Origin of the sequence: Nonomuraea composti (genome assembly GCF_012034275.1) — a bacterium.
Lineage (GTDB): Bacteria > Actinomycetota > Actinomycetes > Streptosporangiales > Streptosporangiaceae > Nonomuraea > Nonomuraea composti.
Map to the genome: position 1 here is coordinate 1 of NZ_JAATEP010000074.1, position 47,423 is coordinate 47,423.

The following is a 47,423-nucleotide window of genomic DNA, read 5'->3' on the forward strand; positions in this document are numbered from 1 at the left end:
GCTCCGTGGCGGCGCACGCGGCAGGGTGGGCGGGGGGGGGGGGGGCGGGGGGGGGGGCGGGGGGGGGGGGGACCCCGGTTTCGGGGGGGGGCGGGGGGTGGGGGGGGCGGCCCGCCGGTGCAGGCGGGCGCCCGAGTGGTCAGGCCGTGGCCAGGCGCTTGGCGAACTCCGCGGCCGCCGCCCCGGGGTCGTCGGCCTCGGTGATCGCGCGTACGACCACCACGCGCCGCACCCCCAGCGACAGGACCTCGTCGAGGTTGGCGAGGTCGATGCCGCCGATGCCGAACCACGGCCGCGGGGTGTCCAGCGACGCCGCGTGCCGGAGCAGCGGCGGGCCGGGGGCCGGGCGGCCGGGCTTGGTCGGGGTGGGCCAGATGGGGCCGCAGCAGAAGTAGTCGACGCCCTCCTCCACGGCCGCGGCGGATGCCTCGGCGGTGGAGTGGGTGGACCGTCCGATGACGATGTCGTCGCCGAGTATCTCTCGCGCGACCGTCACGGGAAGGTCGTCCTGCCCCAGGTGGAGCACGTCGGGCCGGGCGGCGTAGGCGATGTCCGCCCGGTCGTTGACGGCCAGCAGCTTGCCGTGCCGGTCGCAGGCGTCGCGGAAGACTTCGAGGAGCGCGAGTTCTTCGCGGGCCTCCAGGCCCTTCTCCCGCAGCTGGATGATGTCCACGCCGCCGGCCAGCACCGAGTCGAGGAACTCTGCCAGATCGCCGCGGTCGCGGCGGCCGTCTGTGCAGAGATAGAGGCGGGCCTCAGAAAGCGAGGGCTTGGGCACGCCGCTTGACCTCAGTGTGACGGCCGGCCTTGATCGCCTCGATGGGCGACCCCGGCAGGGACTCGTCTGGGGTGAAGAGCCAGCGCAGCGCCTCGACATCGTCGTAGCCGGCGTCCTGCAACACGGTGAGCGTGCCTGGCAGGCCCTTCATCACGTCCTTTCCGTCGAGGAACACCGCGGGCACCTGCGGCCCGCCGCTGCCCCGGCGCACGCCGAGGAGCTTGTGGTCCCGGAGGAGTTGCTTGGCCCGCCCGATCGGGAGATCGAGGCGCGAGGCCACTTCGGGGAGGGTGAGCCACTCGTCTACGAGCTGGTCGGTCTCCCGGTCGATCTGTGCAACAGAAAGCGTCACGAAACCACAACTACCACATGGCGTGCTTGCTCAAACAACACAATCCCGTAGGGGTACTTGTGGATCTACCAGGCGTTCCGCGTCGAGACGGGACCCGGCGTCGATGATACGGCGTCCTTGGACGAGATCGCGCGGCCGGTCCACGGCGAGGACGGCGGCGAGGGTGTCGTCGGCGGTGAGCCAGACGGCCGACCATTTGTCCTCGGGTTCGCCGCGATAGATGAGCCGGTCGCCCGCGGGGTGGTGGCCGGCGTACTGGAGCATGTGCCCGAACTGCTCGGACCAGAAGTACGGCACCGGGTCGTACACCGCCTCCTCGCCCAGCAGCGTCGCGGCGGCGACCTCGGGGGCGTTGAGGGCGGTGTCCCAGTGCTCGACCCGCAGGCGGGTGCGCCAGCGGCGCGACCACCAGGCGGCGCAGTCGCCGACGGCGACGACGCCGGGCAGCGAGGCGCGCAGGTGCTCGTCGGTGACGACGCCGTTGTGCAGGTCGATGTCGGCGTCGGCGAGCCATTCGACGGCGGGGCGGACGCCGATGCCGGTGACGACGACGTGCGCGTCGACGAACTCGCCGCCGACCAGCCGCACGCCGCCCTCGTCGACGGAGTCGACCATGACGCCGAGCCGCAGGTCGAGGCCGTCGTACCAGGGCAGGGTGCGCCCGCCGATCTCGGTGCCGACGGCGGTCGACAGCGGCGTGGAGGCGCTCTCGATGACCGTGACCTCGCAGCCGGCGCGGCGGGCGGCGGTGGCGACCTCGGCGCCGATCCAGCCGGCGCCGATGATCGCGACGCGGGCGCCGGGGACGAGCACGGCGCGCAGCTCGTGGGCGTCGTCGATGGTGCGCAGGACGTGCTGCGGGCCGTCGCCGGGCAGCCGGATCGGGTCGGCGCCGGTGGAGATCACGAGGCCGTCGTAGGGGACCTCGCCCTCGGTGGTCTCCACGACGCCGGGACGCAGCGACTTGGCGGCGACGCCCGCCCAGAACTCGACGCCGAGAGCGTCGAGGTCGGTGTCGACGTAGCTGGTGTCGGCCTCGCCCTTCAGCACCGCCTTGGACAGCGGCGGACGGTCATAGGGCCGATGGCGCTCCTCGCCGATCAGCGTGATCCGGCCGGTGAAGCCGCGCCCGCGCAGGGCCTCCACCGTACGCACTCCGGCCAGGCCGGCTCCCACCACCACGACATGGTTCACGCTCATGACCATAACGGGGGGCGTGCCCGGGCGTCGCACCGAGGCCGTAGGCTGTTCGGGTAAGACGCGCGGGAGTCCGGCCGTTCACCGGGCTGAGAGGAAGGCTTTCACGGGCCTTCGACCGCAAGACACCTGATCCGGATCATGCCGGCGAAGGGAGCGCAGGTGGATGTGATCGTGGGTGGCGGGGTCGTCGGGCTCTCGGTGGCCTGGCGGATGGCGCGCGAGGGGCGGCCCGTCACCGTGGTGGATCCGGCTCCCGGCAAGGGGGCCTCGTACGCGGCGGCGGGGATGCTCGCGCCGGTCAGCGAGGTGACCTACACCGAGGGGCCGTTGCTGCGGCTGGGGGTGGCCTCGCTGCGGCGCTGGCCCGCCTTCGCCGCCGAGCTGGCCGCCGACGCGGGCTTCACGGCAGAGGGCGGCGTGGCGCGGGCCGAGGCGCGGGCGCTGGATCTGCGGGCCGACGGGACCCTGGACGTCGCGTTCGGGGCCGATGACATGGCCGCGCTGGGCGAGCTGGCCGCGTACATGGAGAAGCTGGGGCTGCCGGTCGAGCGGCTCACCGGCCGTGAGTGCCGCCGCCTGGAGCCCATGCTGGCCCCGTCCGTGCGCGGCGGCCTGCTCGCGCCGGGCGACGCGTGGGTGGACCCGCGCCGCGTGACGGCGGCCCTGCTGGCCGCGCTGGAGCGGCTGGGCGTCCCCGTGGTGCGGGCGCGCGCGACCGGGCTCCTGTACGAGGGCGGAAGGGTCGCGGGGGTACGCCTCGCCCCGCCGTCCTCCGATCAGGAGCCCGAGCACGAGCCCGAGCACGAGCACGAGCCCGAGCACGGCCCGGGAGAGGTGCCCGGCGAGGCGCGGGGTGAGGTGCGGGGTGAGCGGGTCGTGGTGGCGGCCGGGGCGTGGAGCTCGGAGCTGGCCGAGGTGCCGGTGCGGCCGGTCAAGGGGCAGATCATGCGGTTGCGCTCGCCGCGGCCGCTGCTCAGCCGGTGTGTACGCGGCACCGTGCACGGCTCGCCCGTCTACCTGGTCCCCCGGGGCGACGGCGAGCTCGTGGTCGGGGCCACGCAGGAGGAGATGGGCTTCGACACGAAGGTGACGGCGGGCGGGCTCTACGAGCTGCTGCGGGACGCCAGGGAGCTGGTGCCGGGCGTCACCGAGCTGGAGGTCGCCGACGTGGTGGCGGGGCTGCGTCCGGGCACTCCGGACAACCTTCCGCTGATCGGCCCGAGCGGGACGCCGGGGCTGGCGTACGCGACGGGGCATCACCGGGGCGGCGTCCTGCTGGCCCCGCTCACGACCGCGATCCTGCTGGGTGAGGAGAGCGAGCTGGCGGCGCTGTGCGCGCCAGGGAGATTTCGGGAAATTTCATGATTGTTGTGATCAACGGCTCTACCCACGAGGTGGCCGACGGCATGACCGTGGCCCAGGCCGTACACACGCTGACCTCGGCCACCACCGGAGTGGCCGTGGCCGTGAACGACGAGGTGGTCACGCGCGGCGCCTGGGAGACGACGGCGCTGCGCGACCGTGACCGCGTGGAGGTGCTGACGGCGGTGCAAGGTGGATGATCTGATCATCGCCGGGGAGAAGTTCTCCTCCCGGCTCATCATGGGCACCGGCGGCGCGCCCTCGCTGGAGGTGCTCGACCAGGCGCTGGTCGCGTCGGGCACCGAGCTGACCACGGTGGCGATGCGCCGGCTCGACCCCGGCACCCGCGGCTCCGTCCTCGACGTGCTGCGCCAGCGCGACATCAAGGTGCTGCCGAACACGGCGGGCTGCTTCACCGCGGGCGAGGCCGTGCTGACGGCCCGGCTGGCCAGGGAGGCGCTGGGCACCGACTGGGTCAAGCTGGAGGTCATCGCCGACGAGCGGACGCTGCTGCCCGACCCGATCGAGACGTTCGACGCGGCCGAGCGGCTGGTGGCCGAGGGGTTCGTGGTGCTGCCGTACATCGGCGACGACCCGGCGCTGGCGCGGCGGCTGGAGCAGGCCGGCTGCGCCGCCGTGATGCCCCTGGGGGCGCCGATCGGCTCGGGGCTCGGCATCCGCAACCCGCACAACATCGAGCTCATCGTGGAGGCCGCCTCGGTGCCGGTCATCCTCGACGCGGGCATCGGCACGGCCAGCGACGCCGCGCTGGCGATGGAGCTGGGCTGCGACGCCGTCCTGCTGGCCACGGCGGTCACCCGGGCACAGCGGCCCGACCTCATGGCGGCGGCCATGAAGGCGGCCGTGACGGCCGGGCGGCTGGCCCGGCAGGCGGGCCGCATCCCGCGCCGCCGCTACGCCGAGGCGTCGTCCCCGATGGCCCCTTGACAGCGGCGCGCCTTCAGGGCCGATGCCGCTGCGCGACCGGGCGGGGACGTTCCGTGGAGAACGTCTCCGCATCGGTTTCGGGCGCCAGGGCCATGCCGGTGGCAAAACGCCCGTAAACTCGGCGGGGTGGATACGACGACTGCGGACCCCCTGGTCGGGCGGCTCCTCGATGGGCGCTACCGCATCGAGAGCCGGATCGCCCGGGGCGGTATGGCGACCGTCTACCTGGCGCTCGACATCCGGCTCGACCGGACGGTGGCGCTGAAGGTCATGCACCGCTCGCTCGCCGAGGACCCTGCGTTCGTCAGAAGGTTCATCGGCGAGGCCAAGTCGGTTGCCAGCCTCTCGCACCCCAACGTGGTGCACGTCTTCGACCAGGGCACCGACAACGACGTCGTCTACCTGTCGATGGAGTACGTCCCGGGCCGGACCCTGCGCGACATCCTGCGGGAGCGCGGCAGGCTGCCCGCCCGCGAGGCGCTCGAGATCATGATCCCGGTGCTCGCCGCGCTCGGCGCCGCCCACCAGGCCGGGATGGTCCACCGCGACGTCAAGCCCGAGAACGTCCTGATGACCGACGACGGCCGGGTCAAGGTCGTCGACTTCGGCCTGGCCAAGGCGATCGAGGCGACGAACCAGACCCGTACCGGCGTGATGATCGGCACGGTCGGCTACATGGCGCCGGAGCAGGTCATCACCGGCGCCGCCGACGTGCGCAGCGACGTCTACGCCGCGGGCATCATGCTGTTCGAGCTGGTGACGGGGCAGCAGCCGTACGACGGGGAGACCCCGATGTCGGTGGCCTACCGGCACGTCCACGACACGGTGCCGGCGCCGTCGTCGGTGGCGCCGGAGGTGCCGCCGCTGGTCGACACGCTGGTGGCGAGCGCGACCGCGCGCGAGCCCGAGCACCGGCCCGCCGACGCGACGGCGATGCTGGTGGCCGCGGTCGACGCGCACCGCATGCTGCCGCGCACGACGATCCCGCCGGGCACCGGCCCGGTGATGTCGCACTCGCAGCCGCTCGCCGCGCCCCACGCGACGATGGCGCTGCCGCAGGGCGCCTACCCCGGCCCCGGCCCCGGACCTGGCATGGCCGCGCCGCCGCACGGCGCGCACTCCGGCGCGGCGTCGATGCCGCAGCCAGCGCCCGCGCACACGCTGGTCCAGCCGCGGGCGGAGGCTCCGGAGCGGCGGCGCGGGTTCCGCCCCAACTGGTTCCTGGTGGCGCTGGCCGTCGCGATGGTGGCGGCGGTCGGGGTGACGGGGTGGTACTTCGCCCAGCCCGAGTACGTCAAGGTGCCCGACCTGATCGGCCAGAACCTCGCCGTGGCGGAGAAGAACCTCGCGGGCGCCGGGCTGCTGGTGCGCAAGGCCGACGGCCAGTACGACGAGAAGGTGGCCGAGGGCCTGGTCCTCAGCACCGACCCGGCCGCGAACGTCGAGCTGGAGAAGGGCTCCACGATCACCGTGGTGCTCTCGCTCGGCCCCAAGCGCATCGTGGTGCCCAACGTCGAGGGCAAGACCGCCAACGAGGCCCGCGCCGAGATCGCCAAGGCCGGGCTGAACGTCGGCGGCGTCAAGCGGCTGGCCAACCCCGACGTCGAGCGCGACAAGGTGATCCGCACCTCGCCGCAGGCGGGCGAGAAGCTCAAGGAGGGCACCAAGGTCGTCATCTACGTCAGCGCCGGGCTCACCATGCCCGACGTGGGCGGGATGCCGAAGGACCAGGCGGCCGAGTTCCTGACCCGCCAGGGCTTCCAGGTGCAGGTCAACGAGGTCGACGACGACGCCGAGCCGTGCACGGTCATCGCGCAGGCGCCCAAGGCCAAGGCCGAGGTCGACAAGGGCGCGCAGGTCATGGTGACGGTGTCGCGCTGCCAGAGCGACATCTGGGACTTCTTCCGCAGGCACGGCGAGGCGCGCGACGACGAGCAGTTCGCCCTGGTGCCCGGGGTGATCGGCAAGAACGTCAACGACGCGAAGGCCGAGCTGGAGGCCCTGGGGTTCCAGGTGCGGGTGCAGCGGCTGGGCGGCGGCGGCGTGGTGCAGTACCAGCGGCCGCTGCCCAACAGCGAGCGGCCCGCGGGCAGCCTCGTCTACCTCTGGCAGTAGGAGGAGTGTTCAGGCCAGGTGTCCGTGGAGGCGGACCCTGGCCAGGCCGCCGTCCGGGTGGATGTCCACGCGGACGTGCGTGACCGGCTCCTCGCGCCCGAGCCGGAAGCGGTGCGGCGTGTCGGGCTGCAGGCGGGTCCTCGGCAGGAGCTCGATCTCGCGGTCCCCGTCGAGGCCCGTCAGCGTCACCGCGGCGGGCGCGTTGAACAGCAGGTTCGTGGTGTCGATCTCGGCGAGCCTGACGACGCCGCGCCCGGCGAGCCGGATGACGAGCCAGTCGTTGCCGCCGTCGCGCCGCCGCGCGGTCTCCCAGCCCTCCGCCTGGTGCCGGGCCAGGCCGGGCGCGAGCACGTTGCTGGGCGCGGAGTAGAACTCGTCGGAGCAGGCGGTGACGAGCCCGCCGTTGGCGAGCGCGGCCAGGTCGAGCCCGAGGCCGTCGTAAATGCTGAGGTCGGGGCGGGCCTCGCCGTGCACGCGGAGCCGGGCGACGCCTCCGTCGGGGTGGATGTTCAGCCGTACGTGGGTGTAGCGGCCCTCGTCGTGGACGTCGAAGGGATGCTCGGCGTCGCCGGTGAGCTTCGACAGCGGCACGACCTCCGTCCAGGGCGCCGCCAGCACCTCCGCCGGCGACGGGTGCCCCTCGACGCAGGCGGCCTCCACGGAGGCGTGGGTGGGGTAGTTGCCCTTGAACCAGGCCGTGTCGATCACGACCCCGCGGATCACGCCGGGGATGCCGAGCCGCACCAGCGCCCAGTCGTGCCCCGGCGCGCGCCGGCGCCGGGTCTCCCAGCCGTCGTAGACCTGCCCCTTGCTGCCGAACGTCCCGGGCCGGAAGCCGGGCCTGCCGGGCCTGATGAGGCTCTCCTTCTCGGCGAACGACTCGTCGCTGGCGGCCAGGACCGAGCCGCCGAGCGTGCGCAGGGCCAGGTCGGGCAGCCGGGTGAAAGGACTCATGCGCGGGCCTCCAGCATCGGTCGTCCGTGCGGCCGCCCGTCCACCGGACGGCCGCGCAGCCAGGTGGTCAGGACGGCCCCCTTGAGCGTGCGGCCGTGGTACGGGGTGACGGGGTGCCTGTGGTGGAGGCGGGCGGCGTCCACGAGGGTGTCGGCGGCGGGGTCGAACGCCACGAGGTCGGCGTCGTTCCCGGCCATGATGCCGCCCTTGCCGGGGAGGCCCGCCAGGGCGGCGGGGGCGGCCGACATCCAGCGGGCCACGTCCGCCAGCCCGTGCCCGCGGCGGGCGGCCTCCGTCCAGACCGCCGTCAGCCCGAGCTGGAGCGAGGAGATGCCGCCCCAGGCGGCGGCGAAGTCGGGCACCTTGAGGTCGGCCGTGGAGGGCGAGTGGTCGGAGACGACGCAGCTCAGCACGCCGCGCCGCAGCCCGTCCCACAGCAGGTCGCGGTTGGACTCCGAGCGGATCGGCGGGCAGCACTTGTACGCGGTGCCGCCCTCGGGCACCTGCTCGGCCGCCAGCGTCAGGTAGTGGGGGCACGTCTCGGCGGAGACCGGCACGCCGCGCGCCTGCGCCGCCTCCAGCACGTCGAGGCATTCGGCGCTGGAGACGTGCAGGACGTGCACCCGGCAGCCGGTCTCCTCCGCCAGCCGCACGAGCCGGGCGACGGCGCTGCGCTCGGAGGCGCCGGGCCGCGACGCCAGGAACGCGGCGTAGCCGGGTCCTTCCGGCTCGGCCAGCAGCTCCGGGTCCTCCGCGTGCACGATCACCAGCCCGCCGAACCCGGCGACCTCCTCCAGGGCGAGCCGCAGCTCACCGTCGGCCAGCGGCGGGAACTCCTCCACGCCCGACGGCGACATGAAGCACTTGAACCCGCGCACCCCGCGCCCGTGCAGCGGCGCCAGGTCCTTGACGTTGCCGGGGACGGCCCCGCCCCAGAACGCGACGTCCACGTGACACTGCCCCTCCGCGGCCCGCAGCTTGGCGTCGAGCGCGTCGCAGGAGACGGTGGGCGGCAGGGAGTTGAGCGGCATGTCCACGATCGTGGTGACGCCGCCGGCCGCCGCCGCCCTGGTGGCGGAGTCGAAGCCCTCCCAGTGCGTACGGCCGGGCTCGTTGACGTGGACGTGCGTGTCGACCAGGCCCGGCAGGAGCGCCAGGTCGCGCAGGTCCACCTCCTCGGCCGCGGGCAGGGGGGCGGCGTAGTCGTACAGGGCGGCGATCCTCTCGCCGCGCACGGCGACGGCGGCGGCGCGCTCGCCCTCGGGCGTGACGGTCCTGCGCGACCTGACGACGAGATCGAACGGGGTCATCCATCGCCCCCCAGCCGGCGGTCGGCGGCGATCCGGGCGGCGAGGCGCTCGAGCAGCGGCCCGGCCTCCGCCATGCAGCGGGCCGGGTCGGGCTCCAGGTCGGTCAGGGCATAGGCGGCCTCGATGCCGGCGGCCTTCAGCTCGGCGTCGGCGAGCGTGCGCCGCCCGCAGACGGCCACCACGGGCACGCCGGCCCTGGCCGCGGCCTGGGCGACGCCGACGGGGGCCTTGCCGCGCAGCGACTGCTCATCCAGCGACCCCTCGCCGGTGATCACCAGGCGCGCCCCCTTGACCAGCTCGCCGAACCCGAGCAGGTCGAGCAGGTAGTCGATGCCGGGCCTGATCTCGGCGTGCAGGAACGCCAGCGCCGCGAACCCGACCCCGCCGGCCGCGCCCGCGCCCGGCGCCCCCGCGACGCCCATGGCGCGCACGACGTCGTCGTGCTCGACCGCGCCCATCAGCCCGTGCGTGGCGGTGGCGACGGCGGCCAGCCGGGCCAGCGCCGCCTCCAGCGTCCTGACGTCGTCGGGGGTCGCGCCCTTCTGCGGGCCGTAGACGGCGGCGGCGCCGTGCGGGCCGAGCAGCGGGTTGTCCACGTCGCTGGCGACCACGAACTCGACGCCGGAGACCTCGATGAAGCCCGACATGTCGATGCGGGCCAGCTCCTTGAGCGCCGCGCCACCCCTCGGCAGGTCGCGGCCCTCGGCGTCCAGCAGGCGGGCGCCGAGCGCCTGGGCCATGCCGGCGCCGCCGTCGGTGCAGGCGCTGCCGCCCAGCCCGAGCACCACCCGCTTGGCGCCGCGGCGCACGGCGTCGGCGATCAGCTCGCCGGTGCCGTAACTGGTCGCGGTCAGCGGCTCGCGCCCGCCGGGCAGCCGCCGCAGGCCGGACGCCTCCGCCAGCTCGACCACGGCCGTGCCGGCGGGCTGCCAGGCGTACGAGGCGGCGACCCGCTCGCCGGTCGGCCCGGTGACGTCGATCGTGACCCGCTCGAAGCCGCAGGCCACGGCGGCGTCCACGGTGCCGTCGCCGCCGTCGGCGACCGGGAGCTCCACCGTGGGCACGCCCAGCCCGGCCGACACCCGGGAGCAGACCTCGGCAGCCGTCAGCGACCCCTTGAACTTGTCGGGGGCGACCAGAACATGCTGAACCACTACGAACTCCCACCTGATGATGAACAATGTCCAGACACGCCTTCCTGCCCGGTGCGAGCGGGCAGGAAGGCGTGACTCATCATCCTGACATTGGGCTGCCATAGGGAACCATGCCGGTACCCGCCCCTCCATTGCGAGCAGGCAACAGGCCGGTTAACGATCCCCGCGCCCGCATCCCGGCCGTCGCCTGCGTCGACCCGGGCCGTGCCGCGGCATGACGCATGACTTCCCGCCCGGCGCCTGCCCGGCACCGCCTCAGGGCAGGTCAGGTTTTGCGGGAGGTGGCGGCGATGGCGAGCTCGGTGAGCGCCTTGCGGGCCTCAGGGGTGACCGGGGACGACTCCAGGGCCGACAGGGCCTGGCTCAGGTAGTCGCCGATCAGGTCCTCGCACTCCTGCAAGGCCCCCGTGTCCTCGATGATCCGCCGGAGCGTGGCGACGCCGGCCTCGTCCAGGCCCGGATCCCCCAGGAGGAGGCGGACCGTGTCGGCGTCGGCGGGGGAGGCGGCGGCGAGGGTGCGGGCGACGAGCATGGTGCGCTTGCCTTCCCGCAGGTCGTCGCCGGCGGGTTTGCCGGTCTGGGCGGGGTCGCCGAAGACGCCGAGGATGTCGTCGCGGAGCTGGAAGGCGATCCCCACGCGCCGCCCGTAGCCGGTGCACAGCTCGTCCATCCAGGGCGTGAGCTCGCGGGCGGCGAGGGCGAGGCCGAGCCTGAGCGGCTGCTCCACCGAGTACTTGCCGCTCTTGAACAGCGCCACCCGCAGCGCGGACTCGAAGGTGTTCTCGCCGTGGGCCTGCTCCAGCAGGTCGAGGTACTGGCCGCACATGAGCTCGCTGCGCATGTGGTCGTGGACGGGCTGGGCGGCGTCGAGGGCTTCGCGGGGCAGGCCGCTGGTGCGCCACATCTCGCCGGACCAGATGAGGAGCAGGTTGCCGAGCAGGATGGCCGCGCCTTCGCCGAACTGCTCGGCCGAGCCGTGCCAGCCGGACTTCTCGTGCATGGCCTGGAAGCGGCGGTGCGCGGACGGCATGCCCCGGCGCAGGTCGCTCTTGTCCATCACGTCGTCGTGCACGAGCGCGCTGGCCTGGAGCAGCTCCAGGGAGGCGGCGGCGGTGAAGACGCCGGGCTCGTCGGTGCCGCCGGCGCCGCGCCAGCCCCAGTAGCAGAACGCCGGGCGCAGCCGCTTGCCGCCGGACAGCAGCTCGTCGGCGGCCGTGCGCAGCGGCGCGAACTCGGGGTCGCCGCCCGAGGGCAGTTTCCGCTCGACGAACTCCGCGAGGGCGCGCTCCACCTGCGCGCGCAGGGTCTCCATGCCGGCGGCGTGAGTGGTCATGCCCCTGAGACTAGTGGCCGCGGGGACAGGTCAGGATCTCCAGGTGGCTCCTCTCACCCGCTGGTTCGCACATGTGACGGTAACCTTGGCTCATGGCGCTTGGTCGATCCTCCATCCGGCCCGATCGTGTTCCCACCGTCCGCGAGATGCTCGCCTCCGGTGGCCGGTCGTTCTCGTTCGAGTTCTTCCCCCCGAAGACCGACGAGGGCGCGCGGCAGCTCTGGCGGGCGATCAGGGAGCTGGAGTCGTTGCGTCCGACCTTCGTGTCGGTCACGTACGGCGCCGGCGGCTCCACCCGTGACCGCACCGTCGACATCGTGGAGCGCATCGCCCACGACACCACTCTCACCCCTGTGGCGCACTTCACCGCCGTCAACCACTCGGTCCGCGAGCTGCGTCACCTCGTGGGCCGCTTCGCCGACGCCGGGGTGCGCAACATCCTGGCCGTGCGCGGCGACCCGCCGGGCGACCCGATGGGCGAGTGGGTCCAGCACCCGGAGGGAGTCCTGTACGCCGAGGAGCTGGTGCGGCTGATCCGGCAGGCGGGCGACTTCTGCGTCGGCGTGGCCGCCTTCCCCTACAAGCATCCGCGCTCGCCGTCCGTCGAGTCCGACGTCGAATACTTCGTACGCAAGTGCCGGGCCGGGGCCGACTACGCGATCACCCAGATGTTCTTCCAGGCCGACGACTACCTGCGGTTGCGTGACCGGGTGGCGGCCAAGGGGTGTGACACGCCGATCATCCCGTGCATCATGCCGGTCACGCAGATGAGCACGATCGCCCGCTCCGAGCAGCTTTCGGGGGCGCCGTTCCCACCCGACGTGGCGGCGCGGTTCGAGGCGGTCAAGGACGATCCGGCGGCGGTGCGGCAGCTCGGCATCGAGCACGGCGCCGAGCTGTGCCAGCGGCTGCTCGACGAGGGGGCGCCGGGGATCCACTTCATCACGTTCAACCGGTCGAGCGCGTCGCGCGAGGTGTTCCAGCGGCTGGAGCGGGTGCCGGCCGCCACATGAGCGACGCTCACCGAGAGTGAGCACCCGTGAGCTCGCGAGAGGTGAGCGCCCGCCACCCGTCCGCAGGGGGACCGGGCGGGTGACGGGCAGGGGCCGTCGGCCGGCGGGTAAAGGGCCGGTCACGTGCTGTCCTCGAGCATGCCCTGCGTCATGCGACGGCAAACCCGCAGGTCATGGCTTCACAAAGGCAGCGGCCGGCCCGCGATGGCGTACTCCTCGGAGCCGCCGGGGAAGACGAACCTGGTCAGCAGGTCGGTGAAGCCCATGCTGGCGTACAGGTGGCGGGCGGCGGTGGGCTGGTCGTGGGTGGACAGCACGGCGGAGCGTTCGCGGCGGCCGGCGCAGAGGGTCCGGATCATCGCGCGGCCGATGCCCTTGCCCTGGTAGTCGGGGTGGACGTGGATCTCGGCCAGCTCGAACGCGTGCCCCATCCAGGCGTTGGCGGCCTCCGTGCCCAGCCGGTCCTCCAGGCCCCGCAGGACGACGTCGTGCCACCATTGCCCGGGTACGCCGCGAAATCCGTACGCGAAGCCGACGGTCAGAGGTTCCGGGGCAGGCGCATCTGGGGATGATTCACGCAATTCCGCGAAATAGCACTGAAAATGGGGATATGTCGCGTGATTTCGCATGATGGTCTTGCGGCCGGTGATCTGATCCTCCGGCGGATTCATGGCCGCCGTGTAAATGTCGATCACCGTATCCAGCCGCTCGGCGAACTCGGCCGGACCGGCCCCGCGAAACTCGATCACCCGTCGCACACTACTCGACGTCCGCAGGCGTGCCCCCGGTGATGCGCACGAGCTCGTCGAACGTCGTCGGGAACACCGTGTGCGGATGCCCGCCCGCGGCCCACACCACCTCGTGCTTGCCCAGCCAGTTGTCGACCAGGGTGCGCACGGGCGCCGGATGCCCCACCGGGGCCACCCCGCCGATGGGCTGCCCGGTGGCCTGCCGGACGAACTCCGGCGTCGCCCGGCGTACCTTCCGCACACCCGCCGTGCGGGCGATCAGCTCGACGTCGACGCGGTGGGCGCCGCTGGTCAGCACGAGCAGCGGCGCGCCGTCGGCGTCGAAGATCAGGCTGTTGGCGATCGCGCCCACCTCGCAGCCGAGCTGCGCCGCCGCGGTCGCGGCCGTGGGCGCCTTCTCCGGCAGGACCACGATCTCACCGGCGGCCCCCAGCGCGCGCAGGGCGGACTCGACGAGGACGGCGTTCGCGGGCAACTTCTCAGGCATGGAGACACTCTAAACAGGTTGACGCCTCTATTACCCATTCTGGGGGAGTGGTGTAGGGTCCCCAGATCCGATCTTTAGGAGAGGTGGTACGGGTGCGGGTTCAACGGCTGCCCGGGGTGGCTGCTCTTCTGACGGCCGGTGCGGTCGTCGTCTCGGGCTGCGGCACGCAGCACATGGAACGTCCGGCGCAAACGCCTCTCCCACCCGTCCCCCCGCCCGCGGCCGCCCAGCAAGGCCCGGCCGCCGCCCCCGAAGCCGCTTCCGAGGCCGCTTCCGAGGCCGCCGTCACCGCGCCGCGCAAGACGCTCAGGCTGGGCGCCAAGGGCAAGGCCGTCACCTGGATGCAGCAGCGGCTGACCGAGCTCGGCTACCGCCCCGGCAAGGCCGACGGCCAGTACGGCGGCACCACGCTGGCCGCCGTGTGGGCGTTCCAGAAGGTCAACGGCATCAAGCCGACCAGCACGATCGCCAAGCGCACCTGGGAGGCGCTGGAAGCGCCGCGCGCCCCCAAGGTCCTGGTCCCCGGCGGCAAGGCGACCCGCGCCGAGGTCAACCTCACCAAGCAGATCATGGTCCTGTACGTGCGCGGCCAGGTGAAGCTCATCACCCACATCTCCTCCGGCAGCGGCATCCCCTACTGCGAGACCACCACCTGGCAGGGCAAGGAGCAGCGCTTCTGCGGCTCGGCCCGCACGCCCACGGGCAACTACCGCACCACGTGGCGGGCGAGCGGCTGGCACAAGTCGTACCTCGGCGAGCTGTACAACCCGATCTTCTTCAACGGCGGCATCGCCTTCCACGGCGCGCTGTCGGTGCCGCTCTACCCGGCCTCCCACGGGTGCGTGCGCATGCCCATGAACGTGGCCGAGGAACTGCCCGGCCTGCTCGGCAAGGGCGTCCCCGTGCACGTCAGGGGGGCGTACAAGCGCGCCTGAGCCCGTACGAGCCTGCCCGTCCCCGCATAACCTCCGCATAACCGGAAACGGTGACAGGCCGGTTATCCGCCCTCTGGTGAGCTTCCCCCGGACCTTGGGGGGAACTCATGATGACGGCTTTCATGGTGGACGCGCCCGCTCCGCCCGTCCGCGGACGGAGCGGCGCGGCCGGGGCCCGGGTGTGGTGGCTGCTCGCCGCCGGCTGGCTCGCGCAGGTCGCGCTGCGGCTGTGGCTGAACCGCTACCACACCATGCCCGTGGCGAACCCGGACGAGACCGGCTACCTCCTGGCCGCCCGATGGCTGGCCGGCGGCGCCGGGGCCGACCTGTCCGGCTCCACCTTCTACCAGGCCGGGTACGCGCTGCTGCTCGTCCCCATCTTCTGGCTCACCTCGGACCCGGCACTGGCGTACCGGCTGGCCGTGGGGGTGGGGGCGATGGCGGCGGCGAGCGCGTACCCGATGGCGTACGTGCTGCTGCGCCGGCTGCGGCTGGACCGGCGGGCGGCCCTGGTCGCCGCCTTCGTGGCGGGGCTGTCGCCCGCGCTGCTGGTGTTCTCGGGGTTCGCGCTGGCCGACGCGATCCTGCCCGTGGTCGTGCTCGCCTGGCTGACCGCCCTGCACGACCTGGTCGCGGGCGGGGCTGAGCGGCGGCGGGTGGTGGCCGGGGCCGTGGCGGGCGGGCTGGCGGCGTACGCGATGGCGACGCACCTGCGCGGCACCGTGATCGTGGCGGTGTGCCTGCTCGTGGCCGTCGCGCTCTGGCGCAGGCTGCCGCGCGCCGCGCTGATCGCCACGCTGGCCAGCGCCGTCGCGGGCGCGGTGGCGGGGGACGCGCTCAACGTGGCGCTGCGGGCCGCGCTCTACCCCGGCGGACCGCGGGACCTGTCGGCGCTGCTGGTCGAGCGGCTCACCAGCGTGGACGGCCAGGCGTGGGCCCTGTCGGGCGCGGCCGGCCAGCTCTGGTACCTCGTCACCGGCACGTGGGGCCTGGCCGGGGTCGGGCTCGCGGGCGCGGCGGCCCTGCTCGCCCGCCGTTCGGCGCCGCTCGCGCCGCGCGTCCTGGCGGGAGCGCTGCTGGCGGCGACCCTGGGCATCGCGTACGCCTCCTCGGCCGCCCTGCCGGACGAGCACCGGGTCGGCAACTTCGCCTACGGCCGCTACCTGTCGTGCGTCGCCGTGGCCTGGACGCTCGCGGGCCTGCTCACCCTCCTGCGCGCCCGGCGGCTCGCGGTGGCCCGGTGCGCGCTCGCCGCCGTCGGGCTGCTCGCCGTGACCGGCGGCGTGACGGCCTGGTACGCGGGGGACCGGCTGCACCGGCACGCGTTCATCGCCTTCGACTTCCCCGAAGTGATCTTCCTCACCCGGACGTTCGACGCGCTCGACCTGGTCACCGCCTCCCTGTCGGCCCTGGCCCTGCTGGCCTGCCTGACGGCCGCGGCCCTGCTCGCACGGCCGGCGACGGCGACTCCGGCAGGCCGGCCCGCGACGGCCCCGATCCAGCGGCTCGCGACGGCGCTCAAGGCCGCTACGGCGTCCAGACCCGCGACGGCGTTCAGGCCCTCGACGGTGTCCCGGTCCGCGACGGCGGCTTTCGCTCGGCGGCCCGCCACGGCGGTCGTGGGTGTGCTGGCGCTGATCCACCTCGCGTTCATCGCGCACCTGGCGCCCAGCCCGCCCGCCCCCGGCCCCGACCGGCTGCCCGCGCCCGCGCCGCCCGGGCGGGTGGCGGTGGAGGCCGGGGTGCGGTGGAACGTGTGGGTCCCGCTGTCGTACCGGGTGTGGTGGACCGGGATCGAGCGCTTCCACGGCACGACGCCTCCCGCCGGCGCCTGCACCGCCGTCGTCCAAGAGGACGCCGGGCCGCCGCCCGAGGGCTGGGCCGTCACCGGCGCCCGCCACGGCTGGGCGACCTGGTCCCGCTGCTAGTCCTCACTCAGTCGTCACTGTCAAGGCCGTGGCCGGCGTCCCAGCGGGCGCGGGCGTCGTCCATGGCGTCCTTGTGCTCGCGCGACCAGTCGGCCAGCCGCCGCACGGCCTCGGCGAGGCTGCGGCCCATGGGCGTGAGCCGGTATTCGACCTGCGGCGGGATCGTCGGGTACGCCGTGCGCTCGACGAGCCCGTCCCGGCACAGCCGCCGGGTCGTCAGCGTCAGCATGCGCTGCGAGATGCCGGGCACCGCCCGGTGCAGCTCCCTGAAGCGCCGCACCCCCTTGGACAGCTCCACCAGCACCAGCACCGTCCACTTGTCGCCGATGCGGTCGAGCACGTCCCTGATGCCGCAGTCGTCGTCCCCGCAGGGCCCCGTGACCTGCCCCTCGACCTGAGGGGTTACCTCGGTGTGCGCGACTGACATGAAAGTGCCTCCTTACGGCGGGCGCGCGGCCTCGCCCATCCTGGGTTCCTCGCACTCATCACACTAGGGGGACTCATGATTGTCGTTACGGGCGTGTCCGGGGCACTGGGCGGGGCGATCCTCGGCGGGCTGCGGGCCGCCGGCGGGCTGGAGGTGGCGGGGGCCAGCAGGTCGGGCGACGGTACGGCGGTGCGGCACGCCGACTTCGACCGCCCCGACACGCTGAAGGAGGCGTTCGAGGGGGCGCGGGTGCTGGTGTTCGTGTCGGCCGGGTACGCCGAGGACGACGTCGTGCTCGCCCGCCACGGCGCGGCCGTCCGGGCCGCGGCCGACGCGGGCGTGGAGCACGTGATCTACACCAGCCTGGCGGCCTCGGGGGAGCGGCTGACGATCGCGCTGGCCCACCGGTGGACCGAGGCGCGGCTGGCGGAGGCGCCGTTCGACGTCACGGTGCTGCGCAACGGGCTGTACGCCGAGATCCCGGCCGGGCTGGCGCTGATGGGTGCCGCGGCGGCGGCGGAGAGCGGGGTGTTCGCGGCGCCGCTCGGCGCGGGACGGGTGTCGGTGGTGGCGCGGGACGACCTGGCGGCCGTGGCCGTGCGCGTGGCGGCCGAGGCGTGGCAGGACGTCGTGTCGGGGGGCGAGCGGCGGCACGCGGGCCGGACGTACGAGCTGGAGGGCCTGAGCGCGGTCGGCGGGCACGATCTGGCCGAGGTGCTGTCGGAGGTGCTGGGGCGGCCCGTCAGCTACCTTCCGGTGCCGCTGGGGGCCGCGCGGGCGGGGCTGGCCGGGCTGGAGGCGTACCAGGCGGGTCACACGATGTCGACCTTCGCCAACATCGGCGCCGGCCTGCTGGAGGCCCGCAGGAGCGACCTGCCCGCGTTCCTGGACGCGCCCCGCTCGGCCCGCGACCTGATCGCGGCAGTCGTACGGGCGGGTGTCGGCGCGAGCCACTGACCTGGGGCGGGCGTCAGCTCGGGCTGCCGACCTGAGGCTGAGCGGGCGCGCGCCCGATCCGCGTGGTGGCCAGCACCATCCCCACGGCCTGCGCCAGCCCGGCGGCCAGCAGCAGCCAGGCGGTGAACGGCTGCCACGCGGGCAGGCCGGCGAGGAAGTCGGGATTGTCGTAGAGGTTCGCCAGCATGGCGGGCGGGTTGAACAGCGCGACCCCGAACCCCAGCGCGTACGGCACGATCAGCAGCCCCGACACCACGAGGATCAGCGTGCGACCCCTGCTCCCGCGGCGCAGCAGCACCCCGAAGAGCAGGTAGAGGACCGCCACGAGCCCCACCACCAGGGCGGTCCACCAGGTCAGCCGCCAGGTGTCGACGCCCAGCGAGGTGAATTCGGCCGTGTCGGCCTTATGGCCGGCCCACTCGGGCCCCGTGACCTGCGCCCGCACCGCCGCCTTGATGGCCACGTAACCGGCGCCCGCGTAGGCCGCCACCAGGGCCGGCCCCAGAGCCAGCAGCACGAGGCCCACGCGGCCGCCGCGCCCCTGGGAGGTCGCCATCCGCTCTCCTTCCCCCGAGGTTCCGCGGGACAGCTTCTCAAAAGTGCCGGGCGCTTTCCACGCGAGAGCGTACGGGGGAAGGGCATTCCCTACCCGAGGGTGCGCAGGCCGGAGATCGCGACCTCGGCGGCGCGGTGCGCGGTGGCCAGGATGTCCTCCAGCGTCTGCTCGTCGTCGAGCGTCGCCATCACGGTCAGCTTGATCGCCCCGATGAGCGCCCCGACGGCCGCCGCCGCGTCGGCCATCGTCAGGCCGGGGAACGCGTCGTGCAGCCCCTTGGCGAGCCTGAGCTGGCTGTCGAACAGCAGGAGCAGGGCCCGCGCCTGCAGCGCGGGCTCGGTGAGGATCAGCCGCATGCGCAGCGCCGCGTCGGCGGGCGTGAGGTCCTGGTACGAGGCCGCCTGCTCGAAGCTCTCCTCGATGATCCGCAGCAGCACGCCGGTCACCGTCTCGCCGGGCCGCCTGCTCTCCATGGCGCTGATCGCCGCCTCCAGGCGGGCCGTGGTGTCGTAGAAGACCACGTCCTCCTTACTGGCGAAGTAGCTGAAGAACGTGCGGGTCGACACGTCGGCCTGCTCGGCGATCTCCGCGAGTGTCGTCTCCTCGAAGCCCTTCTCCTCGAACAGCCGCAGCGCCGCCTCGATCAGCGCCTGCCGCGTGCGCTGCTTCTTGCGCTCACGGAGTCCTTCCACCATGCCGGAACTATACTGCACACTCTTATTGTTTTCATCCATTGAAACTTTGCATCCGTTGATGTTTTCTGGGAGGGAGAGCTCGGAAGGGAGCGGAACATGTCAGAACTCACCCTGCCCACCGCCCGCCAGCGCCCGCTCGACCCGCCCGACGAAGTCACCGCGCTGCGACAACAGGCGCCGATCCACCGCATGACGTACGCCGACGGCCATCAGGGCTGGCTCGTCACCGGCTACGCCGCCGCCCGCGCCGTGCTGGCCGGCCCGCACTTCAGCAACCGGCCCGAGAACAACGTGCACCCGCCCATCCGCTCCGCCAGGATGGAGGCCGCCATGCGGCCCGAGCTGATGCGCGTGCCGCCCGGCTTCTTCCTGCGCATGGACGCCCCCGAGCACACGCGCTACCGCAAACTGCTCACCGGCCAGTTCACCGTGCGGCGGATGAAGATGCTGGAGCCGCGCATCCAGGAGATCACCGAGACCTGCCTCGACGCCATGGAGGCCGCGGGGCCGCCCGCAGACCTCGTGCAGGAGTTCGCGCTGCCGATCCCGTCGCTGGTGATCTGCGAGCTGCTCGGCGTGCCGTACGAGGACCGCGACCGGTTCCAGGCGGACAGCAAGCTGCTGGTCAACCTGGAGACCAAGGTCGACGACGCCGTCGCGGCGCTCGGGCGCGTCTCGGCGTACCTGCACGGGCTGATCCAGCGCAAGCGCAAGGAACCGGCCGACGACCTGCTCAGCGGGCTCGCCGAGAGCGGCGAGCTGGCCGACGACGAGCTCACCGGCGTAGGGGTGCTCCTGCTCATCGCCGGGCACGAGACGACCGCCAACATGCTCGGCCTCGGCACGTACGCGCTGCTCACGAACCCCGCCCAGCTCGCCGCCATGCGCGACGACCCCTCCGTCGTCGAGAACGGCGTCGAGGAACTGCTGCGCTACCTCACGATCATCCACCTCGGCCCCGTACGGACCGCGCTGGAGGACGTCGAGATCGAGGGCGTCACCATCAAGGCCGGCGAGTCCGTCACCATCCACCTGCCCGCCGCCAACCGCGACGCCTCCCGCTTCCCCGACGCCGAACGGCTCGACGTCACCCGGCCCGCCGGCGGGCACCTCACCTTCGGCCACGGCATCCACCAGTGCCTCGGCCAGCAGCTCGCCCGCGCCGAAATGCGCATCGCCTACCCGGCACTGCTGCGGCGCCTGCCTGGCCTACGCTTGGCGGTAACACCCGAGGAGGTGCCGATGCGCTCCGACATGACCATCTACGGGGTGCACCGCCTCCCTGTCACTTGGTAGGTCATGATGGAAATCAAGGCAGATACGACGGTGTGCATCGGCGCGGGCATGTGCGCGCTGACGGTGCCGAAGGTGTTCGACCAGAGCGAGGACGAAGGCACGGTCGTCGTCCTTCAGGACAAGCCGCCACAGGAGCTGGAGGAGGCCGTCCGCCGCGCCGTCACCCTCTGCCCGTCCGGAGCCATCTCGGTCGTCTGAGCCGCTCCCCGGCGGGGGCCGTGCCTTGACACCGCCCTGACAGCACCGCTTCGCCGTCGCCGCATCCGAACCCGCGGCGGCGGCTTTTCGTCTTTCACCGGCACTTTCGTTCATGGTCATCGAACCTGTGTTCGTGGATCGGTTGACAACGGGGCGTGATCGAAATTATGTTCGACCTAGTGACGGTGAGGCTCGCGGCTCAACGTCACTAGAGCCTGGTCGCGGGCCGTTCGCTTCCCCAAGCGATTCCCGCGGCCAGGTTCTCGGGCGAAGGGCGCGTCCTCGTCGTCGGCGGAGACGAGTGGGCGTGTCCTGGCCGGACGGGGAGAGGGGAAGCTCCTCGTCCGGCCTGCCCGGCGGAAATGTCGGTGGCGTCTGCGATTGTTGGCTCCATCGGCGCAGAAGCCGGCCGCCGCCCACGACTCCAAAGGAGGCGCGCAAGATGGCACCACGGCCTAGAGAAACGCCCGGGCCCCGGCTGTCGCCTGCGGTTCGGGCACACCTGACCGATTCACGTTCCTGCCTGGCGGAGGCGAGCGCCGCTCGCACCCCGGCATCCCGATATGTGGCCGCCCACCTGGCGGCACTGCGAGCCGCAGCGGCGATCCTGGCCGCCCACCCCCGCCCCACCGAGGGCCGCCGCCGCCGGCTGCGCAGCGCCTGGGACCTCCTGCCCGAGGCCGAGCCCGACCTGGCGGAGTGGGCCGGCTACTTCTCCACCACCGCCGCCAAGCGGGCCGCCGCCGAGGCGGGCATGGTCCGCCGCGTCAGCGCCGCCGACGCCGACGAGATCCTCGCCGAGGCGGAGACGTTCGTGACGACCGTCGAAAGCATCCTCGGCGTGCCGTCCCAGCCCCAGCTGCCGGTGGACGTGAACGTGCCACTGGCGGGATAGCCAAGGGAGCCCGGGCCCCACGGCCACGCGCTCCCGCACCGCCCTCCCAGGGCCGTCGAGGTGACTGAGACGGCCGCCTGCCGCCCGACGCGGTCGTCCTCCCGCGTCGGCGCGATCGTGCGGGTGCGAGCTTCCCCGTGCGGTGAGTGGCTGCGCCGCGCTCGTCGCGGTCACGCTGCTTGCGCGCGCCACGTGACGCAGCCCCGACGCCTCGAAGTGCGCGCTGTTGCGGGGCGGGTGTGGTGCGTGGACGGCTGGCATGCCGCCGCGATGCCGCCTGACGCCCGTGCCTGTCAGTCGTGGCCCCGCAGGACGGCTCGTGCCGCTGATCGCGCTGCGATGTCGCCCACGCAAGCCTGTCGCGCGCATCCGCCCAGGCCGTGCCGCCGGGCCGTGTCGCTGAGGCTGTCTTGCTCGCGCTGGCTCGCCCAGGTACGCCGCCCACGTCCTCAGGGGCGTGCGTGAGGGCCGAGCCTTGCGTGCGGCCCTCCGCCGCCCGCTCCGGCGCCGGTGCGGCGGGATGTGGTGCGGTGGTGGTCGGCGCGACGTGTGCGGCGGCCAGCACGTGGGGCTGAGCCCGCACCCGCGCGGCAACGTGTGCGGGAGGACCGAGGGCGCACCCGCGCGCCAACGTGGCCGGGAAGGCGAAAGGGCGCCGGTGGGGACGGTGAGGAGGGCGGAGGCGGGGGAAAGGCCGAGGGGCTCGCCGACGGTGCGGCGAGCCCCTCGGGGGGAGCGGATGACCTCAAAACCACGGGCCTCGGGTGCACGACCAGGGCGGCCTCGACCGCCGGGCCGGCCTCGACAAGCTGTTCGAGGAGGCGGCTGCGACGGGGCGAGGCGACCTTGAGCGGCGGGTCGGGCTCAACGAGCCGGCGTCGACCCGGACCGGTCCTCGATCGGGACCGGGGCCCGAAAATGACCACCCCTCAGGACGGGGGACCGTCCCGGAGGGTGGGTGGTGTCAGGGGGTCAGAACGACTCGACGGCCCGGCGGGCCTCGGCGTCGAGGACGCCCCAGCTGATGAGCTCCTCGGTCAGCTCGCTCGGCGACTTGTCGTAGATCACGGCCAGGGAGCGCAGGTCCTCCTGGCGGATCGACAACACCTTGCCGTTGTAGTCGCCACGCTGGCTCTGGATGGTGGCGGCGTACCGGGCGAGGGCGCCGGCCTTCTCCTTGGGCAGTGTGGCGAGCCGCTCCAGGTCGATCACAAGCTTGGGTGTCGGCCCGAGCGGGCTGGGGGCGGCGCCGCCCGGCAGCAGCTCGGATACGGGCACCCCGTAGAAGTCGGCAAGCTCGGCAAGCTTCTGCACGGTCACCGCTCGGTCGCCACGCTCATAGGAGCCCACGACCACGGCTTTCCACCTGCCACGCGACTTCTCTTCGACTCCATGCAGGGACAGGCCCTGCTGGGTGCGGATGGCGCGGAGTCGTGCACCCAGCGACTTTGCGTACTCAGACGGCATCGTGTGGCCCCCCGGCTCTCGTATGTATCGCTCTCAGTAGATTGTGCTCCCTTGCGGCGTATGCCCGGGCCACCGGGGGGTGTGGTGCCAGGCTAGGCACCATCGGTAGCCATGGCTCTGGGTTTACCCCAGAACGCCGCGCGGTGTGGTTACGCACAGTGACGGTAAAGGGGTGGACGCCTAAGGTCAAGCTGATTGGAAAAAAGATGCCGAATCCGGTCCGGTAGGGATCGCCACAATCGCCCCTCATGTCCCACTGGGAACGGTGACTTCGTCAGGTTTTGACGAGAAATTCGGGGGATCAGGGCTCGCGGGTGAGAATCATGACAGGGCAGGTGGAAGCCCGGACGATCTTGATCGAGGTGTCCCCCAGGAAGACCCGCCTGAGTGGCCCGGTGTCGCTCGAAGCGCATATGATCATCTCGCCGGGCAGCCACGAGGTCGTGCCGAGCGCCTGGGCCACGTTGCGGCCCTCCAGCACCTCGACCTCCACGGGCCTGCCCGCCGGCCGTCCCGGCGAGCGCTGGGCCCGTGCCGCCGCCTCCAGGTCGGCCGCGGCCCGGTCGCGCAGGCGTACGAGCATCTCTTCCTCGATCCTCGCCCGCCTGCCGCTGCTGATCACGAGCGTGACCAGCCGCAGCGGCACGCCGAGCGCGGCGGCCGTCCCGGCCGCGTCCTTGACCGCCGCGTCGCAGCCGGGGCCGCGGCGGTAGGCGACGGTCAGGCGGTCGAAGGCGGCCGGCGGCCGTTCGCCGTAGCCGCGCGGCGCGAGCAGGACGGGAACGGAGGAGGAGTGCAGGAGCTGGTCGGCGGTGCTGCCCACCGAGATGCGCCCCCTACCGCCACCGGGACCGCCGCCGAAGCCCGCGCCGAGCCCGGAGCCGCCGGGCGCGGAGCCGATCACCACGACGCCGGCGCCGCGCCGGCGCGCCAGCTCCACCAGCCCGCGCCCGCTGCCCCTGTGGGTGTGCGTGACGTACTCGGCGTCGCCGCCGCCCAGCTCGGCGACCAGCTCGCGGGCCTGCGCGAGCGTCGCCTCCGCCTGCTCGCGCAGGTAGGCGCGCCACGCGCTCTCCTCGGCCCGGGCGGGCCCCGGCGTGGAGTGGGCGGGCGGCCGCACGGTCGCCACCGTCAGCCGGGCGTGCGCCTGCCGTGCCAGCAGGACGGCCAGCGCCAGCGCGTCCCTGCCCCGGACGCCGGAGACGTATCCGGCCAGCACGTCGTCGAGCTTCATTCACTCCACCTCGGCATTCAGCCGCGAATGGCCGTACCCGTACAGGAAGTAGCAGACCAGGCCCGCGAGCATCCACAACCCGAACGCCAGCCAGGTCACCCCGGCCAGCCCGGCCATGACCACGACGCACAGCACCGCGCCCAGCACCGGCGTGGCGGGGAAGAGCGGCGTGCGGAAGCTGCGCGGCAGCTCGGGGCTGCGGTAGCGCAGCACGAGCACGCCGACGTTGACGATGGCGAACGCGAACAGCGTGCCGATGCTGGTGGCCTCGGCGAGCTGCCCGAGCGGCACCAGCCCGGCCAGCACCGAGACGAACGCGGCCACGATGAGGGTGTTGGCGACCGGCACCTGCCGGCGGGGGTCGACTCGCTGGAAGACGCGGGGGATGAGCCCGTCGCGGGACATCGCGAACAGGATGCGGGTCTGGCCGTACATGACGGTGAGCACGACGCTGGCGATGGCGACGACCGCGCCGAACGAGACGATCAGGCCGGGCCAGGTGGCTCCGGCGGCCAGGTCGGCGACGTGCGCCAGGCTCGCCTCGGTGCCGCCGGCCTCGAACGAGGTGTACGGCATGGCGCCGACGGCGGCCAGGGCCACGAGCACGTAGACGGCCGTCACGATGGCCAGCGACAGGATGATGGCCAGCGGCAGGTCGCGCTTGGGGTTCTTGGCCTCCTCGCCGGCGGTGGAGGCGGCGTCGAAGCCGATGTAGGAGAAGAAGACCTGGGAGGCGGCGGCCGTGATGCCGGCCACGCCCATGGGGGCGAACGGCGCCAGGTTGCCCGAGCGGAACGCCGTGAACGTCACCGCGCAGAAGAACAGCAGCACCGCGATCTTGATGAGCACGAAGAAGGCGTTGGCCTTGGCGCTCTCGGAGGCGCCGTGGAGGAGCAGCCAGGTGGCCAGCAGCACGATGACGACGGCGGCGACGTTGACCACGCCGCCGTCCTGGCCGGGGGAGCGGGTGATCGCGTCGGGCAGCGCGAAGCCGAAGACGGCGCGCAGGAACGCGTTGAGGTACTCGCCCCAGCCGACCGCCACGGCGGCCACGGAGACCGCGTACTCGAGCATGAGGCACCAGCCGCAGACCCAGGCGACGAGCTCGCCCAACGTCGCGTACGCGTAGGAGTAGGACGACCCGGACACGGGGATCGTGCCGGCCAGCTCGGCGTACGACAGCGCCGAGAACAGCGCCGTGACGGCCGCCAGCACGAACGCCAGCACCACGGCGGGGCCGGCCTTCGGCACCGCCTGCCCGAGGATCACGAAGATCCCGGTGCCCAGCGTCGCGCCGACGCTGAACAGCGTGAGCTGCCACAACGACATGGTGCGCCGCAGCTCGCCGCCCTCGCCGTGCCCGCCCTCGGCCACGATGCGCTCGGTGGGCTTGGTGCGGAGGAGCCGCCGGGCCAGTGTCATCGCACACCCCTCACAACGTGCTCGTCAGCGGCCAGCGGCCGTTGGGCGTGACGATGGTGCCGGCCGACCCGCCGAGGATGCTCTCAGCATCCTCCAGCCGGCCGATGGCCGCCATGTCGCCGGTCGTCTCCACGAACCGGCACACCGCCTCGACCTTCGGCCCCATCGACCCGGCGGGGAAGTCCAGCGCGCGCAGCTCGTGCGGCGTGGTGTGGCCGATCCCGCTCTGGGCGGGCGTGCCGAAGCCGCGCATGACGCGCGGCACGTCCGTGAGGCTGAGGAACGCGTCGCACTCCAGCGCCTCGGCCAGCATCGCCGTGGTGAGGTCCTTGTCGACGACGGCCTCGACGCCGGTCAGCCGGCCGCGCTCGTCGCGGACGACGGGCACGCCGCCGCCGCCCGCGCACACCACGATCACGCCCTCGCCGACCATGCGGCGGATCAGCCGGGTCTCGACGACGCGCTGCGGGGCGGGGGAGGGCACGACGCGCCGCCAGTGCCGCCCGTCGGGCCGCACCGTCCAGCCGTGCTCGGCGGCCAGCTTCTCCGCCTCCTCTCGCTCGTAGACCTGGCCGACGAACTTCGACGGCTCCGCGAAGGCGGGGTCGACGGCCGACACCAGCGTCTGCGTGACCATGGCCAGCACCTGGCGGCCGGGCAGCGCGTTCTGCAGGGCCTGCTGCATCCAGTAGCCGATCAGGCCCTGCGTCTGCGCGCCGAGCGCGTCGAACGGGTACGGGCCGGTCAGGCCGGGGTCGGCGGCGCTCTGCATGGCCAGCAGCCCGACCTGCGGGCCGTTCCCGTGGGTGATGACCAGCTCGTGCTCGCCGGCCAGCCTGGCGAGCGTCCTGGCGGCGGCACGCACGTTGGCGAGCTGCGCGTCGGCGTCAGGACGCTGCCCGCGCCGCAGCACCGCGTTGCCCCCCAGCGCCACGATGACCCGCATGCCGCCCCCCTCTCCTCAGACCGCGTCGCGCTCCAGCGGGCAGCTCATGCAGCGCGGACCGCCGCGCCCCCTGCCGAGCTCGCTGCCCCTGATGGTGATCACCTCGATGCCGTTGTCGCGCAGGTAGTTGTTGGTGGTGGCGTTGCGCTCGTAGGCGACGACCACGCCGGGCTCCAGCGCCAGCCCGTTGCAGCCGTCGTCCCACTGCTCCCGCTCGGCGGCGTAGACGTCCTGGGCAGGGGTCAGGACCTTGATGTCGGGCAGGTCGAGGGCGTGCGCGATCGCCTTGTGCATGTCCTCGGGCGGGTGGTCGGTGACCTTGAGCTCCTTGGACGTCTCGCCCGGCTCGATCGTGTACGCCGGCAGCATGCCCAGCCCGGCGTACTTGGTGAACACGCCCACGTCGAGCATCGTCATCACGGTGTCGAGGTGCATGAACGCCCGCGCCTTCGGCATGTCGAGCGCCACGATCCGGCGCGCGGACCCGGCGCTGAACATCCGCTGCGCCAGCATCTCGACGGCCTGCGGCTGGGTGCGCTCGCTCATCCCGACGAGCACCGCGCCCCGCCCGATGACCAGCACGTCGCCGCCCTCCATGGTGGCGGGGGCGACCGGCTGGCCGGGCATCCAGCAGTGGTAGCCGCCCTGCCCGGGCCGGTCGAAGCCGCCGGCGAACGTCGGGTGGTACATGTAGACGGCCTCCATGTTGACCGTCTCGCGCATGCGGGCCTTCTTCTTCATCGCGTTGATCGACACGCCGTCGTAGATCCAGCACGACGTGTCGCGCGTGAACAGGTGGTTGGGCAGCGGCGGCAGGATGAAGTCGTCGTCGTGCGTGGCGTGGAAGGTCACCGACTTGGGGTCGCAGCCCATCGCGACCAGCTCGCGCTTGGTGATGCCGCCGGTCAGGTAGACCTGCAGCGTGGCGGAGTCCATGCCGTCGAGCGTGTTGCGGATGTCGTCGATGGCGCCGGGCCCCAGCCAGCGCTCGTCGATGACCGCGTCGAGGATGTGCTTGCGCGCCTCGGGGATGTCGACGGTCTCCCTGAGCAGGTCGGCCAGCAGGTGGACCTGGATGCCGCGATCGGTCAGCACCCGCTCGAACTCCTCGTGCTCCTCGATCGCGCGCTGCACCCACAGCACGTCGTCGAAGAGGAACGCGTCCTTGCTGGTGGGGGTCAGCCGTCTCAGCGCCAGGTCGGGCCGGTGCAGCAGGACCTGCCGCAGGCGCCCGACCTCGGAATCGACATGGAACGTCATCTGTCCTTCATCCCCCTCCCGGACGCAGAAGTCACGCCCCGCACCGGGTAGACGACCTGCCCTGCGGAGCGGCCTCCCACACGGCGGGGCGGGGGAAATTACCTGATCCGGGACCGCGACCGGGCCGTCGCTCCCCGTGCGGGCCCTGCGGGAGGGTGCTCGCGTTGTACCTGGTAGCCCCTGGTACTGTGTGTCCCGACCAACACCCTTTTAAGACCCGTCCCGTGAGGCGGGAAAGGTGGTGAGCTTCGTCATGTCCACACCTGTGGGCGATTCCAGGGCCGTCCTGGAGGCCCCCGACATCCACCGGGCACTCACCCGGATCGCGCACGAGATCCTCGAGCGCACCAAGGGGGCGGGCGACGTCGTCCTCCTCGGCATCCCCACCCGCGGGGCCACTCTGGCCCGCCGGCTCGGCGACCGCATCGAGCAGTTCGAAGGCGTCAAGACCCCCGTCGGCTCGATCGACATCACCATGTACCGCGACGACCTGCGGCGCGGGCCCGTGCGTCCGCTCGGCCCGACCGAGCTGCCCCCCGACGGCATCGACGGCAAGGTCGTGGTGCTCGTCGACGACGTCCTCTACTCCGGCCGCACCGTACGCGCCGCGCTCGACGCGCTCAACGACCTCGGCCGGCCCACCGCCGTGCAGCTCGCCACCCTGGTCGACCGCGGCCACCGCGAGCTGCCCATCCGCGCCGACTACGTCGGCAAGAACCTCCCGACCGCCAAGAGCGAGAAGGTGAAGGTCTACCTGGAGGAGATCGACGGCCGCGACGCCGTCCTGCTCATGAAGGGGGGCGCCCAGTGAAGCGGCACCTGATCTCGGCCGGAGACCTGACCAAGGACGACGCGCTGCTCATCCTCGACACCGCCGAGGAGCTGGCGAGGGTCTCGGAACGTTCCATCAAGAAGCTGCCGACGCTGCGCGGGCGCACGGTCGTCAACCTGTTCTTCGAGGACTCCACTCGCACCCGCATCTCGTTCGAGGCGGCGGCCAAGCGGCTGTCCGCCGACGTGATCAACTTCTCGGCCAAGGGGTCGAGCGTGTCCAAGGGCGAGTCGCTCAAGGACACCGCGCTCACCCTGGAGGCCATGGGCGCCGACGCGGTCGTCATCCGCCACAGCGCCTCCGGCGCGCCGCACCGCCTGGCCACGTGGGTGCGCGGCAGCGTCGTCAACGCCGGCGACGGCACCCACGAGCACCCCACGCAGGCGCTGCTCGACGCCTTCTCCATGCGCCGCCGCCTGGGCAGCCTGGAGGGCCGCAAGGTCACCATCGTCGGCGACGTGCTGCACAGCCGGGTCGCCCGCTCCAACGTGCTGCTGCTGAACACGCTCGGCGCCGAGGTCACCCTCGTCGCGCCGCCCACGCTGCTGCCCGTCTCCGTCGGCACCTGGCCGTGCGAGGTGTCCTACGACCTCGACGCGGTGCTGCCGAAGTCCGACGCGGTGATGATGCTGCGGGTGCAGAAGGAGCGGATGAACGCCGCGTACTTCCCGAGTGAGCGCGAATACAGCCGTCGTTATGGTCTGGATCGAGAGCGGTTCGCGAAGATGCCCGATGAGGCGATCGTCATGCACCCGGGTCCGATGAACCGGGGCATGGAGATCGCCGCCGAAGTGGCCGACTCGGCGCGATCCACGATCGTCGAGCAGGTCGCCAACGGCGTGACCATCCGCATGGCCGTCCTGTACCTGCTGCTCGGGGGAGAGACCGCATGATCATTCGCAACGTGAGGATCCTGGGCGGCGAGCCCGCCGACATCAGGATCGAGCACGGCGCGATCGCCGAGATCGGGCCGAACCTGCCCGGCGAGAGCGTCGTCGACGGGGCGGGCGCGATCGCGCTGCCCGGCCTGGTCGACCTGCACACGCACCTGCGCGAGCCCGGCCGCGAGGACGCCGAGACCGTCCAGACCGGCACCCAGTCGGCGGCCCGCGGCGGCTACACCGCCGTGCACGCCATGGCCAACACCTCGCCCGTCGCCGACACCGCCGGCGTCGTCGAGCAGGTGTGGCGGCTGGGCCGCGAGTTCGCCCACTGCGACGTGCACCCGGTCGGGGCCGTCACCGTCGGGCTGGAGGGCAAGCAGCTCGCCGAGCTGGGCGCGATGGCCGACTCCGCCGCCCGCGTGCGCGTCTTCTCCGATGACGGCAAGTGCGTGGACGACGCCGTGCTGATGCGCCGCGCCCTCGAGTACGTCAAGGCGTTCGACGGCGTCGTCGCCCAGCACGCCCAGGAGCCGAGGCTCACCGCCGGCGCCCAGATGAACGAGGGCGTCGTCTCGGGCAGGCTCGGCCTGACCGGCTGGCCCGCGGTCGCGGAAGAGGCGATCATCGCCCGCGACTGCCTGCTGGCCGCCCACGTCGGCTCCCGGCTGCACGTCTGCCACGTCTCCACGGCGGGCTCGGTCGAGATCATCCGCTGGGCCAAGTCCAAGGGCTGGAACGTCACCGCCGAGGTGACCCCCCACCACCTGCTGCTCACCGACGACCTCGTCGAGGAGTCGCCGGTGGGCGCCTACAACCCCATCTACAAGGTCAACCCGCCGCTGCGCACCCGCGCCGACGTCGAGGCGCTGCGCGCCGCGCTGGCCGACGGCACGATCGACATCGTGGCCACCGACCACGCGCCCCACCCGGTCGAGGACAAGGAGACCGAGTGGTCGGCCGCGGCCATGGGCATGGTCGGCCTGGAGACCGCGCTCAGCGTGGTCCAGGAGGCCATGGTCGAGACCGGGCTGCTCGACTGGGCGGGCGTCGCGCAGCGCATGTCCGTCGTGCCCGCCCGCATCGGGCGGCTCGGCGGCCAGGGGCAGCCGCTCGACGTGGGCGCCCCGGCCAACATCACCCTGTACGACCCGTCCGCGCGCACGAAGGTGGACCCGTCCGCCTTCGCCTCCAAGAGCCGGAACACCCCGTACGAGGGGATGACGCTGCCCGGCCGGGTAGTGGCCACGTTCCTGCGCGGCAGGCCGACCGTTCTCGAAGGGAAGCTGGTTTGAACACTGCGTCCAACGCTGCGGTGCTCGTCCTGGAAGACGGCCGGGTCTTCCATGGAACGTCCTACGGCGCCGAAGGCGAGACGTTCGGCGAGATGGTCTTCAACACCGGCATGACCGGCTACCAGGAGACCCTCACCGACCCCTCCTACCACCGGCAGATCGTCGCCATGACGGCGCCCCACATCGGCAACACCGGCGTCAACGACGAGGACCCCGAGTCGAAGCGCGTCTGGGTGGCCGGCTACGTCGTTCGCGAGCCGTCCAGGGTGGTCTCCAACTGGCGGGCCAACCGCTCGCTCGACGACTACCTCAAGGAGCAGGGCGTCGTCGGGATCGCCATCCCCGGCACCCGCGCGCTCACCCGCCACCTGCGCGAGCGCGGCGCCATGCGCGCCGGCATCTTCAGCGCGCCGGAGGCGCCGGTCGAGGAGCTCGTCGAGCGGGTGCGCCGCTCGCCCCTCATGGAGGGCGCCGACCTGGCCCGCGAGGTCGCCACCGGCGAGGCGTACGTCGTGCCCGCCATCGGCGCCAAGCGGTTCACCGTCGCGGCCGTGGACCTCGGCATCAAGGGCATGACCCCGCACCGGATGGCCGAGCGCGGCTGCGAGGTGCACGTGCTGCCCGCCGACGCCACCTACGAGCAGATCATGGCGGTCGAGCCCGACGGCGTGTTCTTCTCCAACGGGCCGGGCGACCCCGCCACCGCCGACGTGTCGGCGCTGCGGCGGGTGCTGGAGGCCAGGGTGCCGTTCTTCGGCATCTGCTTCGGCAACCAGCTCTTCGGGCGGGCCCTCGGGCTGTCCACCTACAAGCTGCGCTACGGCCACCGCGGCGTCAACCAGCCCGTCCAGGACGTGCGCACCGGGAAGGTGGAGATCTCGGCGCACAACCACGGCTTCGCGGTCGAGGCGCCGCTCGACGGGCCGTTCGAGACCCCGTACGGGCCGGCCGAGGTGAGCCACGTCAACCTGAACGACCGCTGCGTGGAGGGGCTGCGACTGCTCGACGGCCGCGCCTTCAGCGTCCAGTACCACCCGGAGGCCGCCGCCGGGCCGCACGACGCCGCCTATCTTTTCGACGAGTTCTGCGAGGTCATGACCCGTGCCAAAGCGTGAGGACATCCAGTCGGTCCTGGTGATCGGCTCGGGGCCGATCGTGATCGGCCAGGCGTGCGAGTTCGACTACTCCGGCACCCAGGCGTGCCGCGTGCTGCGGGCCGAGGGGTTCCGCGTGATCCTGGTCAACAGCAACCCCGCGACGATCATGACGGACCCGGAGTTCGCCGACGCCACGTACGTCGAGCCGATCACCCCCGAGTTCGTCGAGAAGATCATCGCCAAGGAGCGGCCCGACGCGCTGCTGCCCACGCTGGGCGGCCAGACCGCGCTCAACACCGCCGTGGCCCTGCACGAGTCGGGCGTGCTGGACAAGTACGAGGTCGAGCTGATCGGCGCCGACTTCGACGCGATCCAGTCGGGCGAGAACCGCGAGAAGTTCAAGGAGATCGTCGCCAAGGTCGCCCGCGAGCACGGCCTCAACGCCGAGTCCGCCCGGTCCCTGATCTGCCACACCATGGACGAGTGCCTGGCCGCCGCGGGCGAGCTGGGCTACCCGCTGGTCGTGCGGCCCTCGTTCACGATGGGCGGCGCCGGCTCCGGCTTCGCGTACGACGAGGACGACCTGCGCCGCATCGCCGGCGCCGGGCTCGACGCCTCGCCGACCACCGAGGTGCTCCTGGAGGAGTCGATCCTCGGCTGGAAGGAGTACGAGCTGGAGGTCATGCGCGACAAGGCCGACAACGTCGTCATCGTCTGCTCCATCGAGAACATCGACCCGATGGGCGTGCACACCGGCGACAGCGTCACCGTCGCGCCCGCGCTGACCCTGACCGACCGCGAGTACCAGAACATGCGCGACGTCGCCATCGCGGTCATCCGCGAGGTCGGCGTCGACACCGGCGGCTGCAACATCCAGTTCGCGGTCGACCCGCGCACCGGGCGCATGATCGTCATCGAGATGAACCCGCGCGTGTCGCGCTCGTCGGCGCTGGCCTCCAAGGCCACCGGCTTCCCCATCGCGAAGATCGCGGCCAAGCTGGCCATCGGCTACACCCTCGACGAGATCCCCAACGACATCACCAAGGAGACCCCGGCCTCCTTCGAGCCGACGCTCGACTACATCGTGGTGAAGGTCCCGCGCTTCGCGTTCGAGAAGTTCAGGGGCGCCGACCAGACCCTCACCACCCACATGAAGTCGGTGGGCGAGGCCATGGCCATCGGCCGCTCGTTCCCCGAGGCGCTGCAGAAGGCGCTGCGCTCGCTGGAGAAGAAGGACTCCTCCTTCACCTGGGCCGGCGAGGTCGCGCCCAAGGAGGAGCTGCTGGCGGCCTGCCGCACCCCGCACGACGGCCGGCTGCGCACGATGCAGCAGGCCATCAGGGCCGGCGCCACCGCCGAGGAGCTGTACGAGGCCACCAGCGTCGACCCGTGGTTCCTCGACCAGCTCTTCCTGCTGCACGAGGAGGCCCAGGCGGTCGCCGAGGCGCCCGAGCTGACCGCCGAGGTGCTCGAGCGGGCCAAGCACCTCGGGTTCAGCGACGTGCAGATCGGCGAGATCCGCGGCATCGACGAGGCCAGGGTGCGCGACCTGCGGCACGCCCTCGGGCTGCGGCCGGTCTACAACACCGTCGACACCTGCGCCGCCGAGTTCGCCGCCAAGACGCCCTACCTCTACTCGACCTACGACGAGGAGAGCGAGGTCCCCACCGGGGAGCGCCAGAAGGTCATCATCCTCGGCTCCGGGCCCAACCGCATCGGGCAGGGCATCGAGTTCGACTACGCGTGCGTGCACGCCTCGTTCGAGCTGTCGCGGGCCGGGTTCGAGACCGTCATGGTCAACTGCAACCCCGAGACCGTCTCCACCGACTACGACACCTCCGACCGGCTCTACTTCGAGCCGCTCACGCTGGAGGACGTCCTGGAGGTCGTGCACGCCGAGCAGCAGACGGGCCCGGTCGCGGGCGTCATCGTGCAGCTCGGCGGCCAGACGCCGCTCGGGCTCGCGCAGGCGCTCAAGGACGCCGGCGTGCCCGTCGTCGGCACCTCGCCCGAGTCCATCCACCTGGCCGAGGAACGCGGCGCGTTCGGACGGGTGCTGGCCGAGGCCGGGCTGCCCGCGCCCAAGCACGGCACCGCGCTGACCGTGGCCGAGGCGCTGGAGATCGCCGAGGAGATCGGCTACCCCGTGCTCGTCCGCCCCTCGTACGTGCTCGGCGGGGCCGGCATGGCCATCGTCTACGACGAGGAGACGCTCGGCACGTACATGGCGGCCCAGGAGGGCGGCCACCCGGTGCTGGTGGACAAGTTCCTCGACGAGGCCATCGAGATCGACGTCGACGCCCTCTACGACGGCGAGGAGCTGTTCCTGGGCGGCGTCATGGAGCACATCGAGGAGGCCGGCATCCACTCCGGCGACTCGGCGTGCGCCCTGCCGCCGATCACGCTCGGCAGCGCCGACATCAAGGCCATCCGCGCCGCCACCGAGGCCATCGCCGCCGGGGTGGGCGTGCGCGGCCTGCTGAACGTCCAGTACGCCATGTCCGCCGGCATCCTGTACGTCCTGGAGGCCAACCCGCGCGCCAGCCGCACCGTGCCGTTCGTGTCCAAGGCCACCGGCACGCCGCTGGCCAAGGCGGCGGCCAGGGTGATGCTCGGCGCGTCGATCGCCTCGCTGCGCGAGGAGGGCATGCTGCCCGCCGAAGGCGACGGCGGCACGCTGCCGCTCGACGCCTCCATCGCGGTCAAGGAGGCGGTGCTGCCGTTCAACCGCTTCCGCGGCGTGGACATCGTCCTGGGGCCCGAGATGCGCTCCACGGGCGAGGTCATGGGCATCGACGAGTTCTTCGGCATCGCCTTCGCCAAGTCGCAGGCGGGCGCGTACGGGCAGCTCCCGACGAAGGGACGCGCGTTCGTATCCGTGGCCAACAGGGACAAGCGTGCGATGATCTTCCCTGTGAAGGCGCTCGCGGATCTCGGGTTCGAGATCCTCGCGACCGAGGGCACCGCCGAGGTGCTGCGCCGCAACGGTGTCCATGCCAAGATCGTGCGAAAGCACAGCGAGGGGACGGGTCCCGGAGGTGAGCCCACGAGCGTGCAGGCCATTCTCGACGGCGAGGTCGACCTGATCGTCAACACGCCCTTCGGCAGCCCGGGGCAGTCGGGGCCGCGGCTCGACGGCTACGAGATCCGTACGGCCGCGGTGCTGCGCGGCATCCCGTGCATCACCACGGTCTCGGGCCTGGCCGCCGCGGCGGCCGGCATCCAGGCGATCGTGCGCGGCGACGTCGGCGTACGGTCTCTCCAGGAGCACGCACAGGCACTCCGGGGCTGACCCCGCACAGGAGGTGAAGACGACTGGCCGGCACACCGGTGCAGGTGACGGGCACGGTGCTGACGACGCGCCGGGTCGACGCCTACCATGCGCTGACGGTGGTGGCGCCCGGCATCGCCGAGCGTTACCGCCCCGGCCACTTCGTCTCCGTGGCGGTCGGCGGGCCGTACTCGTCGATGGTGACGCGCCGCGCGCTGTCCATCCACGACGTGAAGTCCGACTACGGCGGCACGGTGGAGCTGGTCTTCACCGTGCGCGGCTCGGGCACGGCGTGGCTGGCCGAGCGGCGCGCCCGTGACACGCTCGACCTGGTGGGGCCGCTCGGGCGGCCCTTCCCGCTGCCGCGCGACCCGGTCCACTGCGTGCTGGTCGGCTCCGAGTACGGCTCGGCCGTGCTGTTCCCGCTGGCCGACGCGCTGCTGGCGCGGGGCTGCCGGGTCGACTTCGTGCTCGGCGGCGCGGGGGCCGAGCGGGTGTTCGGGGCGATGCGGGCCCGCCGCATCGCCGAGACGACCACGCTGACCACCGAGGACGGCTCGCTGGGCCTGCGCGGCAAGGTCACCGACGCGCTGCCGTCCGTGATCGCCGACACGCGGGCCGACGCCGTGTACGCGTGCGCGCCCATGGAGACGCTGCGGGCGGTGACGGCGGTGGCGATGGAGTTCGACATCCCGGTGCAGGTGGCGGTCGAGGAGGCCATGGCCTGCGGCATCGGGGTGTGCATGACGTGCGTGCTGCCCGTCATCGGCGACGACGGGGCGACCAGGATGGTCAGGGCGTGCGCGGAGGGGCCGGTGTTCCGGGGGGAGCGGGTGCGGTTCGAGGACGTGGGAACGATCCCGTTCGACGCGCTCGGCGCCCCCGGAGGCGGTGCACGACATGTCAGTTGATATGCGGACTTTTCTGGCGCACGTGGAGCTGGCGAACCCCATCACCACCGCCGCCGGCTGCGCCGCCTCCGGCCGCGAGCTCGCCCAGTTCTTCGACCTGCACCGGCTCGGCGCGCTGACCACCCGCTCGATCACCATGGCCCCGCGCGCCGGCCGGCCCACCCCCCGCATGGCCGAGACACCCTCCGGCATGCTCAACGCCGTCGGGCTCCAGGGGCCGGGCATCGAGGCGTTCCTGGAGCGCGAGCTGCCCTGGCTGGCCCAGCGCGGCATCAAGACCATCGTCTCCATCGGCGGCGGCACCGTCGCCGAGTACTCCGAGCTCGCCCGCAGGCTCGCCGACGCGCCCGGCGTCACCGCGCTTGAGGTCAACCTCTCCTGCCCCAACATGGAGGACCGCGGGCGCGTCTTCGCCCGCGAGGGCAGCGCCGCGGCCGAGGTGATCGCCTCCGTGCGCTCCATCATGCGCTACGACGTGCCCGTCGTCGCCAAGCTCGCCCCCGACGTGGCCGACATCGTCTCCGTCGCGCGCGCCTGCGTGGACGCCGGGGCCGACGCCCTGTCCATGATCAACAACCCGCTCGGCATGGCCATCGACACCGAGGCGCTGCGCCCCTCGCTCGCCGCCGTCACCGGAGGGCTGTCGGGGCCCGCCATCCTGCCCCTGGCCGTACGGTGCGTCTGGCAGGTGCACGCGGCGCTGCCCGGGGTGCCCCTGATCGGCGTCGGCGGCGTCATGACGGGCAGAGACGCCTTCCAGCTCGTCCTGGCGGGCGCCTGCGCGGTCGGAGTGGGCACGGCGCTGTTCCACGACCCCTACGCCTGCCTGCGCATCGAACGCGAGCTTGAGGAGCTCCTGAGGGCCCGCGGCTTCCAGCGGCTGGCCGACGCCGTCGGCCTGGCCCACCGCCCGCCGGGGAGCGCCCCCCGGCACCTGTTGGTCGACACCGAGGAGAGCACGCCTTGACTCCCGAATCCCAGGAGAGCACGTCTTGACCCCCGCACCGATCGCCGTCGCTCTCGACGCCCCCGACCTGGAGACGGCCGCCCGGTGGGCCGCCCTGGTCACGCCCCATGTCAGCACGGTCAAGGTGGGCCTGGAGCTCTACCTGCGCTACGGGCCCGACGTGATCGCCTCCGTGCGGGGGGCCAGCGGCGTGCGCGTGTTCCTCGACCTCAAGCTGCACGACATCCCCAACACCGTCGCCGGCGCCGCGCGGGCGGTGGCGCGGCTGCGGCCCTCGATCCTGACCGTGCACGCCGCCGGCGGCCCCGCCATGATCAGGGCGGCCGTGGAGTCCGCGCCGCACACCCAGATCGCCGCCGTGACCGTCCTGACCTCTCTCACCGAGGGCGACCTGGAGCGCATCGGGCTCTCCGGGCCGGCCGACCAGGCCGTGCGCCGCCTGGCAGCGCTGTCGGTCGAGGCCGGGGCCACCGCGCTGGTGTGCTCGCCCAACGAGGTGCCGGCCGTACGGGCCGAGGTGGGCCCGGACATCACGCTCATCACGCCCGGCGTGCGGCCCACCGGAGCCGCCACCCAGGACCAGATGCGCGTCGCCACGCCCGAGCAGGCCCTCGCGGACGGCGCCGACCTGCTCGTGATCGGCCGGCCCATCACGGGCTCGCCCGACCCGGGAGCGGCCGCGGCGGCCATCGCGGCCTCGCTCCGCCGCGCGGGCTGAGGCCGCGCGCCCGCACCGCCTGCCTGGACAAGATCATAAGGCACTCTGGACGATCTTGCGACTCGGGTTTCGGCCCTGGTGCGGGCCGGGTTTCGGACATCGGCGAGTGGTCCGGAGGCGAGCGTCCTTGCGTTTCGCGACACCGGCGCGAGCCGACGCGCGAAGGCGGAAGTGAGGGCGATTTGATCAGCACAAGGTGATTTTACGAACACGGAGAGTGATGAAGTGGATTTTGTCGCGAGAGAAACCGCTCTTGACGTTGCTTAGGGGGCGATGACCAGCTAGTTTCCCTTCCCGTCCGAGTACATCGACAGAAATTCGAGGTGACCCGGCGTGGCTCTTCCTCCCCTGACCCCTGAGCAGCGCGCCGCAGCTTTGGAAAAGGCTGCCAAGGCCCGTAAAGAGCGTGCCGAGGTCAAGAACCGGCTCAAGCATGGCGCGGTTTCTCTGGCTGAGGTGCTCAAGGATGGGCAGACCGACGACGTCATCGGCAAGATGAAGGTGTCGGCCCTGTTGGAATCGCTCCCCGGCGTGGGCAAGGTCCGCGCCAAGCAGCTCATGGAGCGGCTTGCCATCGCCGAGTCCCGCCGCGTGCGGGGTCTCGGCGCGAACCAGAGGGCCTCCCTCGAGCGCGAGTTCGGTGGCAACGAGAGCTAATCTCTGTTCCACACGAAAGCGCAGGTTCAACGGGGGGTAGGAAGTGACCGACAGGTCCTGGTCCGGCGAAGTCAGTGCCTACGAGGCGGTCGGACCGGAAGTGGAGGTCGGCTTCCCGCCCTTGAGCGAACGGCGGCTGACGGTCCTGTCAGGGCCGTCGGGCGTCGGCAAGTCCACGGTCGTCGCCGAGCTCCGGCGGGCACACCCCGAGGTGTGGCTGTCGGTCTCGGTGACCACCAGGAGGCCCCGTCCCGGCGAGGTGAACGGGGTCCACTACTTCTTCGTCGACGGCGAGGAGTTCGACCGGCTCGTGGAGTCGGGAGAGCTGCTCGAGTGGGCGGAGTTCGCGGGCAACCGCTACGGCACGCCCCGCGAGCCGGTGCTGAAGAAACTGGCCGAGGGCGTGCCGACCCTGCTCGAGATCGACCTCGAAGGCGCCCGGCAGGTCCGCAGGAGCATGCCGGAGGCGCTGCTGGTGTTCCTGGCCCCGCCCACGTGGGAGGAGCTGGAGAAGCGGCTGCGCGGCCGCGGCACCGAGCCCGAGGACGTCATCGCGCGCCGGCTGGAGGCCGGGCGGGTCGAGATGGCCGCCGAGTCGGAGTTCGACCTGACACTGGTGAACACGAGTGTCCAGGACGTGTGCCTGCGACTGATAGCCTTGATGACTGACCCTCAGGGGGTCACGACAACCACCAACCGAGAGGTCTGACATCGTGGCAGGCACCACCCCGGCCGCGGAGGGCATCACCAACCCGCCGATCGACGCGCTGCTCGACATCGTCGACAGCAAATACTCCCTGGTGATCATGGGCGCCAAGCGCGCTCGCCAGATCAACGCCTACTACTCCCAGCTCGGCGAGGGCCTGCTGGAGTACGTCGGCCCCCTGGTCGAGACGCACGCCCAGGAGAAGCCGCTGTCCATCGCGCTGCGAGAGGTCTCCGAGGGCCTGCTCAACGCCGAGCCCATCGAAGGCGCGGCCTGACCCCTTCGATGCGAGTCGTCCTGGGAGTCAGCGGCGGCATCGCCGCGTACAAGGCGTGTGAGCTGCTGCGGCTGTTCACCGAGTCGGGTCACGAGGTGCGGGTCGTCCCGACCCGCGAGGCCCTGAAGTTCGTGGGCGCGCCCACCTGGGCCGCCCTCTCGGGCCACCCCGTGTCCCCCGAGGTGTGGGACGACGTGCACGAGGTGCCGCACGTGCGCATCGGCAAGTCGGCCGACCTCGTCGTGGTCGCGCCCGCGACCGCCGACGTGCTGGCCAAGGCCACGCACGGGCTGGCGGGCGACCTGCTCACCAACACGTTGCTGACCGCGACGTGCCCGGTGGTGTTCGCGCCCGCGATGCACACCGAGATGTGGCAGCACCCCGCGACGCGGGCCAACGTCGCGACCCTGCGCGAGCGGGGCGCCGTCGTGATCGACCCGGCCGTGGGCCGGCTCACCGGCGCCGACACCGGCCCGGGGCGGCTGCCCGACCCCGCCGAGATCTTCCAGCTCTGCCTGCGCGTGCTGCGCGGCCGGCCCCGCGACCTCGCCGGCCGCAGGGTCGTCGTCTCCGCCGGCGGCACCCGCGAGGCCATTGACCCCGTGCGCTACATCGGCAACCGCTCCTCCGGGCTGCAGGGCTACGCCCTGGCCCGCACGGCCGCGGCGCGGGGCGCCGAGGTCACGCTCGTGGCGGCCAACGTCACGCTCCCCGACCCGGCCGGCGCCAAGGTGGTGCGGGTCGAGTCCGCGGCCGAGCTGCGCGACGCCGTGCTCGCCGCCTCCGCCGACGCCGACGTGGTCGTCATGGCGGCCGCGGTGGCCGACTTCCGTCCCGCCACCCGGCACGACGCCAAGATCAAGAAGACCGACGGCGAGCCCGAGGCCATCCACCTCGTCAAAAACCCTGACATCCTCGCCGAGCTCGGCGAGCGCCGCCGCCACGAGCCCGGCCCCCGCGTGATCGTCGGCTTCGCCGCCGAGACGCACGACGTGCTCGCCAACGGGCAGGCCAAGCTCGCGCGCAAGGGGTGCGACCTGCTGGTGGTCAACCAGGTGGGCGAGGGGCTGGCCTTCGGCACCCCCGACAACGCCGCCACCGTGCTGGTGGCGGACGGCGAGCCGGTCGAGGTGCCGTTCGGGCCCAAGGAGGATCTCGCCGACGCCGTGTGGGATCTGGTGGCCGTACGCCTCTCCTGAGGCGGATCCCGGATACGGCGGAAATCGTACAAAGCGTACAGTCGCGATTACCCGATCACCTGTTGCAACATTCCTCCTCGCCTGCGGATACTTGGGGCGAAGGGGGATGGAATGCCGGTGGGTTCTGCTGTCAGGGAACGTTGTAGAACGTTGCTCGGCGACCAAGGGGAGATCCACTACGTCTTCCCGGCGTTCTCCGAGGGGCCCGCGGGGACGGGCAACTTCTTGATCGTGGTCACCGACACGGCCATATCCGTCCTGGCCACGAGGACGCTCAGGACCGACAGGCCGGTGTCGGTGTTCGCCGAGTTCCCGAGGCGCACCAGACTCGGCCCCATCATGCCTGGACACGTTCTCGAACTCGGCTCGATCGTCTTCGAGTTCGATGAGGAGTACGCCGCTGTGGTGTCGGCCGCCGACGCGGAGATCTTCACCCCGGAGATCCTGCCGGCCGATCCCCTGCCCGAGCTGTGATGGGAGACATATGGTGGACAGTTTCGCGACCTGGCGCCGGGTAGGGCTAGACTTCCCCGAGGCCCAGCCGCGCCCAAGCGCGCCGGGTCCCAAATCCGTCAGCAGCCGCTGCATGAGGAGCCACTGAGTTGTCACGTCGCCTGTTCACATCCGAGTCGGTCACCGAGGGCCACCCGGACAAGATCGCCGACCAGATCAGTGACGCGATTCTCGACGCCATGCTCAAGGACGACCCCAAGAGCCGGGTCGCCGTCGAGACGATGATCACTACCGGCCAGGTTCACGTCGCAGGCGAGGTCACGACCGAGACCTACGTCGACATCCCCGGCGTCATCCGCGAGAAGATCCTGGAGATCGGCTACGACGCCTCCCACAAGGGCTTCGACGGCGCCTCCTGCGGCGTGTCGGTGTCCATCGGCGCGCAGTCGCCCGACATCGCCCAGGGCGTCGACGACGCCTACGAGCACCGCGTCGACGGCGACGGCGACGAGCTCGACCGCCAGGGCGCCGGCGACCAGGGCCTCATGTTCGGCTTCGCCTGCCGCGAGACCCCCGAGCTGATGCCGCTGCCGATCACCCTCGCCCATCGGCTGGCCCAGCGCCTGTCCGAGGTGCGCAAGAGCGGCACCGTCCCCTACCTCCGCCCCGACGGCAAGACCCAGGTCACCATCGAGTACGACGGCGACACGCCCGTCCGCCTCGACACCGTCGTGGTCTCCACCCAGCACGCCGCCGAGATCGACCTCAAGGAGATGCTCGCTCCCGACATCAAGGAGCACGTCGTCGACGTCGTCCTCAAGGACATCGAGATCGACACCGAGGGCTACCGCCTGCTGGTCAACCCGACCGGCCGCTTCGAGATCGGCGGCCCCATGGGCGACGCCGGCCTCACCGGCCGCAAGATCATCATCGACACCTACGGCGGCATGGCCCGCCACGGTGGCGGCGCCTTCTCCGGCAAGGACCCGTCCAAGGTCGACCGCTCGGCCGCCTACGCCATGCGCTGGGTCGCCAAGAACGTCGTCGCGGCCGGGCTCGCCGACCGGTGCGAGGTGCAGGTCGCGTACGCGATCGGCAAGGCCCAGCCGGTCGGCCTGTTCGTCGAGTGCTTCGGCACCGAGAAGCTGCCCGTGGAGAAGATCCAGGAGGCCGTCCTCCAGGTCTTCGACCTGCGGCCCGCCGCGATCATCCGCGACCTCGACCTGCTGCGGCCGATCTACTCGGAGACCGCCGCCTACGGGCACTTCGGCCGCGAGGGCTTCTCCTGGGAGTCCACCGACCGCGCCGAGTCCCTCCGCACCGCCGCGGGCCTCTGACGGCTCACACTCGCTGACCGGCGCCGCCTTCCTTGTTGGGAGTGGCGCCGGTTCGGCATGCCAAGGGGCAGTCCGGACCCTCGCCTGGGGCATCGGGCGTGCCCGGAGCCTGCCTGGCCCTGCGTGCGGGCGCGCCGCGACCCTGACTCGGCCCGTGCCCACTCCCGGCCCCGCCGCCGTCCGCCTGTGAAAGCGGCCCTGGCTCCGGCCCGCGATTCGCGCGTGCTCGGATCCGCCTCCGGCACGTGGTGCGCGTGCTGAGGTCCGCTTCCGGCACGTGGTGCGCGTTCAGGAGCCGTTGCGGGCCTGCCACACGGCGCGCCCGGATCCCGTCCGCCGCCGCGTCGGGCGCGCCTGAGGCGCCGCGTCGGCGGGACGTGGTGCGGTGGAGGCCGGCGCACGTCATCGGCGGCCGACCTGGCGTGCTCCCGTACCAGGGCCGGCGAGGTGTGCGTGGTGGCCCCGCTGGGCTGGTGGGCATGGGGGAGGGTGGGGGTCTGGTAGACGTTATGCGTGACCCGATCCTCCGACGACGCCCTCCTGCCGCTCGAAGCCGTGCGGCCCGCGCAGTCGTCGAAGGACACCAAGGGCGCGCCCGTCCCCGCTCCTGAGAACCCCGTGGCCAGGGTCGTCGTGGACAGCCCCCTGCCGCACCTCGACCGGCCCTTCGACTACCTCATCCCCGAGGCGATGCACGAGACGGCCGAGCCGGGGGTACGGGTGCGGGTGCGGTTCGCGGGCAAGCTGGTGGACGGTTTCCTGCTGGAGCGGGTGTCCGAGAGTGAGCACGAGGGCAAGCTCACGCCGCTCGAACGGGTGGTCTCGCCCGAGCGGGTCCTGACCCCCGAGATCGCGGGGCTGGCCAGGGCGGTGGCCGACCGGTACGCGGGCACCCTGACCGACGTGCTCCGCCTGGCCGTCCCACCCCGCCACGCCAAGGCCGAGGCGGAGGCGCCCAAGCCGGACGCGCCGAAGGGCGCCCCACCGGAAACGGGCCCGTCCGCTGATCCGCAGGGCCCGGACGGCGCGCCGGTGCGCCCGTCGTTCCAGAGCGCCCCGGCCGCGAGCCCGGATGCCGCCCCGGGGCGTCCGGCGGTCGCGAGCCCGGATGCCGGGGAACGGCCCGTGAGTGCCTGGGATGTGTATCCGGCCGGGCCGTCGTTCCTCAGTGCTCTGCGTGACGGGCGGGCGCCGCGGGCGGTGTGGTCGGCGCTGCCCGGTGCGAGGGGGTGGACCGGGGCGGTGGCGGAGGCCGTGCGGGCGACGCTGGACGGCGGCAGGGGGGCGGTCGTCGTGGTCCCCGACGGGAAGGACGTGGCGCTGGCCGATGCCGAGTTCGGCCGGGTGCTCGGGCCCGGCAGGCACGTGGCGCTGACCGCCGACCTGGGGCCGGCGGAGCGGTACCGGCGGTGGCTGAAGGTGCTGAGGGGTCAGGTGCGGGCCGTGGTCGGCACCAGGGCTGCCATGTTCGCCCCCGTCGCGGATCTCGGCCTGGTGGTCATCTGGGACGACGGTGACGACCTGCACGCCGAACGCCTGGCCCCCTACCCTCATGCTCGCGAAGTGCTCGGGCTGCGCGCGCACAGGAGCGGCGCGGGCATGCTGATCGGCGGCTATGCCCGTACCGCCGAGGCCACCCAGCTCGTCGCGAGCGGCTGGGCCCGGCCGATCGTGGCGGCGCGTACCACGATCAGGAGCCTGGCGCCGCGGGTGCGGCCGGCGGGTGAGGATGCCGAGCTGGCCAAGGACCAGGCCGCGCGGCAGGCGCGCCTGCCCAGCATCGCCTGGCGCGCCCTGCGGGCCGGGCTGGAGAGCGGCCCGGTGCTGGTGCAGGTGCCGAGGCGTGGCTATCTGCCCGCCCTGGCCTGCCAGCACTGCCGTACCCCCGCCCGCTGCGTGCTGCCGCCCACCCGCACCGCGCACGGCGACCCGGCCCAGGCCCAATATCCGCCCAGCGGCCACACCCAGCCCTCGGTCGGCGGCGCCCAGACACAGCTCCCGGCAGGCCCCCATGCCCATTACGCGGCGGGCGGCCAGACGCAGCTTCCGTCGGGCGTCCACGGCCACTACGCGGCGGGTGCCCCGACGCAGCTTCCGGCGGGTGCCCAGACGACGCAGGGTGGGCAGGGGCCGCTCTGCCATGGTCCGCTGGCGCTCAGGGGTGGCCACGCGGCCCCGTACTGCCGCTGGTGCGGCCGCGTGGACGCCGACTGGCGCTGCCCGTCGTGCGGCAGCCCGCGCCTGCGTGCCGTGGTCACGGGGGCGAGGCGGACGGCGGAGGAGCTGGGCCGGGCCTTCCCGTCCGTGCCGGTCAAAACCTCGGGGCGCGACGGCGTGCTGGCCTCGGTGCCGGCCGCTCGCGCGCTGGTCGTCGCCACGCCCGGCGCGGAGCCGGTGGCGGAGGGCGGTTACGCGGCGGCCGTGCTGCTGGACGGGTGGGCGCTGCTGGGGCGGGCCGACCTGCGGGCGGGGGAGGAGACGGTGCGCCGGTGGATGAACGCCGCCGCCCTCCTGCGCCCGGCCGCCGAGCTGGTGGTGCTCGGGGACGCGGCGCTGCCGGCCGTGCAGGCGCTGCTGAGGTGGGATCCGGTCACGCACGCGGAGCGGGAGCTGGCGGATCGCGCGGAGCTGGGGTTCCCGCCGGCGGTGCGGATGGCGACGCTGACGGGCGCGGCGGCGGCTGTCCGGCAGATGCTGGACGAGGTACGCCTGCCGCCCGACGCGCAGGTGCTGGGTCCCGTGCCGGTGGACGAGTCGGGCCAGGAACGCGCCATGATCCGCGTACGGAGGGCGGGCGGAGCGGCGCTGGCCGCCGCGCTCAAAGGGGCCAGTGGGGTGCGTGCGGCCAGAAAGACGCCGGATGTCGTGAGGGTGAGTGTCGACCCGCTCGACCTGATTTAGACCGTTTCCCCGATTCGCTCATCCGTGGGTCAGCCGTTAGCGTGCCCCTGTGTCGATCGAATGGGTGAACCAGGCCATCGACGACCTGCGCGCTTGGGGGCGCGCGCGGGAAGTCGAAGTGGACGCGGACGAGGTCCGCCTGCTCTGCGACTACGCCAGCGACTACCTCAACGTCAACGAACTGGGTGATTTCACCCCCGAGACCTTCGACGAGCTGCTGCTCTCCATCTACCCGCGCAAGGTCATCGCCCCGCCGGAGAGCGCGCCGGAGACCGTCGCCGCCGCCCGTACCCTCGTCGACTACCTGCACGAGGCGGCCCAGGTGAGCGGCGAGACGGCCGCGCGGATGCGCGAGCGGCTCGACGCCATCGGGCCGCGCATGGCCGAGGCCCTCGCCGACACCTCGAACTTCGGCATGGCGAAGAGCCTGTTCAGCTCCATCGGCCCCGAGTCGCTGGAGCAGTCGATCGCCATCCCGTCGGGGGAGCTGCCCGACCTGGGCGAGGCGCCCTGCGACTGCCCCGGCTGCACCCCGCTGCCCGCCGTGCGCCTGGCCGCGCCGGAGGAGCTGCTGGCGGCGCTGGAGCACGTCCCGATGCTGGCCGAGGAGCCGCTGCCCGGCGACGGCGACCCGCTGGAGGCGTGGGCACGGCGCGTCGCCCACCTGCTGGAGCAGGACACCGGGGGCGCGGTCACCGGCTCGGCCGAGCTCGACGAAGGGCTCTACGACCTGTTCGACATGATCTACCGCCTCCAGGTGCGGGTGCCCGTCGGCGTGATCGGCGACTACCTCGACGAGCTCGGCGGCGAGGGCGAGGTCGACCTGGCCGCCGTGCTGGGCCGGCTGGAGCGTACGGGGCTGCTGCGGGTCGACGGCGACTGCGCCGAGCTGACGCCCCTGGGGGTGTGGGCGCTGCGCGAGCACTACCTCTCGCTCGGCATCGACGCGCCCCAGGCGCCCGACCTGGCCGAGGCCGACGCGCGCGGGCTCATCGAGGGGCTGCTCGACGGCGTCCCCACCGAGATCGCCGAAGACGACATCAACCGCTGGCTGTCCGTCAGGGAGCCCGCGCAGGCCGCCGCCGAGCTGCTGGCCGCCGCCTCCGGCGCGCCCGCCGTGGCCCGGGGCATCGCGATCACGATCGTCGACCGGCTCGGCCCCGAGGCCGAGCCCGCCGTCCGCGACTACCTGGAGGACCAGGAGCTGCGCCCGCACGCCATCCACTGGCTGGCCGCCAGGAAGCTGCCCGCGCCGCCGCTCACCCAGGAGGAGCTGCTGTGGGTCAGCGTCGACATGCTGGCCCTGGCGATGCCCGCCGCCGAGGAGGACCCCGACAACTTCGCCGAGAACATGGCCGCCTCCGGCCCGCCCGCCCACCTCATCGAGGAGATGTGGCGGGTCGACCACCCCGACGTCGTCGAGGTGCTGGAGCTGCTCGGACGCTCCATCACCGACGGTACGGTGGCCAAGGCGGCGCGCAAGGCGGCGTTCAAAGCCCGTTCCCGGAGCATCCGTTGAGTACGCTCATGTGACCGCTGTGCAGTAAGTTTCGTGGGTGGCAAACAACGTCTTCGACCTCGCCGAGCTGCGGAAGCTGATCGATGAGCAGGCCGCCGTCCCTCCACGGCCTCCTGAGGAGACTCGCGTGGAGCATGAGGCGCTGACGTTCCCGCCGGTCCTGCTGGCGCCCGACGCCGAGCTGGCCAGGGCGGTGCCCGCGGTGCCGCTCGTGGCCGACGCCATCAGGCTCACCACGTGGACGGGCGAGCGGCAGGTCACGCCCGACGGGCACCTGCCCGAGGCCGACGCCGAGGCCGCCGCCCGCGAGCTGGGCCTGCCCGCCTCCCGCGTCCGCCTGGTCTGGATCGTCGCGGTCAACACCGGCCTGCTGCAGATCCTCGGCGGCAAGGCCACGCGCGGGCCGCTGTCGATGCAGCTGACGGTCGAGG

At 72.6% G+C, this 47,423-nt stretch carries 44 protein-coding genes, 1 pseudogene and 1 riboswitch; of the genes and pseudogenes, 28 read left to right on the forward strand and 17 right to left on the reverse strand.

Going from position 1 to position 47,423, the window contains the following annotated elements; genetic code table 11:
* Nucleotides 1-139: 139 nt before the first annotated feature.
* The 3 genes from thiE to HCN51_RS51740 are packed head-to-tail and all read right to left on the reverse strand — an operon-like array spanning nucleotide 140 to nucleotide 2,330.
* Nucleotides 140-778: a thiamine phosphate synthase gene (gene thiE / locus HCN51_RS51730; RefSeq protein ID WP_080041119.1), complete on the reverse strand. Its 639-nt coding sequence runs from the start codon at nucleotides 776-778 to the stop codon at nucleotides 140-142.
* A complete protein-coding gene (locus HCN51_RS51735; protein WP_080041120.1) occupies nucleotides 756-1,130 on the reverse strand; it encodes an Rv2175c family DNA-binding protein in 375 nt (124 codons plus the stop codon). Before HCN51_RS51735 ends, thiE begins: the two co-directional genes overlap by 23 nt.
* A gap of 30 nt (nucleotides 1,131-1,160) precedes the next feature.
* Nucleotides 1,161-2,330, reverse strand: coding sequence for an NAD(P)/FAD-dependent oxidoreductase (locus HCN51_RS51740; protein ID WP_168020540.1), 1,170 nt, complete (start codon nucleotides 2,328-2,330; stop codon nucleotides 1,161-1,163).
* Between the two features lie 52 nt (nucleotides 2,331-2,382).
* Nucleotides 2,383-2,500, forward strand: a riboswitch (TPP riboswitch).
* On the opposite strand from HCN51_RS51740, the gene HCN51_RS51745 reads away from it, so the two are divergent.
* From HCN51_RS51745 to pknB, 4 genes are all read left to right on the forward strand, one after another.
* A complete protein-coding gene (locus HCN51_RS51745) occupies nucleotides 2,490-3,695 on the forward strand; it encodes an FAD-dependent oxidoreductase (RefSeq protein WP_346434114.1) in 1,206 nt (401 codons plus the stop codon). Its footprint overlaps the riboswitch before it by 11 nt.
* Nucleotides 3,692-3,892 (forward strand): sulfur carrier protein ThiS, encoded by a 201-nt coding sequence (thiS, locus tag HCN51_RS51750; RefSeq protein WP_185106778.1) that lies wholly within the window; start codon nucleotides 3,692-3,694, stop codon nucleotides 3,890-3,892. Before HCN51_RS51745 ends, thiS begins: the two co-directional genes overlap by 4 nt.
* Nucleotides 3,885-4,640 carry a thiazole synthase gene (locus HCN51_RS51755; RefSeq protein WP_168020544.1) on the forward strand — a complete coding sequence of 252 codons (756 nt, stop codon included), beginning with the start codon at nucleotides 3,885-3,887 and terminating at the stop codon, nucleotides 4,638-4,640. The genes thiS and HCN51_RS51755 overlap by 8 nt, the downstream gene beginning before the upstream one ends.
* Nucleotides 4,641-4,766: 126 nt before the next feature.
* On the forward strand, nucleotides 4,767-6,755 hold the full coding sequence (gene pknB / locus HCN51_RS51760; RefSeq protein WP_168020546.1) for a Stk1 family PASTA domain-containing Ser/Thr kinase: 1,989 nt from the start codon (nucleotides 4,767-4,769) through the stop codon (nucleotides 6,753-6,755).
* A 9-nt stretch (nucleotides 6,756-6,764) separates the two neighbouring features.
* Here pknB and alc read toward each other — a convergent pair whose 3' ends face one another.
* From alc to HCN51_RS51780, 4 genes are all read right to left on the reverse strand, one after another.
* Entirely contained in the window at nucleotides 6,765-7,709 is a 945-nt protein-coding gene (gene alc / locus HCN51_RS51765; protein WP_168020548.1) for an allantoicase, read from the reverse strand.
* Complete coding sequence (gene allB / locus HCN51_RS51770; protein ID WP_168020550.1) at nucleotides 7,706-9,019, reverse strand: allantoinase AllB; 1,314 nt, start codon at nucleotides 9,017-9,019, stop codon at nucleotides 7,706-7,708. Before allB ends, alc begins: the two co-directional genes overlap by 4 nt.
* Nucleotides 9,016-10,173 carry a glycerate kinase gene (locus HCN51_RS51775; protein WP_346434115.1) on the reverse strand — a complete coding sequence of 386 codons (1,158 nt, stop codon included), beginning with the start codon at nucleotides 10,171-10,173 and terminating at the stop codon, nucleotides 9,016-9,018. Before HCN51_RS51775 ends, allB begins: the two co-directional genes overlap by 4 nt.
* Before the next feature lie 265 nt (nucleotides 10,174-10,438).
* Nucleotides 10,439-11,506 (reverse strand): polyprenyl synthetase family protein, encoded by a 1,068-nt coding sequence (locus HCN51_RS51780; protein ID WP_168020555.1) that lies wholly within the window; start codon nucleotides 11,504-11,506, stop codon nucleotides 10,439-10,441.
* A gap of 92 nt (nucleotides 11,507-11,598) precedes the next feature.
* Between HCN51_RS51780 and metF the strand changes: the two genes are divergently transcribed.
* Nucleotides 11,599-12,519, forward strand: coding sequence for a methylenetetrahydrofolate reductase [NAD(P)H] (gene metF / locus HCN51_RS51785; RefSeq protein ID WP_080041117.1), 921 nt, complete (start codon nucleotides 11,599-11,601; stop codon nucleotides 12,517-12,519).
* Nucleotides 12,520-12,698: 179 nt separating this feature from the next.
* Here metF and HCN51_RS51790 read toward each other — a convergent pair whose 3' ends face one another.
* Both HCN51_RS51790 and HCN51_RS51795 read right to left on the reverse strand, forming a co-directional pair.
* Complete coding sequence (locus HCN51_RS51790; protein WP_346434116.1) at nucleotides 12,699-13,277, reverse strand: GNAT family N-acetyltransferase; 579 nt, start codon at nucleotides 13,275-13,277, stop codon at nucleotides 12,699-12,701.
* 1 nt (nucleotide 13,278) lies between these two features.
* Nucleotides 13,279-13,755: a YbaK/EbsC family protein gene (locus HCN51_RS51795; RefSeq protein WP_168020557.1), complete on the reverse strand. Its 477-nt coding sequence runs from the start codon at nucleotides 13,753-13,755 to the stop codon at nucleotides 13,279-13,281.
* 92 nt (nucleotides 13,756-13,847) lie between these two features.
* On the opposite strand from HCN51_RS51795, the gene HCN51_RS51800 reads away from it, so the two are divergent.
* Together HCN51_RS51800 and HCN51_RS51805 are read left to right on the forward strand one after the other, a co-directional pair.
* A complete protein-coding gene (locus HCN51_RS51800; RefSeq protein WP_346434117.1) occupies nucleotides 13,848-14,690 on the forward strand; it encodes a L,D-transpeptidase family protein in 843 nt (280 codons plus the stop codon).
* A gap of 107 nt (nucleotides 14,691-14,797) precedes the next feature.
* Nucleotides 14,798-16,618, forward strand: a complete 1,821-nt coding sequence (locus HCN51_RS51805) for a hypothetical protein (protein ID WP_168020559.1) — start codon at nucleotides 14,798-14,800, stop codon at nucleotides 16,616-16,618.
* Nucleotides 16,619-16,625: 7 nt separating this feature from the next.
* Here HCN51_RS51805 and HCN51_RS51810 read toward each other — a convergent pair whose 3' ends face one another.
* The gene (locus HCN51_RS51810; RefSeq protein ID WP_168020561.1) at nucleotides 16,626-17,045 is read right to left on the reverse strand and encodes a winged helix-turn-helix transcriptional regulator; all 420 of its coding nucleotides are present in this window, start codon (nucleotides 17,043-17,045) and stop codon (nucleotides 16,626-16,628) included.
* Between the two features lie 75 nt (nucleotides 17,046-17,120).
* Here HCN51_RS51810 and HCN51_RS51815 point away from each other — a divergent pair, with 75 nt between their 5' ends.
* Nucleotides 17,121-18,002: a Rossmann-fold NAD(P)-binding domain-containing protein gene (locus HCN51_RS51815; RefSeq protein WP_168020571.1), complete on the forward strand. Its 882-nt coding sequence runs from the start codon at nucleotides 17,121-17,123 to the stop codon at nucleotides 18,000-18,002.
* 13 nt (nucleotides 18,003-18,015) lie between these two features.
* Here HCN51_RS51815 and HCN51_RS51820 read toward each other — a convergent pair whose 3' ends face one another.
* Nucleotides 18,016-18,558, reverse strand: a complete 543-nt coding sequence (locus HCN51_RS51820; protein ID WP_168020599.1) for a hypothetical protein — start codon at nucleotides 18,556-18,558, stop codon at nucleotides 18,016-18,018.
* Nucleotides 18,559-18,647: 89 nt separating this feature from the next.
* Nucleotides 18,648-19,253: a TetR/AcrR family transcriptional regulator gene (locus HCN51_RS51825; protein WP_168020601.1), complete on the reverse strand. Its 606-nt coding sequence runs from the start codon at nucleotides 19,251-19,253 to the stop codon at nucleotides 18,648-18,650.
* Between the two features lie 96 nt (nucleotides 19,254-19,349).
* Between HCN51_RS51825 and HCN51_RS51830 the strand changes: the two genes are divergently transcribed.
* The 3 genes from HCN51_RS51830 (at nucleotide 19,350) to HCN51_RS51840 (ending at nucleotide 21,642) form a co-directional block, all read left to right on the forward strand.
* On the forward strand, nucleotides 19,350-20,549 hold the full coding sequence (locus tag HCN51_RS51830; RefSeq protein WP_168020603.1) for a cytochrome P450: 1,200 nt from the start codon (nucleotides 19,350-19,352) through the stop codon (nucleotides 20,547-20,549).
* Between the two features lie 3 nt (nucleotides 20,550-20,552).
* Entirely contained in the window at nucleotides 20,553-20,747 is a 195-nt protein-coding gene (locus HCN51_RS51835) for a ferredoxin (protein ID WP_230466410.1), read from the forward strand.
* A gap of 442 nt (nucleotides 20,748-21,189) precedes the next feature.
* Nucleotides 21,190-21,642, forward strand: coding sequence for an SAV_6107 family HEPN domain-containing protein (locus HCN51_RS51840; RefSeq protein WP_080041109.1), 453 nt, complete (start codon nucleotides 21,190-21,192; stop codon nucleotides 21,640-21,642).
* 972 nt (nucleotides 21,643-22,614) lie between these two features.
* Here the strand turns inward: HCN51_RS51840 and bldD are convergent.
* From bldD to HCN51_RS51865, 5 genes are all read right to left on the reverse strand, one after another.
* Nucleotides 22,615-23,109, reverse strand: a complete 495-nt coding sequence (gene bldD / locus HCN51_RS51845) for a transcriptional regulator BldD (RefSeq protein WP_026214021.1) — start codon at nucleotides 23,107-23,109, stop codon at nucleotides 22,615-22,617.
* 301 nt (nucleotides 23,110-23,410) lie between these two features.
* Nucleotides 23,411-24,343: a universal stress protein gene (locus HCN51_RS51850; protein ID WP_168020605.1), complete on the reverse strand. Its 933-nt coding sequence runs from the start codon at nucleotides 24,341-24,343 to the stop codon at nucleotides 23,411-23,413.
* Nucleotides 24,344-25,765 (reverse strand): amino acid permease, encoded by a 1,422-nt coding sequence (locus tag HCN51_RS51855; protein WP_168020607.1) that lies wholly within the window; start codon nucleotides 25,763-25,765, stop codon nucleotides 24,344-24,346. It lies immediately after the preceding gene.
* Between the two features lie 10 nt (nucleotides 25,766-25,775).
* Nucleotides 25,776-26,711 carry a carbamate kinase gene (gene arcC / locus HCN51_RS51860; protein ID WP_168020609.1) on the reverse strand — a complete coding sequence of 312 codons (936 nt, stop codon included), beginning with the start codon at nucleotides 26,709-26,711 and terminating at the stop codon, nucleotides 25,776-25,778.
* A 15-nt stretch (nucleotides 26,712-26,726) separates the two neighbouring features.
* Nucleotides 26,727-27,971: an arginine deiminase gene (locus HCN51_RS51865; RefSeq protein WP_080041106.1), complete on the reverse strand. Its 1,245-nt coding sequence runs from the start codon at nucleotides 27,969-27,971 to the stop codon at nucleotides 26,727-26,729.
* A 253-nt stretch (nucleotides 27,972-28,224) separates the two neighbouring features.
* Here HCN51_RS51865 and pyrR point away from each other — a divergent pair, with 253 nt between their 5' ends.
* From pyrR to HCN51_RS51950, 17 genes and pseudogenes are all read left to right on the forward strand, one after another.
* Nucleotides 28,225-28,782, forward strand: coding sequence for a bifunctional pyr operon transcriptional regulator/uracil phosphoribosyltransferase PyrR (gene pyrR, locus HCN51_RS51870; RefSeq protein ID WP_080047038.1), 558 nt, complete (start codon nucleotides 28,225-28,227; stop codon nucleotides 28,780-28,782).
* Complete coding sequence (locus HCN51_RS51875; RefSeq protein ID WP_080041105.1) at nucleotides 28,779-29,696, forward strand: aspartate carbamoyltransferase catalytic subunit; 918 nt, start codon at nucleotides 28,779-28,781, stop codon at nucleotides 29,694-29,696. Before pyrR ends, HCN51_RS51875 begins: the two co-directional genes overlap by 4 nt.
* Nucleotides 29,693-30,979, forward strand: a complete 1,287-nt coding sequence (locus tag HCN51_RS51880) for a dihydroorotase (RefSeq protein ID WP_168020611.1) — start codon at nucleotides 29,693-29,695, stop codon at nucleotides 30,977-30,979. Before HCN51_RS51875 ends, HCN51_RS51880 begins: the two co-directional genes overlap by 4 nt.
* Entirely contained in the window at nucleotides 30,976-32,094 is a 1,119-nt protein-coding gene (carA, locus tag HCN51_RS51885) for a glutamine-hydrolyzing carbamoyl-phosphate synthase small subunit (RefSeq protein ID WP_168020622.1), read from the forward strand. The genes HCN51_RS51880 and carA overlap by 4 nt, the downstream gene beginning before the upstream one ends.
* Nucleotides 32,081-35,368 carry a carbamoyl-phosphate synthase large subunit gene (gene carB, locus HCN51_RS51890; protein ID WP_168020630.1) on the forward strand — a complete coding sequence of 1,096 codons (3,288 nt, stop codon included), beginning with the start codon at nucleotides 32,081-32,083 and terminating at the stop codon, nucleotides 35,366-35,368. The genes carA and carB overlap by 14 nt, the downstream gene beginning before the upstream one ends.
* Before the next feature lie 38 nt (nucleotides 35,369-35,406).
* Entirely contained in the window at nucleotides 35,407-36,258 is an 852-nt protein-coding gene (locus tag HCN51_RS51895; protein WP_230466408.1) for a dihydroorotate dehydrogenase electron transfer subunit, read from the forward strand.
* The gene (locus HCN51_RS51900) at nucleotides 36,248-37,225 is read left to right on the forward strand and encodes a dihydroorotate dehydrogenase (RefSeq protein ID WP_080047037.1); all 978 of its coding nucleotides are present in this window, start codon (nucleotides 36,248-36,250) and stop codon (nucleotides 37,223-37,225) included. Before HCN51_RS51895 ends, HCN51_RS51900 begins: the two co-directional genes overlap by 11 nt.
* A 25-nt stretch (nucleotides 37,226-37,250) precedes the next feature.
* Nucleotides 37,251-37,943, forward strand: a complete 693-nt coding sequence (gene pyrF, locus HCN51_RS51905; RefSeq protein ID WP_168020632.1) for an orotidine-5'-phosphate decarboxylase — start codon at nucleotides 37,251-37,253, stop codon at nucleotides 37,941-37,943.
* A gap of 333 nt (nucleotides 37,944-38,276) precedes the next feature.
* Nucleotides 38,277-38,600, forward strand: coding sequence for an integration host factor, actinobacterial type (mihF, locus tag HCN51_RS51910; protein ID WP_020541698.1), 324 nt, complete (start codon nucleotides 38,277-38,279; stop codon nucleotides 38,598-38,600).
* Nucleotides 38,601-38,700: 100 nt separating this feature from the next.
* Nucleotides 38,701-39,309 (forward strand): guanylate kinase, encoded by a 609-nt coding sequence (gene gmk, locus HCN51_RS51915; protein WP_080047036.1) that lies wholly within the window; start codon nucleotides 38,701-38,703, stop codon nucleotides 39,307-39,309.
* 4 nt (nucleotides 39,310-39,313) lie between these two features.
* Nucleotides 39,314-39,583, forward strand: a complete 270-nt coding sequence (gene rpoZ / locus HCN51_RS51920; RefSeq protein WP_080041099.1) for a DNA-directed RNA polymerase subunit omega — start codon at nucleotides 39,314-39,316, stop codon at nucleotides 39,581-39,583.
* Nucleotides 39,584-39,591: 8 nt separating this feature from the next.
* Nucleotides 39,592-40,782 (forward strand): bifunctional phosphopantothenoylcysteine decarboxylase/phosphopantothenate--cysteine ligase CoaBC, encoded by a 1,191-nt coding sequence (coaBC, locus tag HCN51_RS51925; protein WP_168020643.1) that lies wholly within the window; start codon nucleotides 39,592-39,594, stop codon nucleotides 40,780-40,782.
* Between the two features lie 111 nt (nucleotides 40,783-40,893).
* Nucleotides 40,894-41,256: a hypothetical protein gene (locus HCN51_RS51930; RefSeq protein ID WP_168020645.1), complete on the forward strand. Its 363-nt coding sequence runs from the start codon at nucleotides 40,894-40,896 to the stop codon at nucleotides 41,254-41,256.
* A gap of 128 nt (nucleotides 41,257-41,384) precedes the next feature.
* Nucleotides 41,385-42,572: a methionine adenosyltransferase gene (metK, locus tag HCN51_RS51935; protein ID WP_080041096.1), complete on the forward strand. Its 1,188-nt coding sequence runs from the start codon at nucleotides 41,385-41,387 to the stop codon at nucleotides 42,570-42,572.
* 513 nt (nucleotides 42,573-43,085) lie between these two features.
* On the forward strand, nucleotides 43,086-45,473 hold the full coding sequence (locus tag HCN51_RS51940) for a primosomal protein N' (protein ID WP_168020647.1): 2,388 nt from the start codon (nucleotides 43,086-43,088) through the stop codon (nucleotides 45,471-45,473).
* A 49-nt stretch (nucleotides 45,474-45,522) separates the two neighbouring features.
* The gene (locus tag HCN51_RS51945; RefSeq protein WP_168020650.1) at nucleotides 45,523-46,992 is read left to right on the forward strand and encodes a hypothetical protein; all 1,470 of its coding nucleotides are present in this window, start codon (nucleotides 45,523-45,525) and stop codon (nucleotides 46,990-46,992) included.
* Nucleotides 46,993-47,029: 37 nt separating this feature from the next.
* Nucleotides 47,030-47,423, forward strand: a pseudogene (locus HCN51_RS51950) (hypothetical protein); the annotation flags it as partial.

Coding starts and splice junctions, on each gene's coding strand:
- HCN51_RS51740 (WP_168020540.1), bottom strand. CDS start 2,330: ATGAGCGTGAACCATGTCGTGGTGGTGGGAGCCGGCCTGGCCGGAGTG.
- thiS (WP_185106778.1), top strand. CDS start 3,692: ATGATTGTTGTGATCAACGGCTCTACCCACGAGGTGGCCGACGGCATG.
- alc (WP_168020548.1), bottom strand. CDS start 7,709: ATGAGTCCTTTCACCCGGCTGCCCGACCTGGCCCTGCGCACGCTCGGC.
- allB (WP_168020550.1), bottom strand. CDS start 9,019: ATGACCCCGTTCGATCTCGTCGTCAGGTCGCGCAGGACCGTCACGCCC.
- HCN51_RS51780 (WP_168020555.1), bottom strand. CDS start 11,506: ATGACCACTCACGCCGCCGGCATGGAGACCCTGCGCGCGCAGGTGGAG.
- metF (WP_080041117.1), top strand. CDS start 11,599: ATGGCGCTTGGTCGATCCTCCATCCGGCCCGATCGTGTTCCCACCGTC.
- HCN51_RS51795 (WP_168020557.1), bottom strand. CDS start 13,755: ATGCCTGAGAAGTTGCCCGCGAACGCCGTCCTCGTCGAGTCCGCCCTG.
- HCN51_RS51805 (WP_168020559.1), top strand. CDS start 14,798: ATGATGACGGCTTTCATGGTGGACGCGCCCGCTCCGCCCGTCCGCGGA.
- HCN51_RS51810 (WP_168020561.1), bottom strand. CDS start 17,045: ATGTCAGTCGCGCACACCGAGGTAACCCCTCAGGTCGAGGGGCAGGTC.
- HCN51_RS51815 (WP_168020571.1), top strand. CDS start 17,121: ATGATTGTCGTTACGGGCGTGTCCGGGGCACTGGGCGGGGCGATCCTC.
- HCN51_RS51820 (WP_168020599.1), bottom strand. CDS start 18,558: ATGGCGACCTCCCAGGGGCGCGGCGGCCGCGTGGGCCTCGTGCTGCTG.
- HCN51_RS51825 (WP_168020601.1), bottom strand. CDS start 19,253: ATGGTGGAAGGACTCCGTGAGCGCAAGAAGCAGCGCACGCGGCAGGCG.
- HCN51_RS51830 (WP_168020603.1), top strand. CDS start 19,350: ATGTCAGAACTCACCCTGCCCACCGCCCGCCAGCGCCCGCTCGACCCG.
- HCN51_RS51835 (WP_230466410.1), top strand. CDS start 20,553: ATGATGGAAATCAAGGCAGATACGACGGTGTGCATCGGCGCGGGCATG.
- HCN51_RS51840 (WP_080041109.1), top strand. CDS start 21,190: ATGGCACCACGGCCTAGAGAAACGCCCGGGCCCCGGCTGTCGCCTGCG.
- bldD (WP_026214021.1), bottom strand. CDS start 23,109: ATGCCGTCTGAGTACGCAAAGTCGCTGGGTGCACGACTCCGCGCCATC.
- HCN51_RS51850 (WP_168020605.1), bottom strand. CDS start 24,343: ATGAAGCTCGACGACGTGCTGGCCGGATACGTCTCCGGCGTCCGGGGC.
- HCN51_RS51855 (WP_168020607.1), bottom strand. CDS start 25,765: ATGACACTGGCCCGGCGGCTCCTCCGCACCAAGCCCACCGAGCGCATC.
- arcC (WP_168020609.1), bottom strand. CDS start 26,711: ATGCGGGTCATCGTGGCGCTGGGGGGCAACGCGGTGCTGCGGCGCGGG.
- HCN51_RS51865 (WP_080041106.1), bottom strand. CDS start 27,971: ATGACGTTCCATGTCGATTCCGAGGTCGGGCGCCTGCGGCAGGTCCTG.
- pyrR (WP_080047038.1), top strand. CDS start 28,225: ATGTCCACACCTGTGGGCGATTCCAGGGCCGTCCTGGAGGCCCCCGAC.
- HCN51_RS51880 (WP_168020611.1), top strand. CDS start 29,693: ATGATCATTCGCAACGTGAGGATCCTGGGCGGCGAGCCCGCCGACATC.
- HCN51_RS51900 (WP_080047037.1), top strand. CDS start 36,248: ATGTCAGTTGATATGCGGACTTTTCTGGCGCACGTGGAGCTGGCGAAC.
- coaBC (WP_168020643.1), top strand. CDS start 39,592: ATGCGAGTCGTCCTGGGAGTCAGCGGCGGCATCGCCGCGTACAAGGCG.
- HCN51_RS51930 (WP_168020645.1), top strand. CDS start 40,894: ATGCCGGTGGGTTCTGCTGTCAGGGAACGTTGTAGAACGTTGCTCGGC.